Raw genomic sequence first — 42,144 nt, forward strand, 5'->3', positions numbered from 1 at the left:
CATGGTTCCACTCGACCGTGTGGCCATGCACGACGGTCAGCTCGAACGGCCAGACCTCCGGATTGAGGAACGGATCGCGTATCCAGCAGAGCGTCTTCAGGGTTTGCGCGTTGAGCGGCTGGCGCGGGTCGATCCCGGCATGGACAAACAGGTAATCATCGACCCGGTAGGTGACCGACATGGATTTGATGAAATCCAGCACCGGTTCCGGCAAACGGCGCCGGGTCTGCATGATCATGTCGCGGGCACCGACCAGCCGGCTGATGCCGAGACTGCGCCAGGTTTCCTCGCCACCATTGGCGCCCCAGAACCGGAGGTCGTCATCCTCCAGAGTGCCGTCCACCGCCTGCCGCAGCCAGTAATCGTGATTGCCAAGGAGGCAGATATCCTCGACCGGTCTTTTCGTGAAAGCGCTCAGGCCGCCCAGCGCGAGGCCGAGCACTTCCAGGCTGTCCGGCCCCCGGTCGATCAGGTCGCCGAGCAGGATGGCCGTCACCCGCTCCGGCTTCAGCCGGGCGATGTCCTCGGCCAGTGCCTCGTAAAGTCCCGTCAGCAGATCGGCCCGACCATGCACATCGCCGATCGCCACCACCATATGCCCGTTACTGATTTGCCTCGGCACTTCGCACCACTCGTAGCGGCGTATTTCAAGTTGCGGATCCAGTTGACTCTCCGGTCAAGACGCAACGCGGCAGGACCGCGCCAATGCCTCATCATATGGCGGCATGAGGTCAGGGAGCAAACCGTCTCCTGCCAAGTTTGACTGCAGGCTCTTGAATCAAAACGGCGCGGCCAAATGCATGACCGCGCCGCTGAAGACTGTCCGCCTGTACCTAGATCCGGTTGACCGCGCTCATCACCGCCCGGATCGGCGCCATGGTGATCGAGGTATCGATACCGACACCGAAGACGCTGCGGCCATTCGCATCCGGCACGTTCAGCTCGATATAGGCCGCCGCCTCGGCCCGGGAGCCGACCGAACGGGTATGCTCGGTATAGTCCTTTAGCCGGAAGTTCAGGCCGAACGTATTGCGGAGGCCGTTCACGAAGGCCGAGATTGGCCCGTTACCCTCGGCTTCGACCACCTGATCCTTACCCTTGTGCTTCACCACCGCCGTGATGTGCTCGCGCTCGTTCGAGCCTTCCAGAGACCTGGAGGAGAAGGACACCAGCTTGAACGGTGCGTCCGGCTGCTCGATGAACTCGGAGGCAAAGGTCGACCAGATGGTCTCGCTGTTGATCTCCTTGCCGGTGGCGTCGGTGATCTTCTGGATCGCCTGGCTGAAATGGGCCTGCGCCGCCTTCGGCAGTTTGATCGCGTGATCCGTTTCGAGCAGATAGGCCACCCCGCCTTTGCCGGACTGGCTGTTCACCCGGATGATGGCTTCGTAATCCCGGCCGATATCCTGCGGATCGATCGGCAGATACGGCACTTCCCAATGCGGATCGTTCGCCTTGCGGATCGCCTGCATGCCCTTGTTGATCGCGTCCTGGTGCGAGCCGGAAAAGGCCGTGTGCACCAGTTCGCCCGCGTAGGGGTGGCGCGGGTGGATCGGCAGCTGGTTGCAATATTCCGCCGTCTCCATCAGGCCGTTGATGTTGGAGAAATCCAGCTCCGGATCGACGCCCTGAGTGAACAGGTTCAGGCCGAGGGTCACCAGATCGACATTGCCGGTCCGCTCGCCATTGCCGAACAGGGTGCCTTCCACCCGGTCGGCACCGGCCATGACCGCCATTTCCGTCGCCGCGATGCCGGTGCCCCGGTCATTATGCGGGTGGACGGACAGGATGATGGAATCCCGCCGGGTGAAATGCCGGTGCATCCATTCGATCTGGTCCGCATAGATGTTCGGGGTCGACATCTCGACCGTGGATGGCAGATTGATGATCACCGGATTTTCCGGCGTCGGCTGCCAGACATCCATCACCGCCTCGCAGACTTCCAGCGCATAGTCGAGCTCGGTGCCGGTGAAGCTTTCCGGGGAATATTGCAGCCGCACCCGGGTGCCCGCCTCTTCCAGCCGGGCCAGCCGGTCCTTGACCATGATCGCGCCTTCGACGGCGATTTTCTTGACCCCTTCCTGGTCCGCATTGAACACCACACGGCGCTGCAGCTCGGAGGTCGAGTTATAGAGATGGACAATGGCGCTCTTGGCGCCCATCAGGCTTTCGATGGTCCGCTCGATCAGATGCTCGCGAGCCTGGGTCAGCACCTGGATCGTTACATCGTCGGGGATCAGGCCGCCCTCGATGATCTCGCGGACAAAATTGAAATCAGTATCGGACGCGCTCGGGAAGCCGACTTCGATTTCCTTGAAGCCCATCTCGACCAGCGTCTTGAACATCCGATGCTTGCGCGCGCTGTCCATCGGATCGACCAGCGCCTGATTACCGTCCCGCAGATCGACGCTGCACCAGATCGGTGCCTTGTCGATGATCTTCGAGGGCCATGTCCGGTCCGGCAGATCGACCCGGGCATAGGCGCGGTATTTTTCGATCGGCATGTGATTCATCACTTCAACTCCCTTGGGCGGCGCATTTTCCCGTGGGCGCCAGCCCGTTTTTCAACATTCAAATTCTATTCCTGAATGCGCGCGTCCTTCGAACCGTGCCCTCAAAAAGGCCGACGGAGAAGAGTCTCTGTTCGATTGTGTGAAGCGGGATGGTGATCCATCGGCAACGCATCAGCACGGCTCAAGCATAGACGAGCGACGTGACCCGGACTCTCTAAAGAGCCGGGATCCTAAGTCGTAGCGCGAAGCCGAGGTGTGTGTGCGTCAACATATCGCGCGAAAAGTAGCCAGAATCCGGTATATCAGTCAAGCCATGAGCGTACAGTTTGACCTGGATCATTAATATCGGTCGAAAAATGCGCCAGAATGAAGCCGTACAAAACCGGGAGAGAGGCTGTGAACCTCTTCGATATCTGCCGCGACGAGCTGAACCGGATCAAGGCCGAGGACCGCTATCGCGTGTTCGCCGATCTGGAAAAGCAGGCGGACAAGTTTCCCTACTACAAGCATCACCGGGACGGCCGCGTGGAACAGGTTCTGGTCTGGTGCTCGAACGATTACCTGGCAATGGGGCAGAGCGATGTGCTGCGCGGTGCCGTGCACGAAGCGGTGGAGCAGACCGGCGTCGGCGCCGGCGGTACCCGGAATATCTCCGGCACCAGCCATTACCATGTCGCGCTTGAGGACGAGCTGGCGGACTGGCACCGTAAGGAAGCCGCCCTGCTCTTCACCTCCGGCTATATCGCCAACGAGGCAAGCCTTTCGACCCTGCTCAGCGCCTCTCCGAACATGGATGTGTTCTCCGACCAGAAGAACCATGCCTCGATGATCCAGGGCATCCGCAAGGGCAAGGCCCGCAAGCATATCTTCCGGCATAACGACCTTGCGCATCTGCGCGCCCTGCTGGAAGCCGCCGATCCCGAAAGCCATAAGATGGTCGCCTTCGAGAGCGTCTATTCAATGGATGGCGATATCGGCCTGATTGAGGAGATCTGCGATCTCGCGCATGAATTCAACGCGATCACCTATCTCGACGAGGTGCATGCGGTCGGTATGTATGGGCCGCGCGGCGCCGGCATCGCCGAACGGGACGGGGTGCTGGACAAGGTCGACCTGATCGAGGGCACGCTCGGCAAAGCCATCGGCGTGCATGGCGGCTACCTCGCCGGCCCGGCCCATGTGCTGGACTATATCCGCAGCGTCGCGCCCGGCTTCATCTTCACCACATCCCTTCCCCCCATGGTCGCCGCCGCGGCCACCGCGAGCATCCGGCACCTGAAGGAAAGCGGCCAGGAACGGGCAATGCAGCAGCAGCAGGCTGCCCGCCTGAAGGAAGCCTTCGCCAATGCGGGCTTGCCGGTGATGCCGTCGGAAAGCCACATCGTGCCGCTGCTCGTCGGCGACGCGGCCAAGGCCCGGGAATTCTCCAACCGGCTTTTGTACGATCACAATATCTACGTGACCGCGATCAACTACCCGACCGTGGACACGGGAACGGAGCGCCTGCGCTTCACCCCAACGCCGCGCCACACGGACGCGATGATCACGGAGCTGGTGGATATTCTGGTGCCGATGTTCCAGGAAGCGGGAATCCGGAAGAGGGCGTGAAACGGCCTCTATAGATAAATGTTTTCCCGGACTTGATCCGGGACCTTTCGACGTGAGGCGAGCCTTGTGATCACAAAGGTCCCGGATCAAGTCCGGGAGAACGATTGAAGAGATCGCTTAAACGCCGAGCTTTTCCTGGATCAACGCCGCGTTCTCATCAAGCTCAGCCGTCGTGCCCGTCCAGACGACCTGACCCTTTTCGACCACATAATGCCGGTCTGCGATCCGCTTCAGATCGTCGATATTCTTGTCGATGACAAGGATCGCCTGGCCGGCCTTCTTCAAGCGCTCCAGACAGCTCCAGATCTCCTGACGGATCAGCGGGGCCAGACCCTCGGTCGCCTCGTCGAGGATCAGCAGTTTCGGGTTGGTCATCAGCGCCCGGCCGATGGCGAGCATCTGCTGCTCACCGCCCGATAGCAGGTTCGCCATCGAGGTCATCCGGACTTCCAGTTCGGGGAACATGGCCAGCACGCGCTCGACCGTCCATGGGTCGCGGGAATTGAACCGGTTCGCCGCGGTCGCCACGAGGTTCTCGCGCACACTGAGGTTAGGAAAAACCTGGCGGCCTTCCGGCACCAGCCCGATGCCGTATCGGGCGATCCGGTATGCGGGTGCACGGGTTATGTCGTCCGCCTCGAAGACGATACGGCCCGAAGCAGGCCGCACGATGCCCATGATCGAATTCACGGTCGTGGTCTTGCCCATGCCGTTACGGCCCATGAGCGTCACGACCTCGTTCGAGCCGATTTTCATGGTCATTCCGAACAGGGCCTGACTGGCACCGTAGAATGTCTCGATTTCTTCAATTCTCAGCATCACGCCACCTCATCGCCGAGATAGGCCCGGCGCACGGCTTCGTCGCCGCGAATTTCCTCGGGTGTCCCGGTCGCGATCACACGGCCATAGACCAGCACCGAAATCCGGTCCGCCAGCGCGAAGACCGCGTCCATGTCGTGTTCGATCAGGAGCATGGTCTTCTCGCCTTTCAGGCTGCGCAGGATCTCGACCATGCGCTGGGATTCCTCCACCCCCATCCCCGCCATCGGCTCGTCGAGCAACAGCAGGACCGGGTTCGTCGCCAGAGCCATGGCGATCTCGAGCTGGCGATGCTCGCCATGGGACATGGCCTGGGCGATATCGTTCGCCCTGTCCTGAAGCCCGACAGCCTCAAGCGCGGCCATCGCCGGTTCCGTCAGCGCCGGGTCCTTCCGGGCCGCCCGCCAGAACCGGAAGGAATGGCCTGCGTGGGCCTGAACAGCGAGCGCGACATTCTCAAGCACGGTCATGCCCAGCATCAGGCTGGTGATCTGGAAAGACCGGGCAAGCCCCCGCAGCGAACGCCTGTAGGCGGGCGTGTTCGTCATGTCCCGCCCGTCGAAGCGAATCGTGCCCCCATCCGGGTCGATCTCGCCGGACAATTGCGCGATCAACGTGGTCTTGCCGGCACCATTCGGGCCGATGATCGCATGCAGTTCCGACTTCCGGACATCAAGATCGACATGATCCGTCGCAGCGATTCCGCCATAGCTCTTGTAGAGGTTTCGAACCTCGAGAAACGCGCCGCTCATGACCGTCCTCCGATGCCGGATTTCGCACCGAGCCAGCGGAACATCCCGTTAATGCCGCCCCGGGTGAAGATCACCACTAGGATCAGCATGGCGCCGAAGGGAAAGTGCCAATACTGGGTCAGGCGGGAGAGATATTCCTCCAGCAGGATGAAGACCGCCGTGCCGAGTACCGGCCCGAACAGGCTTCCGGCACCGCCGAGCACGACCATGAAGATCAGCTCGCCGGAATGCACCCAGTCGCCCATTTCCGGCGTGATGAAGTTTGTGAAGTTACCGAGCAGCGCGCCCGCATAGCCGCAGATCGCGCCGGAGATGACATAGCAGGCGAGACGATACCGGTAGGTCGGAAAGCCGATGGCCTGCATCCGCCGCTCGTTCCCCTTGGCGCCGGAGATCACCATGCCGAAGCGGGAATGCACGATCCGGTAGACCAGCGCGAGCACCGCGACCAGCGAGGCCAGCACGAAATAATAGAGGGTGAAATTGTCCTCGATATCGAGCAGGCCGGCGAACTCGCTGCGCATGTTGATGGTCAGACCGTCGTCAGCGCCATATTCCTCGATCGAGACGAAGGTGAAGTACACCATCTGCGCGAAGGCCATGGTGATCATGATGAAATAGACACCCTTGGTGCGCAGCGCGATGGCGCCGGTTACCAGTGCAACAGCCGCCGCCGCCAGAATGGCGATGGCGAATTGCAGGAAGCCATTATAGATATCGTAATAGGCCGGGATACCGACAGCATAGGCGCCGATCACCAGATAGGCCGCATGGCCGAAACTGACCATCCCGCCATAGCCGAGGATCAGATTGAGACCGACCGCGGCGATGCTGAGGATCATCAGGCGCATGAACAGGTCGATCAGGAAGATATTGTCGACCCATTCCGCGAGCAGCGGCAGCAGGGCCAGGAACCCGAGCCCCACGACCATGACAAAGGCCGGAAGGCCCGTTCTGAACAAGGATGTCATGGCTCAACGCACCTTCGGCGGGAACAGGCCCTGGGGCCGGATGGCCAGCACCATGGCCATCAGGATATAGATCGCCATTGCGGACAGGGCGGGCGCCGATGTCTCGGCGCTCTCGGACGACATGAAAACTTTCAGCAACTGATCGAGGAAGGACCGCCCCATCGTGTCGATCATGCCGACCAGCATGGCGGCCACGAAGGCGCCCTTGATCGAGCCGATACCGCCAATGATGATGACGACGAAGGCGACGATGATGATCTCGTTGCCCATGCCGATGCTTGCTTCCGTGATCGGCGCGATCAGCATGCCCGCCAGCCCCGCAAGCGCGGCACCAACGGCAAAGACCAGCGCGAACAGTTTGCCGATATCAACCCCGAGCGCCATCACCATGGTCCGGTTCGAAGCACCCGCCCGGATCAGCATGCCGATCTTGGTATGCGTCACCATGACATAGAGGAACCCGGCAACCGCAAGCCCGGTGCCGATGATCAATATCCGGAAGACCGGGAATGTGTGGCCACCGAAGAGGTCGATATGACTGTCGAGGAATTCCGGCAGCGGAATAGCCATGCCGGTCGGCCCCCATATGAAATCCACGGCCGTATCGAAGCACAGGATCATCCCGAAGGTCGCCAGCACATGATCCAGATGGTCATGCGTGTAGAGCGCCCTGACGACGATCAGCTCGACGATCCAGCCCAGCAAGGCTGTCAGTGGCAGCGCCAGGATGACACCAAGGATGAAGGAATCCGTGACTTGCACCAGGGTCGCGCAGAAATAGGCGCCCATCATGTAAAGCGAGCCATGCGCCAGATTCACGAAGTCCATGATGCCGAAGACCAGCGTCAGGCCCGCGGCGAGCAGGAACAGGAGCACGCCAAGCTGCACCCCGTTCAGCATCTGAATTGTAAAGAGTCCCCAGTCCACCCAGCAGCCCCACTTGAACTTTATTTTTGCGCCAAAGGCGAAAACCGAAACCGGCGGAGCTTCAGCCCCGCCGATTCCCCGTCATCCCAACAGGATGATCACATTTTGCATTCGGCTGCGTACGGGTCCTGGTGGTTTTCCATGACCGTGCTGACGATCTTGGTCGTCCAGACACCATCGGCATCCGCAACAACTTCACGCAGATAGAAGTTCTGGATCGGGAAGTGGTTGTTGCCGAAGGTGAATTTGCCGCGTGTTGACGGGAAGTCCGCCTTTTCCATGGCGGCACGCATGCCGTCCTTGTTCGACAGATCGCCGTTCACCGCTTCGACCGCGCTCTTGATCAGGAAGATCGTGTCGTAGGACTGGGCTGCGTAGAAGGACGGATAATGGCCATACTTCTTCTTGAAGCCTTCGACGAACTTCTTGTTCTGCGGGTTGTCCAGATCCGGTCCCCAATGCTGGGTATTGCGGGAGCCGAGAACGCCCTTGAGGTTGCCTTCCTGCAGCTTCGGCAGGGCAATCGAGTCAACGGTGAAGACGGTATAGAGCGGCAGCGTATCCTGCAGGCCGGCCTGCTCGTACTGCTTGATCAGCGCACCGCCGGCCTTGCCCGGATAGAACACCCACAGAGCCTCGGCACCGGAGGCTTTCGCCTTCGCCAGCTCAGCCGAGAAGTCGAGCTGCGCGTCCTTGCCCCATTTGGTCAGATCGCGCCCGGCGACCTTGCCTTTGAAGGTCCGCTCGACACCGGCGATCATGTTCTTACCGGCGGCATAGTTCGGCGCCATGATATAGACCGACTTGACGCCGTTCTGGTTCAGGACCTCGCCCATTGCCATCGGCGTCTGGTCGTTCTGCCAGGAGGTGGAGAAGAAATTCTTGTCGCACTGCTCACCGGCAAGCTGAGACGGGCCGGCATTCGAGCTGATCAGAAAGGTGCCTGAATCGAGCGCTGACTTTTTCGAGGCCAGCAGCACGTGGGACCAGATGAAACCGCCGATGAAATCGACTTCATCCTTCTTCACCAGCTTGTCGACCTTCTGCTTGCCGACCGGAGGTTTGAAGCCGTCATCCTCGATGATGAGTTCCACATCAAGGCCGGCCATCTTGCCGCCGATATCTTCCATCGCCAGATTAACCGCATCGACCATGTCCTGGCCGATAACGCCAGCGGGCGTTGTGATGGTGGTGACGAAACCGATTTTGACCTTGTCGGCTGCCATCGCCGGAGCTGCCAGTAATGCTCCCAGTGCCGCAAGGGTCGTTATTCTTCTAAACATTGCACAAGCCTCCCAGAATGATGCGGCAACCATGCCACAACAAGTACATGCAACATAGTGCACACCTTCTTATGAAGGTGCATTATACTTTCGTTTTTGGCAATCTGATACTTAGACAGTGCGCCATGTTCGTGGCCGGGAGGCCCTTACACGGAAGACTAATCAGCATTGCTCATTCTGATGTCGATCATGATGGACAACTTCTTCAGAAAAGTATCGACGACCATTGGATCGAAGTGACGGCCGCTTTCTTCCCGAATGAGCTGCACGGCATCTTCTACTGACCATGCTTTTTTGTAGACCCGGTCCGAGGTCAGCGCATCGAAGACATCGACAAGCCCGATAATGCGCCCTTCGATCGAAATTTCCTCGGCCTTGAGATTGTGCGGATACCCGCCACCAGCCCATTTTTCGTGATGCTCAAGCGCGATGCGTGCCGCCAGCTTCAGGATAGGCATGTCCGACGACCGGAGCATTTCGTAGCCGATGGTCGTGTGCTCCTGCATCACCCGCCACTCTTCCGGGTCGAGCTTTCCAGGCTTGCAAAGAATTGCATCCGGGATGCCGATCTTGCCTATGTCGTGCAAGGGCGCCGCGCGAAAAAGCAGCTCGGAATCCGACCGGCTGAAGCCCAGCTTGTCCGCAATTTCACGGGCATAGAGTGCCACCCGGGAGACATGACGCCCGGTTTCACCGGACCGGGTTTCAACGGCCTCCCCCAGCCGCAGCACGATTTCGCGCTGCGCACGCTCGGTTTGATCATGCAGCCGGATATTGTCGAAGGCCGTGAGAACCTGGGAAACGAAGACATCGACAATCTGGGCGTCCGATCCGCTCAATCCCTGCAGCTCGGGCATGTAAAGCAGGCTGGTTTGCCCGTTTCGTCCGACAACCCCCGTCAGCAGCGCATTTTCGGTCCGGCCGATATGAATTCCCGGACCACGGCCAGCCAGCTCTCCAACCAGTTTATTGGCATCCGCATCAAGCGGCAGGTCAGCCAGCTTTCGGGGGTCGTCACGGCGGCGCTTTCCGGCAATGATTTCGAAATCCTTCGCCTCCGCGTTCTTGCTGTCCGCCACCGCAAGAACGCCACGCGCCCCGAATTTCTCACGCCGGGTCCGGTTCATGTTCGCGATGACATCGAGGTTCTCGAGGATGCCGTCGGCAAATTCCGCCAGATCCGGTTTCTCGAACAGGGCCGTGGACATCTGGAGCACTTTTATGAGGCCGCGCCGGTTCTGCTCCATCGCGAGAAACTGCTGATAAGAGCGCAATGCCGCATAAGCGAGCGAGAAAAGCTTCTGGGCGCTGAGCTCGGTCTTCTCTTTATAGTCGCTGATATCGTAATCGATGATGACGCTCTGTTCCGGCGCATGTCCCGGCTGGCCGGTACGCACGACCAACCGGATCAGCTTGTTCCTCATCTCGTGGCGAATATGATGGATCAGCTCAAGACCGGCATTCGGCGTTTCCATGACCACATCGATCAACGCGAGGCCGATATCGGGATGCTCGGACAATATCTGTTTGGCTTCCTCGGCAGAGTAGGCAGAAAGCAGATCAAGCGGTCTGCCCTCGACCTCTACATCACGCAGCACAAGGATCGTCGTCGCCGCCACATCGCGGTCGTCATCAACGATGAGCACTTTCCACGGCTCGGCACGAAGGCCTGGCACGTCGTCGTCTTCCACGAGAAACTCGAGAATATTCACGTCGTCGTCGGACATTCCGTCACCAGCGCGCCGCACGCTTGTATGCACGGCGCGATTTCCCCTGACTCTCTAAAATCGACAAAAGAACCGTCATTTCAGCATGCCCAGAGATATCCCGTAATCCTGAATGAACGATTAACACCGGCATCTCCACCGGGCGAAACCCACCCAACCTCAAGGAGTTCACGATCCGGACTCAGCATCAAGGTTTTTGGCAATAATCCGCCCATGCCTCGACAAGCCGCGCTTCAACACCGCGCGCATAGCGTTCCTGATCGCATAATGGCGATGCGGCGACCCGCTGGCGCAGAGTCTTGCGGGTTTCGCCCAGATGTTGAACGTCCGATGCCAGATCAATGGCTCTTGCAACGAAGTCCTCTGCATTCTCCACTGTCCATTCAGGAAAACCGGCATTGCTCAGATGACTGAGTGAGTGCCGTCCCGCGAAATGACTCTGCGCCGCAAGAGAGATGACGGGGACACCCATCCAGAGCGCCTCGCACGTTGTCAGCCCGCCGGAATAGGGCATCGTATCGAGGGCGATATCCATCAGCCCGTATCCGCCGAGAAATTCCTCGTGATAAGTGAAGGTCCTGAACTCCACCCGGTCCGACGCAATTCCGGACGCCCCCAGACGGGCCCGGACATCCTCCTGAATTCCGGGATCGTCAAAGCCGCGATAGGCGAGCAGCAGCCGCGATTGCGGGACGGCCGCAAGAACCCCGGCCCAGAGATCCAGTGTTTCGTCAGTCAGCTTCGCCGGATTATTGAAGCTGCCGAAGGTGATGAAGCCGTTGGCGAGCACAGGGCTCGGCACGACCGGCGGCGATGTCGGGGCAGCCAGGAAGCAGATATAATCGTCCGGCAGGACCAGCCAGCGCTCGGAATAAAACTCCTCGGTTCCCGGCAGGGTCTGGAACCGGTCGGTCACGAGATAATCCATGGCATCGAGACCGGTGGTGCCGACATACCCCATCCAGCTCATCTGCAGGGGGGCGGCACGTCTGGCGAACAGCCCCATACGGTTGGAGGCCGAATGACCGGCAAGATCGAACAGGATATCGACCCTGTCTTCCTGTATCCGTTCCCGCAGGACGTCGTCGGTTTGCCCCGTTGCGTCAAACCAGTGATCCGCGTGACCGCGGATCTCCTGCGTGAACAGATCGCCCTTCCCGGCATCGGAATAGACCGAGATCCGAAACTGCTTACGTGTGAGATGCTTCAGTACCGGCAGCAGGAAAAACCCCACCGGATGCCGCTTCAGGTCGGGGGAGACGAAGCCGAGATGAATCCGGCGCTCGGCCGTCCGGTCCACATCATAGTCCAGCGGCTCCTCGGCCGGCGCCCAGTTCTCCGCCCATGCCCTGTGATCCAGATAGAGAGACCGCGCGGAAACACCAGTTTCATAATTATGCCCCATGAGGAGACCGGACTGGATCGTCCGGTCTTCCGGAAAGGCTGAACGGGCCCAGCGCAGAGAACGCTCAGCCAGCGGGTGCTGCCGCGATTGCCGGTACGCATTGGCCAGCCCGACGAGCATGTCCCGGTCCGGGCCGCCAGTGACAAGCGCGCTCTTGATCGCTTTGGCGGCCGCATAATATGCGCCTTGATCGAGCAGGAATTTGCTGAAATTAGCCCAGCTCCGGGCGTCTTTCGGATCGGCGCGCAGAACCCGGCGATACCCGGCCCGGATCCGGTCGGCAGGCACACCCTCCTTGGCCAGAATCACCAGATGGCTTTGGAGTGCGAACAACCCTGCCGGCTCCAGAGCCAGGGATCTCCGGAACACGGTTTCAGCAGCAGTTGACTGACCCTCCGCATGCAGCGCGCCTGCATAGGCAAGCCAACTGTCCGCCCGCGCCAGATCCAGCATCACGCACAGGCGCAACAGCAGCAGTGCCTCCCGGTGCGCACCCTGCCGGGACAAGGAGCCGCCCAGCCTGGCACAGACGACCGCATCACGCGGTGCAAGCAGGATTGAGCGCTTCAGGGCAATATCGGCGGCCTCATTATCCTCATCCGCCTGCGCCACCAGACCGAGCGCTTTCCAAGCATCCGCATCCATCGGATTACCGCAAGTCACCCGGCGCATCAGCCGCGCTCCGGCCAACCGGTCACCCGTGACCGTCATCTCCGCCAGCAGCTTCAGATGCCCGGGGAGTTCCGGATTGAGCAGGATGGTTTTACGGGCCAGCCTCCGGGCCGTGTCCGGATGCCGGGAGCGCACCAGGTTAGCCCAGTCGCTCATCGCCGAAACATTCAGCGGATCGAAATTCACGGCGGCAGCGTAATGCTCCCCGGCCTGTTCAAGATTTCCCCGGGACGCCTCGGCAAAGGCCAGAAGCTGATGGAACGAACTTTTACGCGGCTCAAGCACGAGAGCCCTTTTCAGCAGGGCCGCACCGGATGCCGGATGGCCGCCGGACGTCGCTGCGTCACCGGCAAGGGACAACACAAGCGGGATCGGCGGATGCACGGCGAGCACTTTACGATAGAGAAACGCCGCCTCTTTCAGGCGCCCGGACTGATGCCGTGCAAAGGCCTCGTTCACCAACGCCTGTAAATCCACCCTGTTCGTCTCCCTTAGCGTCTCATCTGTTCTGTCTGTCTAATCTTTTACCGTGATGAGGAAAAGTTGGCAGGATGATTCTGTCAGACGGGAGAGCGGCTTGTCATCGCTTCAGGTGGCGCGGCATGATTGAACCCACTCCCGGACCATCCGTTCCTGCTGACCCTGATCTGCCCCTGTTACCCTGCCCCTGCTGCCCTGATCGGAATAAACCCATGCGCGACACCTTGCTTGGCGCTCTCGTCTCTCCGGCCTCCATTGCCCTGATCGGTGCCTCTAACTCGGAGGGCAAGCTGACCGCGCGCCCGATGCGTTTCCTGCGCCGCCATGGCTATGCAGGCCGGATCTATCCGGTAAACCCCGCCCGCGAAACCGTATTGGGAGAGAAAGCCTGGCCATCGGTCAGCGCCATCCCGGAGAAAGTCGATTTCGCCTATATCCTGGTCGATGCCGACCCGGCCATCGCCGCGCTTGAGGATTGCGCGGCGGCGGGCGTGAAGGTTGTCGCCATTCTCGCCGACGGCTTTGCCGAGGCCGGGGAAGAAGGAGAACGGCGTCAGGCGGAGGTTCAGCGCATCGCCCGGGAGGCGGGCATGCTGCTGATCGGTCCGAACTCCATGGGCGTCGTGCATACGCCTTCCGGCTTTGCCGCGACAACGAACGCAGCTTTCGGGGCCGCCGAAATTGGCCGTGGCCGGCTCGCCGTGATTTCCCAGAGCGGCAGCGTCATCGGCACCCTGCTCAGCCGGGGGGCGGCACGCGGCATCGATTTCTCGACTTTCGTCTCGGTCGGCAATGAAGCCGCGTCGGGCATCGGCGCAATCGGCGAAATCCTGGTCGACTATCCGGAAATCGACGGTTTTCTGCTCTTCATGGAAACCATCCGTGACAGGGAAGCCCTCGGCCGGTTCGCAGCAAAGGCCCACGCGGCGGAGAAGCCCGTGGTCGCCTACATGATCGGAAAATCGGAAGAAGGCCAGGCGCTTTCGGTCTCCCATACCGGCGCCCTCACCGGCTCGACCGAAGCCGCCGACGCGCTGCTGCGCAGCTTCGGCATCCGCAAGGCCGACCAGTTGGAGACATTGCTTGAAGCCCCCGGCGCCCTCTTCAGAGCACGCCTCAAGCCCGGCCGGCCGAAGAGCGCGACCGTAATCGCCACGACCGGCGGCGGCGGCGCCATGGTGGTGGACCAGCTCAGCGCGCGCGGCGTCACCATCGCCGGAGCGAGCGTCGCAACCCGCGCCCATTTCGCCGAACGCAAGATCCCGTGCGGCCATGGCAAGCTGGTCGATGTCACCCTCGCCGGCGCCCGCTACGAGGTGATGAAAGAAGCCGTCTCCACCTTGATCAACGACCCGGAAACAGGCGTGCTGATCGTGGCGATCGGCTCTTCCGCCCAGTTCGACCCGGAACTCGCGGTCAAACCCATTGCCGATGCCGTCGCCGAGGCACCGGCGGATGCCGCACCGGTACTGGCCTTCCCGCTGCCGCACGCGCCGGACAGCATACGCCTGCTCGAAGCCGGCGGCGTGCCGACCTTCCGCACGGTCGAAAGCTGCGCCGAAACCATCGCCATGCTGATGACGGGCGCCGTTCCGTCCTCTCCGCCTGCCGGCGGCCTGCCCGATGCCGCGCGCCAGCAGATCGATGCGCTGACAGGCGGCATGGCGGACGAAGTAACCGCCGGCGCCATCTTTCGCAGCCTCGGACTTACCGGGCCCGGCCAGACCGTGCTTGACCCTGACAAGGAGGTCCCGGAAGCCTTTCCCGTAGCCTTCCCCGTCGTCGCAAAACTGGTCTCCCCGGACCTGCCGCACAAGACCGAGGCAGGCGCCATCCGTGTCGGCATCAAGAACCGCGCCGAACTTGTTACTGCGATAGCGGATATGCAGGCTTCGGCAGAACAATATCGCCCGGGCTTCAGGCTCACCGGCGTGCTTGTGCAGGAACTCTGCACCGGGCTCGGAGAAGCCCTGATCGGCCTCTCCCGCGATCCCGTCGCCGGACCGGTTGTCACTGTCGCCATGGGCGGCGTGATGACGGAAATCTACAAGGACAGCGCAGTCCGCCCGGCGCCCCTGAGCATCGAGACAGCTCGGGAGATGATCGAAGAAGTCAAAGGTTTCGCGCTGTTGCGCGGGTTCCGGGGACGTCCGAAAGGCGATCTCGAAGCCCTCGCCGAAGCGGTTACTGCCTTCTCCCTGCTCGCGCTGGACGAACGGATCGAGGAAGCCGAGGCAAATCCGGTACTGGTCAGAGAAGAAGGCACCGGAGTCACCATGCTGGATGCATTGATCCGGACCCGCTGACATAAAGGGATCGCTGCCATACGGCTGGGGTCCTCAGATATAGTTGGCCGGTCTCATGCCGTCGTGTTTGCGATATCGAACGGCTGCTTCCCCATGGATGATCCCATACCACCCAAATGCCCCGCCGAGCACACCCGCCGCATTTGAGATCTTGCGGATGACTGTGTGGTTTCCTGATTGAAACGCACAATCCGAGCACATATATATATTCACTCAATGAGTGAATTAATTAAAATTACTGCATCAATAAATAGCACATCACTCATACACCGAACTCACCGCACCACCATCGGTAGCGGCGTCTAATTCCGGCTGACACCCTCCCATGACAAGGATCGACGCGATGACTCCGGGCAGAACTCTCGCTGGAAATGAATTGTGAACCTGATCAAATTGATACGACTGGAATCGAGCGCCTCCTGGCTCAGCTTTGCCTTTCTTGCCGCGGTATCGGGGCTCGCCAATGCTCTCGTTCTTGCGGTGATCAACCTTGCGGCCAGCGATGCCGCCATACTCGATGACGAGCGGCGCACCCATCAGCTGTCGATCTTTCTTGTGGTTGTCGGAATTTATGTTCTCGCGCAGCGAACGGTGATGATCTCCTCGACCCGGGAAGTCGAAGAGATCATCCACAAGCTCCGCATACGCCTCATCGAGAAGATCCGTACAGCCGACCTCATTCCCCTGGAACGGATCGGGCGTTCGTTCATCTATTCCAGTATCAACAAAGATACCCTGACCCTGTCCCAGGCGGCGCAATCCCTTGTCGTCGGGGCGCAATCCGCCATCCTGACCCTCTTTACCTTGCTCTATATCGCCTGGCTCTCGCGCGTCGCGTTCGCCGTCTGCGTGGCCTTCACCCTGGCCGCGACCTGGTTCTATGCGAAAAATCTCAAGAGTCTGAATGCCGAACTTCAGGAAGCGGCCGCCGAGGAAAACCGGTTGTTCGATCTCCTCACCCATCTTCTGAGCGGCTTCAAGGAGGTCCGGATCAACAAGGCCCGCAGTGACGCCCTGTTCGCCGATCTGGAGCAGATCTCCGAGCGGGCAACCGACAAAAAGAAACACAGCCAATCCGGTGTGGCCAAGAGCTTCATCCTGTCCCAGACGATGTTCTATTTCCTAGTCGCCGCCATGGTTTTTCTGGTCCCGCAATTGGGCAAGTTCTTTCAAAGCGTCAGCACGAACTATCCAGAGGTCGTCATCAAGACCGCGACGGCGACCCTGTTCCTGATCGGCCCGATCGGCTTTCTGGTCAACTTCATGGCAATCTTCGCGAACGCCAATTCGGCCGCCGAAAACATCGAGCGTCTCGACCAGACCCTGAGTGAAGCCGCCAGCAAGTCAAAGGAGCACCAGGCCAATCTCCTCGGCCCCTCCTTCAAGACACTTGAGCTGAAACAGGTCAGCTTTCACTACAACGACCCGAAGATCGATACCCCCTTTGTCATGGGGCCCGTGGACCTGAAAATCCGCAAGGGCGAGATGATTTTCATCACCGGCGGCAATGGCTCCGGGAAATCGACCCTGATCAAGATCCTCGCGGGACTCTATTACCCGGTCTCGGGAAGCCTTGAGGTCAACCGCCGGCTGGTCGGGCCGGAGAGTTACGACGAGTACCGGAACATGATCTCGATCATCTTCGGCGATTTTCATCTCTTCAAGCGCCTGTACGGCGTCGACCTCGGGGATGGCACAAAGGCCCGGCGCCTGATGGAACATATGGAGATCCAGGACAAGTCCCAGCTGATCTCCGGCGAATTCTCGACGATCGATCTCTCGACCGGTCAGCGCAAAAGGCTGGCCCTGGTGGTCAGCCTGCTGGAGGACCGTTCGATCTATATTTTCGACGAATGGGCCGCCGATCAGGATCCGCAATTCAGGCGCAAATTCTATCGCGAAATCCTGCCCGAGATGAAACGGGAGGGTAAGACGGTCATCGCCGTCACCCATGACGATCAATATTTCGACATCGCGGATCGCCGGCTGCACATGGTCGAAGGCCGCTTCGTGGATCTTCCCGCGTCGCAGGATGAATGAATGGCCGGAATAATGATGGCCATCCCCGTTTCCAGAGCGGGCTACGGCATCCAGAAAACTCCAATAAATTTATTATCTTCAAATTTACGACCTAAAAGTTGCATATGGAATCTTGAGCATACATATATTCAGAAACATCCCTGACGACAGGTGACGGCGGGGAGTCAGTCCGGCGCACACAGACGGGCACAGGCGCGCGTACCAGACGCTCTGAGTCGGGCAACACAGTGAGAGGCTGGTGAGGGAAATGCGGCCATGGCAGCCCTGAGAAACTTCATGACGCGTAATCTGCCGGGCGTAACCGTGGCCTTCATGATCGCGGCGTTCATCCTGACCTACTTTGCCCCGAACATCATGATCACCATTCCCGCCGGTTATGTTGGCGTGCTCTGGAAACGGTTCGACGACGGGACGGTGACGGACCGGTTCTACCGCGAAGGCAACCGGCTGGCACTGCCATGGAACAGAATCATTCCGTATGATGCGCGGATGCAACGGGTGAGCGAGGATTACGACATCATATCCGCCAACGGCCTGGCCATCGGCGCCAACATCACATTCCGCTTCCGGATCTCCCGCAGGCTGATCGGGCTCCTGCACAAGTATCTCGGCCCTGACTATCTGAACACGGTGCTGATCCCGAAAATTGGGGCCATCGCCCGGGCTGAAGCGGCAAAATACTCCCCCGTTCATCTCTATTCCACGAACCGCGAGGACGTGGAAAAGGCGATCCTTGCTGTCGCGCGGGAACAGCTGGTGCAGGTGACACGAGATGTCCTCTCCAGCGAAAGCGAAGAACGCAAAGCCCGGCACCTTCCGCCACTGCCGGAAGCCTCGGAGCCCATCGTGAACCTCCAGGACGTACTGTTCCGCAGCGTCACCCTCCCCCACCTTGTCCAGGCAGCGATAGAGCGCAAGGAAGAGCAATTTCACGTCAATCTGGAATACAATTTCCGTCTGGACAGGGAGCGCAAGGAAAGCGAGCGCAAGGCCATTGAGGCGCGCGGTATCCAGGAGTTCCAGAGAATCGTAAGCGACGGCATAACCGACGCCTATCTTCGCTGGAAAGGCATTGATGCCACTCTCCAGCTGGCGCACTCGAACAACAGCAAGATCGTCATCATCGGCTCAGGCAAGGACGGGTTGCCCATCATCCTCAACCCGTTTGAGGGGGAGGCACGCCCGGGAGCGCATCCCGCTCCCGCTCTCGAGGCACGCTCAATACCCCCGGCAGCGACACCCAATCGGCCGGACGAAGAGGGTAACGGCATCTACCCGAACAGCTCGACAGCGGATTCGGAGCCCGCCCAGCGCGAGTCTCAAGGGGCAAGAGAAGGCGAGCCTTTCACCATGAACATGCGTCCCGCGACCACGCTGAAACAGGCAAAAACACCATCAACTCAAAAACCGCACATCAATCAAAAATAGCCCGCCATCGAGCAGGAACTCGATTTGAATTTACATGCCTCAGTCACTCAAATCGCCCGGCTCATGGAATTCATTAATTTTATCATATAGTTAAATTCAGAAACACAGAACACGCATAAATATATATTCAAGCCTGAAAAAATATGCTTTTATTTGAGTAAGAAAATATTATTCATCTTTAGAGTGTATGCAACTGATCCTCTGCGGATAACACCGAAGTCGCCCGTGCGCTTCGACTTCCTGACCAAAAACGAGGCCCCGAAGTGACTGAGAAAGACAAAAAACCTCAAGAACTCAAACGGGAAATCACGGGGCTGAAGGGAGACGTCAGGATGGCGGAACGCAAATCGCAAAACACAAAGAAAACGCTCGACGAAGCGGAAGCGCACCGCACGGCGGCCGACGCCGAGACCGAAGCCCAGAAAGCACCCCAGGCAAAGAGCGGCCGGCAGACACAGGCCCTCAAGAGAAAAGTCGAACGCACGAACAAGGTCGCGGAAAAGCTGAAGAAAGAGTCAGCCGGGCAAGAGCAGAAACCGGGCCAGCCCGGAGCCCCCTCAAATCCGCCGGAGACAGCAGCGAAGGGACTCAAAAAAGAAATGCCTGCCAGCACAAGTAAACCCGGCCAACCTACCCAGCAGGCCGGAGGCGCCGCGACCGACATAACCGCGGAGAAGACGGATGAAGCCAAAGCGCAGAGTCCGAACACTGACCAGATCAACAGAAAGGAAACTTCCGCGATGAACGCTCCCACCGACACCCCCACAACCGAAAAACCCGCCACCGACCAGCTCGTCAATTACGAGCAGGCGAAGACCGAGCTGCGTCAGCAGGACAGGCTCAAGGCGAACCAGATCATCAGCACCTACAGCGCGATCGGAGCCGGCGTGGGCATCATCCCCGTTGCCGCCGTGGACGTTGCCGGGCTTGCCACGGTGCAGCTGATGATGCTGAGCAAGCTGGCGGACACCTACAAGGTGAAGTTCTCCGGCAATCTCGGCCGGACGGTGATTTCCGCCGTCCTGGGCAGCCTCGTTCCCACGTCCCTGAAGGCCGGAACCATTGGCCTGATCCGCTCCGTACCGTTCTTCGGGCCGTTGCTCGGTCTGGCGACGATGCCTGCCTATTCATGGATGGTCACCTACGCCATCGGAACCGTCTTCGCCGACATTTTCGAACAGAACAACGACGTCAACTCGATGAACACCGAGGACGTCAAGGCGAGGGTCAAGAAAGTCATGAGCAGCCTTGCCGCCAAGGAAGCCGCGAACGCCGCGACCACACAGGCGGCCTGACGGGCCTCACCCCAACTCGCCCGCGGCCGATAGGTCGCGGGCGAGTTGAAATCCACCACGTTCACCCGACGCATTCACCTGAACAGAAACCGATCAAAAGAGAGATGAGGCGTGGAATATATTTGGTCACCGCGCGTTACGTTCGCGACACTGGTTCTGATCTACATTATCGCCTGCACGCTGGTCGGCCTGTACGGGCGCAACCGCGTCCTTGGCTTCTGGGGCTTCTTTGCCCTGTCCTACGTGTTCTCGCCGTTCCTCATGTTTCTTTTCCTTGCCGTGACCAACACGCGCCGCGGCTGAAGCCCGCCTCCTCCCTGAAGCCTGCCCCGCCTCACTCCAGCCAGGGATCACCCACCGACGAGCGGTCACAAGAGAGAACCACACGCTCTCCATCGCGCAGCGCCACTTCCGGCTGGCCAAGCGCCGTATCCCCGTCACTGCAATACCAGCCGATATAGAGATATTTGCGCACCGTGTTGAGCGGGCCGCAGACCAGCTTCCGGCGCATCAGCCTGCGCTCATCGAGGGTTGACCATTGCGTTCCGATATCCGGCAGAGAGACGACGCACGATCCGCGTCCATTGCATGCGTGCGCCACCGGCCCCATTGCCGAGCACCAGAAATCCGCAGAGCCGTATTTGGCACTGGAAACCCCGATCCGGAAACCGCAGCCGGCCCCCGTCTCCTGCCAGCCGGAGACGCCATCCCGAGACACGCATCTCGCTTCAGTCCCCATGATGCATGCCGTAGCCCCGATGCTGTACCGCATATCGGCGCGATAACATGCCGTCGATGCAGCGCCTGCATCGACGGCCGGCAAGAGCAGAGCCAATCCGAAAACAGCGGACAAACGGCACATCGCTTCCAGTCGCATTCGCTCAGCCTCCATGCATGTTCGGCAAGATATCCTGGCCGCCGTCAAGGATCGGCAGGCCGCCCTCCTCCCCGTCCGGGTCACCGCACAGGCTGGCCAGCGCATCCGGGGTCATCTCGCAAAACCGGTAAAGCATCCCATCGCCTGGAGCCGCGCGAACAGCCGCCGCAAGTACATATCCCGGCATCGGATGCATCAAACGGACATCCCACTCATCCGTGCTTCCGGCATCCGGATCGCCGCGCAACAGCGCACCGATCTCGATACATGGCGGATCCAGACGGATGGAGAAGCCATCCAGCGGAATCGACAATCCCCGCCCGACGGCTTTTGTATAGGCTTCCTTCAAAACCCAGATCGAATAGAAGGCCTCGCAGCGTGCCTCCTCTGCGAGCCCCTGCAGAGAGGCCACTTCCTCCGGCGCAAAGACCCGGCGCGCCAAATCGTCGACATCAACATCCCGCGAGACGCACTCGACATCGACGCCGAGATCACGGTTCCGGGTAATCCCGCAACAAACCAGCCCCCGCGTGTGCGAAAGATTGAACCGGAGCCCCGAGACACCTGGCTCACCGTCAAGCTCCGGCTTGCCGTGCGCATTATCCCGGAAACGGATATCCCGCGCCGGCACTCCGGTAGCCGCCTGCAGCACACATCTGCCGAGCGCATGCGCGCAGCAATAACTCCTGCTGTCCTCGGGAAAATGGAAACGCCCAGCCCTCGCGCGTTCCGCGTCATCAAGAACCTGTCCGAACGCCGCAAGATGGCGATCCTCAACAATGTCCGGCCTGAAAAACCAGACCAGAATTTCGTCATGCCCCAAGCTCAGGACCAAGTTTCGGCCTCCCCGGCTCCACTCACTCTTGAAGACCCAGCTTGACATCAGCGAGACACCACCTCAAATTGAGCAATATATTATTCATTCACCCTATAGAGCATCTTTCCCCACCAAGCCGCAACCAGAAAACACAACCATTAAGCGCTCAAAAATTTTAGCCGAAATCGTGCCTTCACACTGATAAGGCAAAGAATTTAACCCGGAAAATTTTTGAAAAAATCACAAATCACACCTCTTGTGATGAGCAAACTTATATGCATATACTCGCATTGATTGCATCACAGGAATATCGGAACACCACAAGCACCCCGCCAGCCAATACGGCACAGGCAGAACGATGGACGGGGGTTCCGGTCTCTAACAGGGACGTAAAAATGACTCTCTTGGACATGGAGCGGTGTTGTGCCATCAACACCTGACACCCTCATAACCCTGCTGGACCAGCGGGCGGCATCTTCAACAGGCAAATATCACTTCCTGAAGGATGGCCGGGATGTCGCGGACACGGCTGATTACGCGACGCTTCGGAAGCACGCTTTCGCGGTTGCCAACCAGCTGCGGGAACGGGTGCCAGAGGGCGCGCGGGCACTGCTGCTGTATCCGCCCGGGCTCGACGTTCTTCCCGCATTCTTCGGGTGTCTGAATGCCGGCATCGTCGCGGTTCCGGTCCCGCCGCCGGACGGGGTGCGGCTCAAGCATTCCCTGCCCCGCCTGCAAGGCATCGTCGCGGATGCGGAAGCAGAAGTCATTCTGACCACCGCCGGTCTGCGGCAGGATCTTGAAGCCCGCCTGAGCGAGGCCCTGCCGGATGTGCACTGGATCGCCACGGATACGCTGACGCCCGCCGAAGAGACATCGTTCAAACTGCCCGACATCACGGCCGGAAGCCTGGCTTATCTGCAATACACATCAGGCTCCACCACCAGTCCGCGCGGCGTCATGCTGTCCCACGAAAACGTGCTCGCCAACCTGGCCTATCTTCAGGAAGGCTTCGGGTGTGGTGAAGACAGCGTCTGCATCACTTGGATGCCCTATTTCCATGATTACGGTCTGGTCGAAGGCCTGCTGCAGCCCCTCTTTAGCGGCGCGGATTGTTACGTCCTCTCTCCGCTTACCCTGCTTAAAAGGCCCGTCCGCTGGCTGGAGGCGATCGACCGGTTCGGCGGCACCCATACCCATGCCCCGAACTTCGCCTATGAACTCTGCCTTGAGCGCATAAAGGACGAACAGCGCGCCGCGCTGAATCTGTCCCGCTGGCAGGTTGCAGGCAACGGCGCCGAGCCTGTCCGGGCCGATACCCTGCGGCGCTTCACCGAGACATTCGCCCCGCAAGGCTTCAGGGCCGAAACCTTCTATCCGGCTTACGGCATGGCCGAAGCCACGCTGTTTGTCACCGCCCGCCCCCACAATGAAAACCCGCATATCTCGCGGCTCGATGCCGGAGCGCTGGAGCACAACCGCGTGCTGCCCGCCGACGGCAGCCAGCCCGATAGCGCGACGCGGACGGTGGTGAGCTGCGGCGTGCCCCGGCCCGGAACAGATTTGCGGATCGTCGACCCCGAAACCGGGAACAGTCGCGCGCCCGATGAAGTCGGCGAAATCTGGATTTCCAGCCCCAGCGTCGGGCTCGGTTACTGGCGGCGGCCGGAAGAAACAGACGCCACGTTCAAAGCCAGCCTTGCCGATAGCCCGGAAGCCGGCATGTTCCTGCGCACAGGCGATCTCGGTTTCCTGAAGGATGGCGCCCTGCATGTTACCGGCCGCCTGAAGGATCTCATCGTCGTTGCCGGAGTAAACCATTACCCCCATGATATCGAATGGACGGTGCTGGAAGCCAGCCCGGAGATACGGCGGGAACATTGCGCCGCGTTCTCGGTGGAGAACGGCTCCGAAGAACAGCTCGTCATCCTTGCCGAAGCCGGACGGGGCACGACGGACTGGGAGCCTGCCTTCCGGAGCATCCGTCAGGCAGTGGCCCGGAGCCATGGCCTGGCAACTGCCGAGATCCTGATCCTCGAACGCGGCCAGATTCTGAAGACATCCAGCGGCAAGGTGCAGCGCCGGGCCTGCAGGCAGGCCTATCTCGATGACAAGCTGCACTGCATCGCCCGCTGGCGCCGGGAAACCTCTCCCGTCACAGAGACCAGCCGCCCAGACGGCCCCGGCCTTCGAAACTGGCTGCGCCATCAACTCGGCGGCATGCTGTCGCTACAATCGGACGCGATCGATCTGCAGGCTCCGTTCGCGGAACTCGGCCTCGACTCCCGCTCTGCAGTCGGCCTGATCGCGGCCCTGGAAGATCATCTCGGCGGCCCCACCATCGACCCGACCCTGCTTTGGCAATATCCGTCGATCGCGGCATTGTCCGACCATCTGAGCGGTTCCGGGCTGAGCGGCACCAGGCTGAGCGGCACCGAGGGTTCTCCGGCGCCCCGACCAGCCAGCCGGGAGCCCGATCAGCAATCACCCATCGCAATCGTCGGCCTTGCCTGCCGCCTGCCCGGCGCCGGGAACGCGGATGATTTTTGGGACCTCCTCAGCAACGGGCGCTGTGCTGTGCGCCCCGACGCCCGTCTTCCCGGCAGTGAGGCCGGTTTCCTCGAAGGGATCGACAGTTTCGACGCCGCTTTCTTCGGCCTTGCCGAGAGCGAAGCGCGCAGCATGGACCCGCAACAACGTCTCCTGCTGGAAGTGACATGGCACGCACTGGAACATGCCGGAATGCCGGCAGACCAATTGGAAGGCAGCCGTGCGGGGGTGTTCGTCGGAATATCCTCCGCCGATTTCGCCTTCGATCAATTCAGCCGGGGCGATGCGGAAAACCTCCTGAACGCCTATAGCGGCACCGGCCTGGCCTTCAGCATCGCCGCCAATCGCCTGTCCTATCAGCTCGACCTGCGCGGGCCGAGCATGGCCATCGACACCGCCTGCTCCTCCTCGCTCGTCGCCGTGCATCAGGCCTGCCAGAGTCTGCGCAGTGGAGAGTGTGAGCTGGCACTTGCCGGGGGCGTGAACATCATCGGCGGCCCGCATCTTCACCTCGCCCTGGAACGCGCGGGCATGCTGTCGCCAAACCGGCGGAGCCAAACCTTCTCCGCCGATGCCGACGGCTATGTGCGCGGCGAGGGTTGCGCCATGGTCGTGCTGAAGCCACTCGCCGCCGCAGAACGTGACGGCGACCGCGTGCTGGCCGTGATCCGCGGCTCGGCGATCAACCAGGATGGCCGCAGCAACGGCCTCACCGCTCCAAACCCGCAGGCGCAGCAGAGCGTCATTCGCGATGCGCTTACATCCGCCGGACTGGATGCCACGCATATCGACTTTGTTGAGACCCACGGCACCGGAACGCGCCTCGGCGACCCCATTGAGGTCGGCGCCCTGCAAGGCGCTCTCGGCGGGGCGCGGTCAGACGGCCGCCCCTGCCTGCTTGGCTCCGCGAAGGCCAATATCGGCCACCTTGAAGCCGCCGCCGGGATTGCGGGTCTGGTGAAAGCCGTCCTGTGCCTGCAACACGGTGAAGTGCCGCCGCAACCGGACCTGCACCGGATCAATCCCCTGATCAAACTCGACGGGTCTCCTTTCGAGATCCCGCAGGTCCCGAAGCGCTTGCCGGACAGCGCACGCGCGGCGGTCAGTTCCTTCGGCTTCGGCGGAACCAATGCCCATGTGATTCTGGAGCACGCCCCGGCGCGTGCACACACCTCTCAACCGATAGAACACGCCGCCCGCCAGCCGCACCTGCTGGCGCTTTCCGCCCGCGACCCGGCTGCATTGCGGGATCTTGCGGAGCGTTACGCGTCCCTGTGCCGCCACACTCCGAACATCACGCCGGAGGATCTGTGCGCCGCAGCGGCCACACGGCGGTCCCATTTGGGCCACCGCCTCACACTCACTGCCGGGACCATCGATGGTTTTGCCGACCAGCTCGAAGCCATTTCCGCCGGCGAAGAACAGGGGCAGCGGATACCGGTCAACGCGCCATCCGTCGCCTTTCTCTTCACGGGCCAGGGCTCCCAATATCTCGACATGGGACGGAGCCTCTATGAGGCTCATCCGGGCTTCCGCGCGACACTCGACCGCTGCGATGCTCTGCTGGCGAAACAGCTCGACCATTCCCTGCTCTCGGTCATGTTCGGCAAGGATGCCGAGCTGCTGGCGCAAACCCGTTACACCCAGCCCGCCCTCTTTGCCCTCGAATACGCGCTGGCCGATTTATGGCGGAGTTGGGGGATCCAGCCTGCCGCCCTCCTCGGACACAGTGTCGGGGAATATGTGGCTGCCTGTGTGGCCGATGTTTTCGATCTGGAGACGGGGTTGCGGCTGATCGCTGAACGCGCCCGTCTCATTCAAAGCCTGCCCCTCGACGGCGCCATGCTGGCGGTGATGGCGGACGAGAAACAGGTCTCCGGCTTCGCGGCATCCTGTCCCGACGACATCTCCATCGCCGCCGTGAACGGGCCGCGCAATGTTGTGCTGTCCGGACGGCGCGAAACCCTCACCCGGGTTCAGGAAGGCCTGGAGCGCGCGAACTTCCGCAGCCGGTTCCTGCCGGTCTCCCATGCATTCCATTCGCCCCTGATCGACCCCATTCTGGAGCCGTTCCGCAAGATCGCGTCCGGCTTTGACTTCTCCAGCCCACGGATCCCGCTCGTCAGCAATCTCGACGGACGGTTTATGGAGACCGCGCCGGACGCGGATTACTGGACCCGCCATCTGCGCGGCGCGGTGCGGTTCGCCGATGGCATGGCCAATCTATCCTCCAGTCATCGCGTCTTTGTCGAGATCGGCCCGAAACCGCTTCTGACCGCCCTTGGCGCGCAATGCGTTCCGGTGGCCGACGCCCTCTGGCTCCCCAGCCTGCGCGATGGCGCGGAAGATTGGGCGACACTCACCGGCTGCCTGGCGGCGCTCTACACTGCCGGCATCACGCCGGACTGGGCGGCTTTCCATGACGGCACGGACAAGTGGGCCGCACCGGAACTTCCGGCCTATCCGTTCCGGAAGCAGCCTTGCGCCCTGCCGCCACGCCCCGAGACCGGCGATGCCGCCGCACCGCTGCGCAAGGCTCTTGCCCAAGGTGCCCCGCAACCTGCGCCATCCGTTTCCGATGCGGAAGTGACAGCCGTTCCGGTCGAGGAATGGGGCTTCGTGCCGAGCTGGACGCCGGCCTCACAGGTAGCGGACGAACATCGTCCCCCGGCCGACTGGCTGCTGCTCGCGGACCGGATCGGGACGGCGAAAAGGCTGGCCGATACTCTCAGAGCGACGGGCGACACAGTAACCGTCATCACGGGACCAGCCCCCGACACGCTTCCGGCGGGCAAGCGCCTCCTCAACATCATCTGTCTCTGGCCTCTGGATATCGCCGCGCCCGATCAGTTGAAAGGCGATATGCAGGCAATCGCCGGAGCCCTCACGGATCTTGGCACCCGGCTGACCGGTCTCGTGCAGATCCTGGCCACGCAGGCCACGCGCCCGCTCAAACTCTCTCTGGTCAGCCGGCAGGCTTTCGCGATGGCCGATGCGCCGCTCCCCGAAGCGGGCGGCGGCTTGCTCCAGTCGATGATCTGGGGGCTGGGGCGGAGCTTGCGGCATGAACATCCGGACTGGCGTCTTTCCCTCATCGATTTAGAGGGCAACGCCAAGCAAGCCGCCGCCCAACTGTTTGCCGAGATCCGCGCCGCCGAGCCGAAGGACGAGATCGTCTGGCGCCTCGATAACGGCGCCCCCAATCGGCTCACGCCGGGGCTGGAGCCACAGCCTCTCCCGAAACCGGACACAGCACCGGAGATGGATGGAACATGGCTGGTGACCGGCGGCCTCGGGCGGCTTGGGCTGCTCATGGCCGGAGCGCTGATAGAGCGCGGGGCACGCCATCTGGCGCTTAACTCCCGCAGCGCGCCGTCCGGCGCTGCCGCCGAGCGGATCGCGGAATGGCGCGCGAAGGGGGCAGAGGTCAAGGTCGGCAGCGTCGATATTACCGACGAGCCTGCCCTTACCGCGTTACTCGACAGCCTGCCGCAAGACTGGCCGCCCCTGACCGGTATTCTCCATGCCGCGGGCATACTGAACGACGGGGTTCTGCATCAGCAATCCGCCGAGCGTGTCTGCGCCGTGATGGCGCCCAAGATCCTCGGCGGCTGGGCCCTCCACCGCCTCACGGCCAGGCATCCCGTAAAACATTTCATGCTGGTCTCGTCGGCGAGCGGTCTGCTGGGCAATCCCGGTCAGGCGGCCTATGGGGCGGCCAACGGCATGCTGGATGCCCTCGCGCTCTATCGTCACCGGCGCGGACTTCCGGCACAAAGCCTGAGCTGGAGCGCCTGGTCCGATGCGTCCCGCGAGACCGCCCTCGCAGGCAGGCTTGCACGGCACGGGCTGGCCCCGATTGAACCCGGGCAGGGCCTTGAGGCGATGATCCGGGCGGCAGCACTCGACATACCGCACATGGCGATCCTGCCGCGCCGGTCAGATGCCCCGCTGGTCCATCCCTTGATCGACGGATCTTCCCCTGCCACCCTGCCGCGCGCGGAAGCCGGAACACAGTCCGCCATGATCGCCCGCTTGCGTGCGCTGGCGCCCGACGCGCGGCTGAAGCAACTCACCGCCGACATTCTCGAGCAGGTCACCGCGATTACCGGCAGCAGAGACGACGCCCCTGACCCCGAACGCGGATTCTTCGACCAGGGGTTCGACTCGATGAACGCGATCGAGTTGCGCAACCGGCTGCAGGCCGACCTCGGCTGGCCGCTACCCGCGACCCTGGCTTTCGATTACCCGACGCCCAAGCGCCTTGCGCAGCACCTGCTCGAGCGCGGCGACTTTGACGACGAAACGCAGGCGCTCCCTGCTGTTCCTGTCCCTGAAAACAGGATCTCCAGCGCAGGAAAAAATGACGGGATCGCGATTATTTCTCTTGGCTGCCGCATACCCGGCGGAGTCTCCGATCCTGAAGCTTTCTGGAGCCTGCTGGAAGATGGCGTCGACGCGATCTCGGAAATTCCGGCAAACCGCTGGGACGCCGACCGGTATTACAATGCGGACCCCGGCATGCCCGGGACCATCCAGACCCGCCATGGCGGATTTCTGGACGATATCGATCTGTTCGATCCGGGCTTCTTCGGCATCTCCCCCCGCGAGGCCAACCATCTCGACCCGCAACAGCGGCTCCTGCTGGAGGTGTGCTGGGAGACCCTGGAACGTGCAGGCATACCGCCAAGCAGTCTGGAAGGCAGTCAGACCGGCGTCTTTATCGGCATCAGCACCAACGATTATCTGCACCGTCTGAACCGCACGCCCGACGGGATCGACGCCTATCTCGGCACCGGCAACGCGCTCAGCGTGGCGGCAAACCGGCTGTCCTTCTTCCTCGGTCTGGAAGGGCCGAGCCTCGCCATCGATACCGCCTGCTCCTCCTCCCTGGTCGCGATCCATCAGGCCTGTGAAAGCCTCAGAAGCGGGGAGTCCGGGCTGGCGATCAGCGGCGGCGTCAACCTGCTGCTCGACCCGACCGTCAGTATCAACCATTCGCGGGCGCGCATGCTGGCCCCTGACGGGCGCTGCAAGGCCTTCTCGGCAGAGGCGGACGGGTTCGTGCGCTCCGAAGGCTGCGGCCTGCTGCTGCTGAAACGGCTCTCAGATGCAGAGCGGGACGGTGACCGGATCATGGCCGTGATCCGGGGATCCGCCGTGAACCAGGACGGCCGGTCCAGCGGGCTGACGGTCCCGAACGGCCCTGCACAGGAACGGGTAATCCGCCGGGCACTCCAGCGCGCGGAACTGGAGCCGGATGAGATCGGCTATGTCGAGGCCCACGGCACCGGCACCGCGCTGGGCGACCCGATAGAAGCAGGGGCGCTGGATGCCGTCTTCGGCACGAAAGGGCGGGACCGCCCCCTGACCATCGGCTCGGTCAAATCCAATATTGGCCATCTGGAATCCGCCGCCGGTGTAGCGGGCGTGCAGAAGGCCGTTCTGTCCCTGTCTCACGTGAAAATCCCGGCCAGTCTGCACAGCGCCACCCCCACCCCGGAGATCGACTGGGCGCGTACTGGGCTTCACCTTCCGCACGGCATAGAGCCCTGGCCCAATTCTGGCCAGACGCGGCGGGCAGGCGTCAGCTCTTTCGGGTTCGGCGGCACCAATGCGCATGTGATCGTGGAGCAGGCACCGGAACAGGCACCCCGCCAACTACCGCACTTCAAACAATACCTCCTGCCGCTCTCCGCCAAGAGCCGGCCCGCGCTCCGCACGCTCGCCGCGCGGGTTCTGACTGCCCTGAAGGAAACCCCGAAGCCGCTGGCCGATCTTTGCTTCACGGCATCCTGCGGACGCGACCATTTCCCCCACCGGCTGGCACTGCTCGGCGCCGACGCACCCTCTCTGATCTCGGCGCTGGAAGCCTGGCTTGAAGGCCAGACAAGCGACGGGGCCATCGAAAGCGGCGGCGCCATCTCCTCCCGGCGCACGGCGACGGGAAGGATGGATGCAGAGCATGCCAACCCGGAGGCATGGCGCGCTCTGGCCGAGCTTTATGCGGATGGCGAGACCCCGGACTGGAACGCTCTCTATGCCGGTCTGCCTGTACGGCGTACCGATCTGCCGGGGCATCCCTTCGACCGGCAACGCTATTGGGTCCAGTCCGAACATGAGCGCACCAGCGCCATACCCGCCCCCTATCGGGTGCGCTGGGAGCCTCTGCCCCAAAGCGCGCCCCACAGCACGGAAAAGCCCGAACCGATCACCGGAAACTGGCTGATCCTTGCCGATGAGAACGGCACCGGAGAAGCCGTTGCCGCCGAGCTTCAGGCACGGGGCGCCCATTGCACGATGATCTTCAAGGCGCCTCTCAACGGACACCGCCGCAACCTCGTCCCCGGGGACGAGGCAGCCGCCCGTTCACTGCTTGACGAGTTGGGACCGCTGACGGGCGTCGTCCATCTCTGGAGCCTCGATGATCCGAAGACGGAAGAGCTGACCGCCGGAAGCCTGACGGGCGCGCAGGACGGCGGACTTGCTGGTCTGGTTGCTCTGACGCGGGCTCTCCTGGGACTGCCGACCCCGCCCCGGCTATGGATCGTGACACAGGATGCGGTCGCGGCGACACAGGACGACCGTCTCGAGGGTCTGGCACAATCACCGGTCCGGGGGTTCGGCCGCAGCGTCGCACTGGAAGCCCCGCACATCTGGGGCGGCCTGCTGGATCTGCCGCACAGGCTCGACCTCACCCGAGACACGGCGCTGATCGCCGCCGCCTTTTCCTCTGCGGGAGAGCATTCGGAAACGGCCCTGCGGGATGGAGTGTTCCTCGTCCCGCGTCTGCATCACGCAGATCCTGCACCGCAGAAACCGGTCTCCATCCGCCGGGACGCCAGCTATCTCATCACCGGCGCCTTCGGCAGCCTGGGCCGCGCCCTCGGCCTCTGGCTGGCACGCCAGGGCGCAGGCAGGCTCCTGCTGGTTGGACGGAACGGCGCGAAGACGGCGGAAGCACGCCGTCACATGGCGGCGCTGACGGATTACGGCACCATTGTTGAGGCCGCCGCTCTCGACATCAGCGATCAGGAAACACTAGCCGCGCAGATTTCTGAGTGGAACCGCACCGGGCCAGCTCTTGCGGGTGTCATCCACGCCGCCGGTATCGGCGAGCAACGGGACCTCAATAGCCTGGACTGGTCCGGATGCGCGGCCGTGCTGGCCGGAAAGGCCGGTGGCGCCTGGGCGCTTCACGTCGCGACGGCGGGCGAGAAACTGGATTTCTTCCTCGGCTGCGGATCAATCGCCGGGCTTTGGGGTGGCCAGCGTCAGGCCTCTTATGCGGCGGCAAACGCTTTCCTCGACGGGCTGGCCACTTTCCGGCGGGCACGCGGCCTGCCGGGCACAAGCCTCGATCTTGGCCCTCTTTCGGACAGTGCCATGGTGAGCGCCGGGACCGGCCGGGAATTGCGCCGGATGGGGCTTGAGCCTTTCCCGATGGATCGCCTCACGGATCGACTGGCCGAGTTCCTGAACCCGGCACAGGCACAGACTGTCTTCGTCGCCGCAGACTGGCCCCGTTTCGCGGAACTCTACCGCAGCCAGCGGCCGACGGGGCTGTTCGACGCGGTCCTCGCCGGGCTCGGCACCACGCACACCAAACAGCCGCCCCGTAGCGACACAGCTCAATCGCACGCCCGGCCCGATCTGTCCCCGCGCGACTGGCTGGCGGCGCGCATATGCGACGTGCTTCGCCTTCCCCCGGGGCAACTGGCACCGGATACACCGCTGCCACTTCTCGGGCTCGATTCCCTGCTCGCGATGGAAATACGCGGGCTCATCGAGCGCGAACTGGGCGTGACAATTGCCCTCGCGGATCTGCTCGGCAACCACAGCCTGAATGATCTGGCCGAACGCCTTGAAGGCGATCTCCCGGCCGGAACCACCTCTCCGCACCCCCAAACCGCATGGATCGCAGGTCAGATATGACGATTGCAGAATTCGTAAGAACTTTGGCAGAGCGCCAGGTCGAGCTTTCCGTGACGGAAGGGCAAATCCGGTATCACGGGCCGAGCGGGGCAATCGACGAAGATGTCCTCACCCAGATCAGGGACCGCAAATCGGACCTGATCGCGTATCTGAACCGGGCGCCTGAAATGCCGGACCACACGGCGGAGCCCCTGTCACTGGGGCAGGAAGCACTCTGGTTCCTCTACGAGCTCGACCGGACAAGCATCGCCTACAACACACTCTTCGCCGCCCGGCTGGGACGCGATCTGGACATGCGTGCGCTGCAAGCCGCACTCGACAAACTGACAGAGCGGCATCAAGGCCTGCGCAGCCGTTTCGGCAGCCACAACGGCAAACCCTTCAGCATCCCCTCGGCGCCCGCCCCCTTGGATCTCCCGGTGACCGATGTCAGTGGCTGGAGCACCGCCGAGGTCGAGAGCGCCATCGCGGAATTCGCCGATCAGCCGTTCGATCTGGAGGCCGCCCCGCCCGTTCGCTGGCATCTCTTCTCCGGTGTGTCGAACGGCACACTCCCGACCCCGGTGCTCGCCTTCGTGGCTCATCACATCGTGGTGGATTTCCGCTCGCTCGAAATCATCATGAGCGACCTTTCCAGCCTGTACCGCGCCGAACGCGAAGGCCGCGCCGCCGCGCTCCCCGCCCTGCCCTGGACCAACCGAGCCTATGCCGAATGGTCGCGCGAAACCCTCGCAACACCGGCTGGCAAACGGTCCGGGAGCTATTGGCTGGACCGGCTCGGTGGCGAGCTTCCCGTGCTCGACCTGCCGACGGACAGGCAGCGCCCGCCACGGCAGGATTTCACCGGCGCGACCATCACCCGGGACCTCGACCCGGCCCTCAGTGCCAGGCTGAAAGAAACCGCGCAACGCCTCGGGGTCACGCCTTACGTGCTTCTGCTCGGGACCTTCGGCCTACTGCTCAACCGCTATAGCGGTCAGCGCGAGATCCTGATCGGCTCGCCGATGCTTGGCCGCACCCGGCCGGAGTTGAAGGATCTTGTCGGCTATTTCGTGAACCCGGCGATCCTGCGTCTCGATTTCCCGAAAAACAGAGAGGGGACTGACTTCCTCGCGCATGTGCGCGAGACCGTTCTGGGCGCGCTGGAGCATCAGGATTACCCGTTCCCGCTGCTGGTCGAACGGTTGCAGCCGCAGCGTGATCCCAGCCGCTCCCCGCTTTTCCAGGTGGCCTTCGTCCATGAGCGCGAAGCTGGCACGCCTCTGGTCGAACAGGGCCTCTTCAGCGACATGCTTGCCGGCGGTCAGCGCGGTGCGGTGTTCGATCTCACCCTGACCGCGCTCGACCGGACGGACGGCTACCGCCTGACCTGGGAATATGCGTGTGCCCTCTTCGAGCGCGACACGGTCGACCGCATGAGTGGCCATTTCGAGCATCTGCTTTCCGCCTTGCTCGACAACACGGATCAGCCGCTCGACACCATCCCGCTGCTTTCGGAGGCGGAAGCCGCCCGGATCCGGGGCTGGAACGAGACCGATGCTCCGGTGCCGCCTGCCCGCAACCTCGTCGACCTGATCGCCGCGCAGGTCGCGGAACGGCCGGACGCAATCGCCCTCGATACCGGCGCGGCGCAGATAAGCTATGCCGGGCTGGATGCCCGGGCCTGCCGTCTGGCGCGACATCTTCAGGAACGCGGCATCGGAACCAACGATATCGTCGCGATTGCCTTGCCGCGCTCGGCGGAGCAACTGATCGCGGTTCTCGGCGTGCTGCGTTCCGGCGCCGCCTGCCTCCCGGTCGACCCGCAGGACCCGCCAGAGCGTATCGGCTTCATCCTGCGCGAGAGCGGGGCGGCACTTGTCCTGACCGACCCGGCCAGCGCGGAAAGAATGCCCGGCGATGGCCCGGCGATCATCGCTCTTTCCCCGGACGATCCGCTCCTGACCAAAGGCGACGCCACCCCGCCCGAATGCCCGGCTGCTCCCGAAGACCGGATCTATGTGCTCTTCACCTCCGGCTCGACCGGCCGTCCGAAGGGTGTGGAGATGCCGCACCGGGCCATCGTCAATCTGGTGGCATGGCAAGCGCGCCAGCCCGGCCTCGACCAGCCGGCGCGGACGCTGCAATACACCGCTCTTACCTTCGATGTCTCCTTCCAGGAAATCGCCTCGACCTGGTGCTCCGGCGGAACGCTGGTGCTGGTGGACGAGGATTGCCGCCGCGACGGCCGTGCCCTGCTCGACTGGATCGAAAGCCGGAACGTAGAGCGTGTCTTCATGCCCTTCGTCGCCTTGCAGCATCTCGCGGAGAGCACAGGCAACAAGGCCTTTCCGGACTGCCTGCGCGACATCGTCACCGCCGGTGAACAATTACGCGGCACCCCGGCCATTCGTGCCGCCTTTGGCCGCAGCGCCTGCCGCCTGCATAACCATTACGGGCCAACAGAAAGCCACGTGGCGACCGCGTATCGCCTGCCCGAGGATGTGACGAACTGGGATGACCTGCCGCCGATCGGACGGCCGATCGGCAATGTCAAAATCCATCTGCTGGACGAAACCGGGCAACCGGTCCCGCCGGGCGTTCCGGGGGAGCTCTGCATCGCCGGTCCGTGCATCGCGCATGGCTACATGGCCCAGCCCGATCTGACACACGAGCGTTTCAGTGAGCATCCGGAATACGGGCGGATCTACCGGACCGGCGATTTCGCGCGCTGGCGCCCGGATGGACTGATCGACTATATCGGCCGCCGCGACGACCAGGTCAAAATCAGGGGCGTGCGGGTCGAGCTTGGTGAGATCGAAGCGGTCCTGAGCGGCCATCCCGCCGTCACCGAGGCCGCCATCATCGTGTACGGACATGCCTCGGCCCGGCGCCTTGCCGCCTATGTCGCCACCACCGGCGAGCAGGCGGACCCGAAATCCCTGCAGTCCGACCTGATGGCGCATCTGCGTGCGGCCCTGCCCGCGCCCATGGTTCCGTCCAGCCTGACCCTGCTGGCTCAGCTGCCCAAGACATCCAGCGGCAAGCTCGACCGCCGCGCGCTCGCCGAGCCGTCCGTCACTTTGAGCGAAGAATCCGTCGCCCCGCGTAATCAGGACGAGGAGCTGTTGACCGGGATCTGGTCGGAGCTGCTTGGCCATGACCGGATCGGCGTCACCGACGACTTCTTCGAATTGGGCGGGCATTCCCTGATCGCCATGCGCCTTGTCACCCGCCTGCGCGACAGTTTCGATGTCGATCTGCCGCTCAGTGCCCTGTTCGAAGCGCCAACCATTGCCGGGCTGGCGGAACGGATCGACCAGCTTCGCGGCGGCGACCGGTTGCCACCGATAACAAGCGCTCCCGACGCACAGACATCCCCCCTGTCCTTTGCCCAGCGGCGGTTGTGGTTCCTGGAGCAGCTCGAAGGCCCCAGCGCCACCTACAACATGCCGGCCACGCTGGAGCTGCGCGGGGTCCTCGATGAGAAGGCTCTCGGCCGGGCGGCACGGGCTCTCATCGAGCGGCAAACAAGCCTGCGAAGCTGTTTCCCGTCCCGTGCAGGCGAGCCTGTCGCGGAGCTTGTCGCGCCTTACGATCCCCTGAAGGTCACGGACCTGAGCACGCTTCCCGCCGACGCGCGCATGCCGGAAGCCGAGCGCCTGAGCAGGAGCCACGGCGCACAGCCTTTCGACCTTTCGGAAGGTCCCCTATTCCGTCTGCACCTGTTGCGCTTCGACGACCGGACGCACTGGCTGCTGTTCAACATCCATCACATCATCAGCGATGGCTGGACCATCGATATTCTCGTCCGCGACTTTGCCGCCCTCTACCGGGCCGAGACGCATGGCGATCAGGGAATGGCCGCCAGCCTTCCCGATCTGACCATCACCAGCGGCGACTTTGCCCGCTGGCAGAATGACTGGTTCCAGGGCGAAACGCTCAGTCACGAGCTCGACCACTGGATCGCGGAGCTGGACGGCGCGCCGACCCTGCTGGAACTGCCCGCGGACCGCCCGCATCCCAAAACCCGCAGCTATCGCGGTGGCCTCGTGACCCGCGCCCTCGATCCTGCTCTCGCCGCAAAACTGCGCGCCTTCAACCGGGCGGAGAGCGCGACCGACTTCATGACCCTGATCTCCGCCTTCGGCCTGCTTCTGTCCCGGTACAGCGACCAACATGACCTTCTGATCGGCTCTCCGGTCGCGAACCGGCGGCTTCGGGAATGCGAGGATCTGGCGGGGATGTTCGTCAACATCCTGACGCTGCGATGGCGCGACGAGGACCTGCCGGATTTCTCGGCCCTGGTCGCGGAGACCCGGCGCCGCTGTCTCAGGGCCTACGCCAATCAGGACCTGCCTTTCGAGCTGCTGGTCGATCACCTGCATCCCGAGCGCAGTCTGGTGCACAGCCCGTTGTTCCAGGTGATGTTCGTGATGCAGAACGCGCCGATGGAGCGGCTGGTCTTCGACGGTACCGAGGCCCGCCCGCTTGCGCCCCCGGTCGCCGTATCGAAATTCGACCTTACGCTTTACGTCGAGCCGGACGGAGACGGCTTCGTCACCCGCTGGGAATATAACGCGGACATTTTTGACGAAGCCCGCATCGCGCGGATGGCCGGTCATTTCGAGCAACTGCTCGGCGCCGCCATCTCCAGGCCGCACCTGGCCCTTGGTGATCTCGGACTGATCACCGGACCGGAGCGCTCCGCGCTCACGCACTGGCGGGACGGTGCAAGCACGGATCTTTCCTGGGACACACTGATTGATGCCATCGAGGCCCAGGCCGCACAGCGACCGGACGCCCCGGCACTCGTCGACCGGCGCGAGAGCCTCGATTTCGACATGGTCAATCGCAGCGCCAACCAGCTCGCCCATTATCTTCAGCGGCACGGAATTTCGCGCGGGGACATCGTCGGCATGTGTCTTGAGCCCGGACCGGAAGCCGTGGTCAGTCTGCTCGGTATCGTGAAGGCCGGCGCCGCCTATCTACCGCTCGACCCGGCATATCCCCCGGGGCGCCTCGACGCGATGATTACCCGCTCGGGTGCCTCTCTCGTCCTCAGCAAGGGCGACCTGGCGGACCGGCTTCCCGAAACGGCAAGGATCTGCCGGCTGGACCAGTTGGCCGCGACGCTTGCCGAAGAGAGCGTCGAGAACCCGGCCACCCGGCCCGCGCCCGACGACCTGCTCTATGTCATTTACACATCCGGCTCCACCGGAGAGCCGAAAGGGGCTGGCGTCTATCACAAGGGCTTCGTCAATCTGCTGCAATGGTATTGCCGGGCGCTGGATCTTGGCGAAGACGACCGGGGCTTGCTGATCAGCGCGCTCGGTTTCGACCTGACGCAGAAAAACCTGTTCGCCCCCCTGATGGCCGGTGCCGCGCTTCATTTCCCGGAGACCGGCCACGGATACGATCCGGCCGCCTTACGCCGCGAAATTGCCGAGGGCGCGATCACCTGGATCAACTGCACGCCGAGCGCCTTCTACCCGCTCGCGGCCGGTGACGATCACGCGCCGCTCGCCTCGCTGCGTCATGTGGTTCTCGGCGGCGAGCCTATTCAGGCCGGGCGTCTGCGGCCGTGGCTGGCCTCGGCAAACTGCCAGGCAACAGTGCTGAACAGCTACGGGCCGACCGAATGCACCGACGTTGCGGTTGCGGGTCCCTTCGATCCCGCTTCGGACGCGGCCGGAGTCCCGCTTGGCCGCCCGATCGATAATGTCCGGGTGCTGGTACTCGACCCGAACCACGCCCCTGTGCCCGTCGGCATGCCGGGGGAGCTTTTCATCGGCGGCATCGGTGTCGGCGCCGGTTATCTCGGGCGACCGGATCTCACCGCCGCCAGATTTATCGAGCTGACAGAGGACGGCCATACCGGGCGCTACTATGCAACCGGCGATGTTGTGCAGTGGCAGGATGACGGCACGCTCGACTATATCGGCCGCCGCGATCAGCAGATCAAACTGCGCGGCTTCCGGATCGAACTCGAAGAGATCGAAGCCGCCCTGCGTGCACAGCCTGCCGTCGAGGACGCCGCCGTCGTTGTCTCAAAGGCCGGATCGCACGAGCATCTGGTTGGCTATGTCACCGGCGGGCAGCAATCCGATCCCGAGGAACTGCGCCCGGCGCTGGAACGGTCCCTGCCTGCCTATATGGTGCCGGACCGGCTGATCCGGCTCGACGGCCTCCCGGTCACGCCAAACGGCAAACTCGACCGCCTCGCCCTGTCGAACCTGGCTTTCACCCCGCGCCCGGCCCAGCCTCCGCGCGGCCAGACGGAGACAATTCTCGCGGAGATCTGGGCCGGGTTGCTCGGCCTTGACGCGATCGACCGGGACGCGAGCTTCTTTTCCATCGGCGGTCATTCCCTGCTCGCCGTCCAGCTCATGGCCCGCATCGCGGACGTGTTCGGGACCGGGTTGTCCCTGCGCGCGCTGTTCGAAAAACCGACACTTGCCGGGCTCGCATCCAGCATCGATGCCGGGCGCAATCGCACACGGCCGGATATCTCCGCGCTCCCGCCGGGGACCACGCCAGAGCCATCCTTCGCGCAACAGCGCCTGATGTTCCTCGATCAGCTCGAAGGCGCCAGCGCGTCCTACAATGTTCCCGCCGCACTGGACCTCAAGGGCGCGCTGGACAAGCCCGCGTTACGCAAGGCCCTTGCCGCGCTCGTCACCCGCCATGACAGCCTCCGGCTCTGCTTTGCCTTCGATGACGGAAAGCCGGTCGCCCGCTTGCTGGAGGCCTACGACCCGCTCACGGAACGCGACCTCGGCGATTTGCCCGAAGCGGACGCGCAAGCCGAGGCCGAACGGCTGAGCGAGGAGCACGCGCATACGCCGTTCGATCTGGCACAGGGGCCGCTCTTCCGGTTGCACCTGATCACACTCGGGCCGGACCGGCACCGGTTGCTGTTCAACATGCATCACATCATCTGCGACGGCTGGTCCATCGACCTGCTCATAGCCGATCTCGCCCGCCTCTATGCGGCCTTCCGGACAGGCTCGGATGCAGCGTTTCCAGGCCCCGCACTGAACTATACCGGCTATGCCAGGTGGCAGAATGCCTGGCTCAAGGGCGATGCGCTGGAACAGGAACTCGCCTTCTGGCGTGACCGCCTTGCCGGAGCGCCGGAACTTCTGGATCTGCCGACCGACCACCCTCGTCCGGCTGTCCAGGTGCATGAAGGCGGCTCGGCCCCCGTCCGGGTCGATGCGGATCTCGCACACGCTCTGCGCACTCTGGCGCGCGAAAGCGACGCCACCCTCTTCATGGTTCTGCTGGCGGCCTATGACCTCCTGCTGTTCCGCTTCTGTGGCATGCGCGACATTTGTGTCGGCGTCCCGGTGGCGAACCGGAGCGACAGTCGGCTGGAAGACATTGTCGGCCTGTTCCTCAACACCCTCGTGATGCGCGCCAAAGTTCCCGAAAGCGGGAGCTTCCGGGACTTCCTCGCCAGTATCCGGCAGGGGACGCTTTCCGCCTACGCCCACCAAGACGTGCCTTTCGAATATCTGGTCGAGGATCTGCATCCGGCCCGTTCGCTCAGCCACAACCCGCTGTTCCAGGTGATGATCAATCTGGTGAACACACGGCGCGAGCAGATCGCGCTGGACGGGCTCGAGGTGGAACAGGTCAGCCCGGCACGGGACTTCCTCGTGAAGTTCGATCTGAACCTGACCTTCACCGAATTGCCGGACGGCGCCCTCGACGGCGCGCTGCAATATAACGCCGCTTTGTTCGAGCATGAGACCGCCATCTTCCTCCGCGACTGCTTCCTCACCCTGCTGCGCGGGATCGTCGCCCAGCCGGATGCCCTGCTGACGGACCTGAGCCTCTATAATGAAGATCCGGCGCGGCGCCCCGACATGCCCTGCCCGGCAGGCGAGCCGGTCCGTTTCGGCTCCATTGAACGCTCGATCCAGAGCCGTTTCGCCGACCAGGTGGCCCGGTACCGCGACCGCATCGCCATCCGGACGCCGAGCCAGTCGCTGACTTATGGCGCGCTCGATCGGGAAAGCCGCCGCCTCGCCGCAGCGCTGCTTGAGCATTCCGGCAGCGCCCGCATTGCCCTGTTGCTGCCGCACGACACAAGGATGGCAATCGGCATGCTCGGCGTACTGCAGGCCGGATGCGCCTATGTCCCGCTCGACCCGTCGCAACCGCCGCAACGGCTACGCACCATCCTCGACGATGTTGGCGCCGACATGATTGTGTGCGCGGAGCCTCATGAAGATCTCGCGGGCATGCTTGCAGGACCGGACCGCGCGATCCTGCATCTCGACCATCTCGACCTGCCTCCCGCCGGGACACTTCCGGAGATATCTCCCGACAGCGTGGCCTACCTGCTCTACACCTCCGGCTCCACCGGACGGCCCAAGGGCGTGGTGCAGAGCCATCGCAACGTGCTGCACTTCATCCGGCGCTACACGGAGAATCTGCGACTGACACCAGAAGACCGGCTGCTGCAGCTCGCCTCCTACGCCTTTGACGCCTCGGTGATGGATTTCTATGGCGCCCTGCTGAACGGCGCCACGCTCTGCCTCTTCGACGCACGCACCCGGTCGGTCGCGGATAGCGCGCCCTGGCTCGAAAGCGAAGCTGTGACGGTCTGGCACTCGACACCGAGCGTCTTCCGCGCCTTCACCGACGGGCTTGACCGCCGCCTGCCCACGATCCGGCTTGTCGTCATGGGCGGCGAGGCCGTCACCCGGGCCGATTTCGAGATCTTCCGAGGCGGCTTCGAGCCCGGAGCCCTGTTCGTCAACGGCCTTGGCCCGACAGAGTCGACCGTGACCCTGCAATACTTCGCCACCCACAATACGGACTTGCGCCGGTTCTCGGTCCCCGTCGGCCATGCCGTCGACGGCACGGGGATCGAATTGCTCGACGATACCGGCACCCGAACGGACCTGTTCGGCGAGATCGCGATCTGCAGCCCGCATGTCGCGCTCGGCTATTGGCAACAGGATTCCAGTGCCTTCGAGCCGGACCCGACCCGGCCCGGCGCCATCCGCTACCGCAGCGGCGACATGGCCCGCCGCCTGCCTGACGGCAGCCTTGAAGTGGTCGGTCGGCGCGATGGCCAGATTAAACTGCGCGGCTTCCGCATCGAGCTCGGCGAAATCGAGGCAACGTTACGGGATCATCCGGATATCCGGCAGGCGGCGGCAGTGCTCTGGGCACCGGAAGATACGCCCTCGCAAGCCCGGCTGGTGGCCTACATCGTGGGCGAAGCCACTATCGAAAACACCCATCTCTGGTGCCGGGAACGGCTCCCGGGCTACATGGTTCCATCGGAGATCATTGTTCTGGAGGCATTGCCGCTGACGGTGACGGGCAAGCTGGACCGGCGCGCCCTGCCGGAGCCGTCTGGTTCGGAGCAGGCCGCCTCCGGCGCCCCCGCCACACCGGGTGAGGAACTGCTCGCAGGGCTGTGGGCCTCCGTGCTGAAGCGCGACGCCATCGGCCGGGCCGACAGTTTCTTCGATCTCGGCGGGCATTCCCTGCTGGCAACACAGCTGCTCTCCCGCATCCGCACCGCCTTCGGCACCAACATCGCCCTCCGCCTGCTGTTCGAGCATCCGACCCTCGCCGCACAGGCCGCCGCCATCGAGGCCGAACGCCGCGGCACGCCGCCTCCACCAATCGTCCCGCGCGAGAACCGCGGCACACTCCCCCTCTCCTTCGCGCAGCAGCGACTCTGGTTCCTCGCTCAGCTCGAAGGCAGTGCAGCCCCCGATGGCGTTCAGTC

At 62.7% G+C, this 42,144-nt stretch carries 19 protein-coding genes; 8 read left to right on the forward strand and 11 right to left on the reverse strand.

Features of this window, described 5'->3' with window-relative positions:
• Together AAC126_RS09320 and leuA are read right to left on the reverse strand one after the other, a co-directional pair.
• Positions 1-622, reverse strand: a 622-nt coding sequence (locus AAC126_RS09320) for a metallophosphoesterase (protein ID WP_339852546.1), incomplete at its 3' end; no start/stop codon positions are given.
• Positions 623-833: 211 nt separating this feature from the next.
• Positions 834-2,513, reverse strand: a complete 1,680-nt coding sequence (gene leuA / locus AAC126_RS09325) for a 2-isopropylmalate synthase (protein ID WP_339852549.1) — start codon at positions 2,511-2,513, stop codon at positions 834-836.
• A gap of 396 nt (positions 2,514-2,909) precedes the next feature.
• Here leuA and hemA point away from each other — a divergent pair, with 396 nt between their 5' ends.
• On the forward strand, positions 2,910-4,121 hold the full coding sequence (gene hemA / locus AAC126_RS09330) for a 5-aminolevulinate synthase (RefSeq protein ID WP_339852551.1): 1,212 nt from the start codon (positions 2,910-2,912) through the stop codon (positions 4,119-4,121).
• A gap of 117 nt (positions 4,122-4,238) precedes the next feature.
• Here hemA and AAC126_RS09335 read toward each other — a convergent pair whose 3' ends face one another.
• From AAC126_RS09335 to AAC126_RS09365, 7 genes are all read right to left on the reverse strand, one after another.
• Entirely contained in the window at positions 4,239-4,940 is a 702-nt protein-coding gene (locus tag AAC126_RS09335) for an ABC transporter ATP-binding protein (RefSeq protein WP_339852552.1), read from the reverse strand.
• Positions 4,940-5,692, reverse strand: a complete 753-nt coding sequence (locus AAC126_RS09340; RefSeq protein WP_339852555.1) for an ABC transporter ATP-binding protein — start codon at positions 5,690-5,692, stop codon at positions 4,940-4,942. Before AAC126_RS09340 ends, AAC126_RS09335 begins: the two co-directional genes overlap by 1 nt.
• Positions 5,689-6,663, reverse strand: coding sequence for a branched-chain amino acid ABC transporter permease (locus tag AAC126_RS09345; RefSeq protein WP_339852558.1), 975 nt, complete (start codon positions 6,661-6,663; stop codon positions 5,689-5,691). Before AAC126_RS09345 ends, AAC126_RS09340 begins: the two co-directional genes overlap by 4 nt.
• A gap of 3 nt (positions 6,664-6,666) precedes the next feature.
• Positions 6,667-7,590, reverse strand: a complete 924-nt coding sequence (locus AAC126_RS09350; protein ID WP_339852561.1) for a branched-chain amino acid ABC transporter permease — start codon at positions 7,588-7,590, stop codon at positions 6,667-6,669.
• A 98-nt stretch (positions 7,591-7,688) separates the two neighbouring features.
• Positions 7,689-8,873, reverse strand: coding sequence for an ABC transporter substrate-binding protein (locus AAC126_RS09355; protein ID WP_339852564.1), 1,185 nt, complete (start codon positions 8,871-8,873; stop codon positions 7,689-7,691).
• Positions 8,874-9,031: 158 nt separating this feature from the next.
• Positions 9,032-10,600, reverse strand: a complete 1,569-nt coding sequence (locus tag AAC126_RS09360; RefSeq protein ID WP_339852567.1) for an HD domain-containing phosphohydrolase — start codon at positions 10,598-10,600, stop codon at positions 9,032-9,034.
• A 187-nt stretch (positions 10,601-10,787) separates the two neighbouring features.
• Complete coding sequence (locus tag AAC126_RS09365) at positions 10,788-13,154, reverse strand: hypothetical protein (protein WP_339852569.1); 2,367 nt, start codon at positions 13,152-13,154, stop codon at positions 10,788-10,790.
• A 215-nt stretch (positions 13,155-13,369) separates the two neighbouring features.
• Between AAC126_RS09365 and AAC126_RS09370 the strand changes: the two genes are divergently transcribed.
• The 5 genes from AAC126_RS09370 to AAC126_RS09390 all read left to right on the forward strand — a co-directional run bounded on the left by AAC126_RS09370 (position 13,370) and on the right by AAC126_RS09390 (position 20,529).
• Positions 13,370-15,463 (forward strand): acetate--CoA ligase family protein, encoded by a 2,094-nt coding sequence (locus AAC126_RS09370; RefSeq protein ID WP_339852572.1) that lies wholly within the window; start codon positions 13,370-13,372, stop codon positions 15,461-15,463.
• A gap of 378 nt (positions 15,464-15,841) precedes the next feature.
• Complete coding sequence (locus AAC126_RS09375) at positions 15,842-17,503, forward strand: cyclic peptide export ABC transporter (protein ID WP_339852574.1); 1,662 nt, start codon at positions 15,842-15,844, stop codon at positions 17,501-17,503.
• A gap of 255 nt (positions 17,504-17,758) precedes the next feature.
• Positions 17,759-18,931 carry a prohibitin family protein gene (locus AAC126_RS09380; RefSeq protein WP_339852577.1) on the forward strand — a complete coding sequence of 391 codons (1,173 nt, stop codon included), beginning with the start codon at positions 17,759-17,761 and terminating at the stop codon, positions 18,929-18,931.
• 332 nt (positions 18,932-19,263) lie between these two features.
• Positions 19,264-20,226, forward strand: a complete 963-nt coding sequence (locus tag AAC126_RS09385) for a DUF697 domain-containing protein (protein WP_339852579.1) — start codon at positions 19,264-19,266, stop codon at positions 20,224-20,226.
• 111 nt (positions 20,227-20,337) lie between these two features.
• Positions 20,338-20,529, forward strand: a complete 192-nt coding sequence (locus tag AAC126_RS09390; RefSeq protein WP_339852582.1) for a hypothetical protein — start codon at positions 20,338-20,340, stop codon at positions 20,527-20,529.
• 31 nt (positions 20,530-20,560) lie between these two features.
• Here AAC126_RS09390 and AAC126_RS09395 read toward each other — a convergent pair whose 3' ends face one another.
• Complete coding sequence (locus AAC126_RS09395) at positions 20,561-20,944, reverse strand: hypothetical protein (protein ID WP_339852585.1); 384 nt, start codon at positions 20,942-20,944, stop codon at positions 20,561-20,563.
• A gap of 163 nt (positions 20,945-21,107) precedes the next feature.
• Entirely contained in the window at positions 21,108-21,938 is an 831-nt protein-coding gene (locus AAC126_RS09400) for a 4'-phosphopantetheinyl transferase superfamily protein (protein ID WP_339852588.1), read from the reverse strand.
• 405 nt (positions 21,939-22,343) lie between these two features.
• Between AAC126_RS09400 and AAC126_RS09405 the strand changes: the two genes are divergently transcribed.
• Together AAC126_RS09405 and AAC126_RS09410 are read left to right on the forward strand one after the other, a co-directional pair.
• Complete coding sequence (locus AAC126_RS09405) at positions 22,344-32,405, forward strand: SDR family NAD(P)-dependent oxidoreductase (protein ID WP_339852590.1); 10,062 nt, start codon at positions 22,344-22,346, stop codon at positions 32,403-32,405.
• A partial coding sequence (locus tag AAC126_RS09410; RefSeq protein ID WP_339852591.1) for an amino acid adenylation domain-containing protein occupies positions 32,402-42,144 on the forward strand: 9,743 nt, incomplete at its 3' end. The genes AAC126_RS09405 and AAC126_RS09410, both read left to right, overlap by 4 nt.

The organism is uncultured Nisaea sp. (assembly GCF_963974195.1).
In the GTDB taxonomy this organism is placed as follows: domain Bacteria; phylum Pseudomonadota; class Alphaproteobacteria; order Thalassobaculales; family Thalassobaculaceae; genus Nisaea.

Coding starts and splice junctions, on each gene's coding strand:
- AAC126_RS09380 (WP_339852577.1), top strand. CDS start 17,759: ATGGCAGCCCTGAGAAACTTCATGACGCGTAATCTGCCGGGCGTAACC.
- AAC126_RS09340 (WP_339852555.1), bottom strand. CDS start 5,692: ATGAGCGGCGCGTTTCTCGAGGTTCGAAACCTCTACAAGAGCTATGGC.
- AAC126_RS09385 (WP_339852579.1), top strand. CDS start 19,264: ATGGCGGAACGCAAATCGCAAAACACAAAGAAAACGCTCGACGAAGCG.
- AAC126_RS09370 (WP_339852572.1), top strand. CDS start 13,370: ATGCGCGACACCTTGCTTGGCGCTCTCGTCTCTCCGGCCTCCATTGCC.
- AAC126_RS09355 (WP_339852564.1), bottom strand. CDS start 8,873: ATGTTTAGAAGAATAACGACCCTTGCGGCACTGGGAGCATTACTGGCA.
- leuA (WP_339852549.1), bottom strand. CDS start 2,513: ATGAATCACATGCCGATCGAAAAATACCGCGCCTATGCCCGGGTCGAT.
- AAC126_RS09345 (WP_339852558.1), bottom strand. CDS start 6,663: ATGACATCCTTGTTCAGAACGGGCCTTCCGGCCTTTGTCATGGTCGTG.
- AAC126_RS09335 (WP_339852552.1), bottom strand. CDS start 4,940: ATGCTGAGAATTGAAGAAATCGAGACATTCTACGGTGCCAGTCAGGCC.
- AAC126_RS09360 (WP_339852567.1), bottom strand. CDS start 10,600: ATGTCCGACGACGACGTGAATATTCTCGAGTTTCTCGTGGAAGACGAC.